Source organism: Ammoniphilus resinae, assembly GCF_017873965.1.
GTDB classification, from domain to species: Bacteria; Bacillota; Bacilli; order Aneurinibacillales; family RAOX-1; genus Ammoniphilus_A; species Ammoniphilus_A resinae.
Window position 1 is genome coordinate 1 of sequence record NZ_JAGGKT010000027.1, and the last position, 41,040, is coordinate 41,040.

Annotated in this window: 33 protein-coding genes and 1 pseudogene; 32 read left to right on the forward strand and 2 right to left on the reverse strand. The window is 36.7% G+C overall.

The features are described 5' to 3' along the window. Positions 1-222: 222 nt before the first annotated feature. The gene (locus J2Z37_RS23280) at positions 223-1,827 is read right to left on the reverse strand and encodes a putative polysaccharide biosynthesis protein (protein WP_209812733.1); all 1,605 of its coding nucleotides are present in this window, start codon (positions 1,825-1,827) and stop codon (positions 223-225) included. Positions 1,828-1,960: 133 nt separating this feature from the next. Between J2Z37_RS23280 and J2Z37_RS23285 the strand changes: the two genes are divergently transcribed. From J2Z37_RS23285 to J2Z37_RS23430, 30 genes are all read left to right on the forward strand, one after another. Continuing rightward, positions 1,961-2,191 carry an RNA chaperone Hfq gene (locus tag J2Z37_RS23285; protein WP_209812734.1) on the forward strand — a complete coding sequence of 77 codons (231 nt, stop codon included), beginning with the start codon at positions 1,961-1,963 and terminating at the stop codon, positions 2,189-2,191. Between the two features lie 96 nt (positions 2,192-2,287). After that, the gene (locus J2Z37_RS23290; RefSeq protein ID WP_209812735.1) at positions 2,288-2,785 is read left to right on the forward strand and encodes an Lrp/AsnC family transcriptional regulator; all 498 of its coding nucleotides are present in this window, start codon (positions 2,288-2,290) and stop codon (positions 2,783-2,785) included. Beyond that, positions 2,782-3,942 carry an aminotransferase class I/II-fold pyridoxal phosphate-dependent enzyme gene (locus J2Z37_RS23295; RefSeq protein ID WP_209812736.1) on the forward strand — a complete coding sequence of 387 codons (1,161 nt, stop codon included), beginning with the start codon at positions 2,782-2,784 and terminating at the stop codon, positions 3,940-3,942. The genes J2Z37_RS23290 and J2Z37_RS23295 overlap by 4 nt, the downstream gene beginning before the upstream one ends. Positions 3,943-4,318: 376 nt before the next feature. Continuing rightward, on the forward strand, positions 4,319-7,006 hold the full coding sequence (locus J2Z37_RS23300) for an S-layer homology domain-containing protein (protein ID WP_209812737.1): 2,688 nt from the start codon (positions 4,319-4,321) through the stop codon (positions 7,004-7,006). A gap of 76 nt (positions 7,007-7,082) precedes the next feature. Then, positions 7,083-8,600 carry an S-layer homology domain-containing protein gene (locus J2Z37_RS23305; RefSeq protein ID WP_209812738.1) on the forward strand — a complete coding sequence of 506 codons (1,518 nt, stop codon included), beginning with the start codon at positions 7,083-7,085 and terminating at the stop codon, positions 8,598-8,600. Positions 8,601-8,727: 127 nt separating this feature from the next. Continuing rightward, positions 8,728-9,486 carry a WecB/TagA/CpsF family glycosyltransferase gene (locus tag J2Z37_RS23310; RefSeq protein WP_209812739.1) on the forward strand — a complete coding sequence of 253 codons (759 nt, stop codon included), beginning with the start codon at positions 8,728-8,730 and terminating at the stop codon, positions 9,484-9,486. Positions 9,487-9,560: 74 nt separating this feature from the next. Further along, a complete protein-coding gene (locus J2Z37_RS23315) occupies positions 9,561-10,634 on the forward strand; it encodes a glycosyltransferase family 4 protein (RefSeq protein ID WP_209812740.1) in 1,074 nt (357 codons plus the stop codon). Between the two features lie 485 nt (positions 10,635-11,119). Then, the gene (locus J2Z37_RS23320) at positions 11,120-13,519 is read left to right on the forward strand and encodes a copper amine oxidase N-terminal domain-containing protein (protein WP_209812741.1); all 2,400 of its coding nucleotides are present in this window, start codon (positions 11,120-11,122) and stop codon (positions 13,517-13,519) included. 83 nt (positions 13,520-13,602) lie between these two features. Continuing rightward, the gene (locus J2Z37_RS23325) at positions 13,603-15,117 is read left to right on the forward strand and encodes a stalk domain-containing protein (RefSeq protein ID WP_209812742.1); all 1,515 of its coding nucleotides are present in this window, start codon (positions 13,603-13,605) and stop codon (positions 15,115-15,117) included. Between the two features lie 174 nt (positions 15,118-15,291). Next, on the forward strand, positions 15,292-16,053 hold the full coding sequence (locus tag J2Z37_RS23330) for a stalk domain-containing protein (protein WP_209812743.1): 762 nt from the start codon (positions 15,292-15,294) through the stop codon (positions 16,051-16,053). Positions 16,054-16,407: 354 nt separating this feature from the next. Further along, positions 16,408-18,681, forward strand: coding sequence for an O-antigen ligase family protein (locus J2Z37_RS23335; protein ID WP_209812744.1), 2,274 nt, complete (start codon positions 16,408-16,410; stop codon positions 18,679-18,681). A gap of 76 nt (positions 18,682-18,757) precedes the next feature. After that, positions 18,758-19,447 carry a stalk domain-containing protein gene (locus tag J2Z37_RS23340; protein WP_209812745.1) on the forward strand — a complete coding sequence of 230 codons (690 nt, stop codon included), beginning with the start codon at positions 18,758-18,760 and terminating at the stop codon, positions 19,445-19,447. A gap of 445 nt (positions 19,448-19,892) precedes the next feature. Next, positions 19,893-20,681 (forward strand): ABC transporter permease, encoded by a 789-nt coding sequence (locus J2Z37_RS23345; RefSeq protein ID WP_209812746.1) that lies wholly within the window; start codon positions 19,893-19,895, stop codon positions 20,679-20,681. 8 nt (positions 20,682-20,689) lie between these two features. Beyond that, entirely contained in the window at positions 20,690-21,961 is a 1,272-nt protein-coding gene (locus J2Z37_RS23350) for an ABC transporter ATP-binding protein (protein ID WP_209812747.1), read from the forward strand. Between the two features lie 13 nt (positions 21,962-21,974). Then, positions 21,975-25,382, forward strand: a complete 3,408-nt coding sequence (locus tag J2Z37_RS23355) for a glycosyltransferase (RefSeq protein ID WP_209812748.1) — start codon at positions 21,975-21,977, stop codon at positions 25,380-25,382. A gap of 12 nt (positions 25,383-25,394) precedes the next feature. Beyond that, positions 25,395-26,420, forward strand: a complete 1,026-nt coding sequence (locus J2Z37_RS23360) for a GHMP family kinase ATP-binding protein (protein WP_209812749.1) — start codon at positions 25,395-25,397, stop codon at positions 26,418-26,420. 1 nt (position 26,421) lies between these two features. Beyond that, positions 26,422-27,036 carry a D-sedoheptulose-7-phosphate isomerase gene (locus tag J2Z37_RS23365; protein WP_342453874.1) on the forward strand — a complete coding sequence of 205 codons (615 nt, stop codon included), beginning with the start codon at positions 26,422-26,424 and terminating at the stop codon, positions 27,034-27,036. After that, positions 27,036-27,734 (forward strand): nucleotidyltransferase family protein, encoded by a 699-nt coding sequence (locus tag J2Z37_RS23370; protein WP_209812751.1) that lies wholly within the window; start codon positions 27,036-27,038, stop codon positions 27,732-27,734. The genes J2Z37_RS23365 and J2Z37_RS23370 overlap by 1 nt, the downstream gene beginning before the upstream one ends. Then, positions 27,724-28,278 carry a D-glycero-alpha-D-manno-heptose-1,7-bisphosphate 7-phosphatase gene (locus J2Z37_RS23375; protein WP_209812752.1) on the forward strand — a complete coding sequence of 185 codons (555 nt, stop codon included), beginning with the start codon at positions 27,724-27,726 and terminating at the stop codon, positions 28,276-28,278. Before J2Z37_RS23370 ends, J2Z37_RS23375 begins: the two co-directional genes overlap by 11 nt. Continuing rightward, on the forward strand, positions 28,275-30,539 hold the full coding sequence (locus J2Z37_RS23380) for a hypothetical protein (protein ID WP_209812753.1): 2,265 nt from the start codon (positions 28,275-28,277) through the stop codon (positions 30,537-30,539). The genes J2Z37_RS23375 and J2Z37_RS23380 overlap by 4 nt, the downstream gene beginning before the upstream one ends. Before the next feature lie 23 nt (positions 30,540-30,562). Further along, complete coding sequence (locus J2Z37_RS23385; RefSeq protein ID WP_209812754.1) at positions 30,563-31,921, forward strand: hypothetical protein; 1,359 nt, start codon at positions 30,563-30,565, stop codon at positions 31,919-31,921. Between the two features lie 13 nt (positions 31,922-31,934). Further along, on the forward strand, positions 31,935-32,357 hold the full coding sequence (locus J2Z37_RS23390; protein WP_209812755.1) for a sugar 3,4-ketoisomerase: 423 nt from the start codon (positions 31,935-31,937) through the stop codon (positions 32,355-32,357). Further along, a complete protein-coding gene (locus J2Z37_RS23395; RefSeq protein ID WP_209812756.1) occupies positions 32,344-32,898 on the forward strand; it encodes an acyltransferase in 555 nt (184 codons plus the stop codon). The genes J2Z37_RS23390 and J2Z37_RS23395 overlap by 14 nt, the downstream gene beginning before the upstream one ends. Then, positions 32,895-33,986: a DegT/DnrJ/EryC1/StrS family aminotransferase gene (locus J2Z37_RS23400; RefSeq protein WP_209812757.1), complete on the forward strand. Its 1,092-nt coding sequence runs from the start codon at positions 32,895-32,897 to the stop codon at positions 33,984-33,986. Before J2Z37_RS23395 ends, J2Z37_RS23400 begins: the two co-directional genes overlap by 4 nt. Continuing rightward, entirely contained in the window at positions 33,973-34,908 is a 936-nt protein-coding gene (locus J2Z37_RS23405; RefSeq protein WP_209812758.1) for a glycosyltransferase family 2 protein, read from the forward strand. The genes J2Z37_RS23400 and J2Z37_RS23405 overlap by 14 nt, the downstream gene beginning before the upstream one ends. Beyond that, positions 34,892-35,260, forward strand: coding sequence for a GtrA family protein (locus J2Z37_RS23410; protein ID WP_245204196.1), 369 nt, complete (start codon positions 34,892-34,894; stop codon positions 35,258-35,260). Before J2Z37_RS23405 ends, J2Z37_RS23410 begins: the two co-directional genes overlap by 17 nt. Positions 35,261-35,277: 17 nt before the next feature. After that, entirely contained in the window at positions 35,278-36,174 is an 897-nt protein-coding gene (rfbA, locus tag J2Z37_RS23415; RefSeq protein ID WP_209812763.1) for a glucose-1-phosphate thymidylyltransferase RfbA, read from the forward strand. Positions 36,175-36,604: 430 nt separating this feature from the next. Continuing rightward, positions 36,605-37,462, forward strand: coding sequence for a methyltransferase domain-containing protein (locus J2Z37_RS23420; protein ID WP_209812760.1), 858 nt, complete (start codon positions 36,605-36,607; stop codon positions 37,460-37,462). Between the two features lie 209 nt (positions 37,463-37,671). Then, positions 37,672-38,541, forward strand: coding sequence for a glycosyltransferase family 2 protein (locus J2Z37_RS23425; protein WP_209812764.1), 870 nt, complete (start codon positions 37,672-37,674; stop codon positions 38,539-38,541). Beyond that, positions 38,538-39,950 carry an undecaprenyl-phosphate glucose phosphotransferase gene (locus tag J2Z37_RS23430; protein ID WP_209812761.1) on the forward strand — a complete coding sequence of 471 codons (1,413 nt, stop codon included), beginning with the start codon at positions 38,538-38,540 and terminating at the stop codon, positions 39,948-39,950. Before J2Z37_RS23425 ends, J2Z37_RS23430 begins: the two co-directional genes overlap by 4 nt. A 108-nt stretch (positions 39,951-40,058) precedes the next feature. Here J2Z37_RS23430 and J2Z37_RS23435 read toward each other — a convergent pair whose 3' ends face one another. Then, on the reverse strand, positions 40,059-40,271 hold the full coding sequence (locus J2Z37_RS23435) for a hypothetical protein (RefSeq protein WP_209812762.1): 213 nt from the start codon (positions 40,269-40,271) through the stop codon (positions 40,059-40,061). An 86-nt stretch (positions 40,272-40,357) separates the two neighbouring features. Between J2Z37_RS23435 and J2Z37_RS26195 the strand changes: the two genes are divergently transcribed. Beyond that, entirely contained in the window at positions 40,358-40,468 is a 111-nt protein-coding gene (locus J2Z37_RS26195; RefSeq protein ID WP_425340349.1) for a hypothetical protein, read from the forward strand. 122 nt (positions 40,469-40,590) lie between these two features. Further along, positions 40,591-40,947: pseudogene (locus J2Z37_RS26200) on the forward strand (UDP binding domain-containing protein); the annotation flags it as partial. Between the last annotated feature and the right edge of the window lie 93 nt (positions 40,948-41,040).

The following is a 41,040-nucleotide window of genomic DNA, read 5'->3' on the forward strand; positions in this document are numbered from 1 at the left end:
TGAATTTGGTTTTTTGGTTGTTTTGTCGCTACCAAGTATTGACCAAATTTAACCTACGTATAGCAAAAGTGCGTCGGTTTCGTTCATTATAACTATTTAGCCAGTTTTTACAACCAATTTAACTTTAGGGGGAATTCGTACACTTATTTTGTGAAATTAAGTTTCGTTATTGGATCCTTCAGGTTAATTTCAACAGATTCTTGGAACCTCTGTCCGCTCCCCTTATCCTCCAACCCCGATCTTCGCACAAATCCGCCGCACCGGCCCCGGCAGATAGCGAATATCCTCGGGTGCCAAGCCTTTCCGCCACACCAACAACAACCCGTACACTGGAAAACTCACCAAGCCTGTCGCCATACAGATCAATCCGTAGTAAATCGCAGGATGCCACCCTCCAGGCAACACCGCCACACATCCTTGGTACACCAGCCACACAACCACTACTAATCCAATGGAGGCAGCCATAAATCCACTTAACCGATCCCCGATCACATCCAAGGGAACCTCTCGTCGGATTGCCCACATATTCAACAGCAAAATAACCACAAAAGCAGCCGACGTCGCCACGATAACCCCATATATCCCAAACAACGGGGTCAAAACTGGATTCAACACGGCCTTCGCTACAATCCCGGCAAACACGAACCACATCGGCAGCATCACCTTACCCAAGCCCTGCAAGATCGCCATCGAGGTCATCATCACCATTTGAAAGATGCTCCCGAAACAGAGCAAGGCGACCACCCAGGACCCTTGAACATCTCCGAACAAAAATCCATTCACCGCAAAAGCCCCCGCCGTCAAATAAAGAGCCAAAGGTGCCCCGGTAACAAGGGTAAGCCGCAGGGCCAGCGACCCTGTCCGCGTCACTTCACCCAAATCCCCCCTGGAAAACGAAGAAGCAACTGCAGGCAGCACCGCCGAACTCAAAGCAATGGCCAAAATCGGCGGAATCGAAGCCAACGACTGGGCCCGCCCAGTCAAGATCCCGAGCATTTCCTTTGCGCCCGCTTGACCTAGGTCCCCCTGAAGCAGTGGGATAACGGTCGAAGAGTCGATAAAATAGATTAACGGAATCGCCGTCGAGGCCAGACTAATTGGAATGGCAGTCCACAGCAGCCTACGAAAAATTTCCTTCCGCTGCAACCGCCGAAACTCACGTTGCTCCACCAGTTGCTTTTTCCGCTCTCCACGTTCTTTCCGAAAAAAGTACAGCAACACGAGAATCGCGCCCAAACTCCCTGCGACAGCACCAAATGAAGCCCCGGCCACAGCCACTTCTTTGGACCATCCCGCACCCAACAATAACACAGGAAACAGCACCGCAACTCCCACGCGCAAGATCTGTTCCGAAACCTGCGACAAACCAGTCGGTGACATAAACTGCAGTCCCTGAAAATAGCCGCGCATAATCGAAATCAACGGAAACAACAGCAAAGCAGGGGCAATCGCCCGAATGGATAACGCCGCATCCGGATCATGACTAATGTGTACAGCATAAAAAGGGGCAATCAAATAAAGCACCACCGTCGCGACCAACCCAGCCACCAGAGAAAAATCCCTGGAAGCACGATACGTCTGCCTCGCCTCATGATATAGACCCAATGCGTGGTATTCTGCAATTTGTTTGCTCAACGCGCTGGGAATCCCAACGGTAGCAATAATTAGTAAAATCCCGTAAATATTATAGGCAATGCCATAGGTAGCCATCCCCTCGTCGCCCAAGATCCGCTGCAGCGGAATGCGCTGCGCCACCCCCAGAACCCGGGTGACCAAAGCGGCAAGAGTGAGAATTAACGTTCCTTTTAGGAGCGCGTTTTTTGACATAACGGTTCCTCCAACAACAGATAGTATCCAGCTTAACCAACAAACCCTATTTTATAGGTCGCTCACAGAGAAGAAAAGAAGTTATTTTGCCTTTCATCCCTCCCGCGTGGTAAAATAAAGGAAATTTTAGGATATGGGTCAAAGGAGAATTGTCATGGGAGAAAAAGAGGCAATGAATATGCAGCAGGACGAAGTCCTGAGCGAATCGCAAACCAACAAAAAAAGCATCAAGTTTATCCTCAAAAACGGCGTGCATATGGAAGGCTATGTGGAAGCATTTGATCGTTATGCCGTAGTCATCAGACAAGCTGGGGACAAGCAGGCAATGATTTACAAGTCAGCTTTTTCAACGGTCATTGCTTAATCTAAAAAATGAAAGCCCTCCCATTTTGGATGAGGGATTTTCTTTTTTTGTAGGTGTGCTACAATATGTCGAAAAGGACAAAAATGGGGTGGAAGCATGAAGAAAGAAAAAGTGATTGAGATGCTGACCTTGCTCGAGCAAAATGGGCGCCACAGCTATGACAAGCTGGCGATGATGCTCGATCTGCCGGAAGAAGAAGTCAAACAAACGATTGCTGAGCTTGAAAAAGATAAAGTCATCCTGCGTTACCCAACCCTGATTGATTGGGATAAAATTCAAGGAAATGACCTCGTCACGGCGATGATCGATGTCAAAGTAACGCCACAACGTGATGTGGGATTTGATGAGATCGCGGAGCGTATCTACCGTTTCCCTGAGGTGAAATCCGTTTACTTAATGTCCGGAGCCTATGATCTATCTGTGACAATCGAAGGAAAGACGATTAAAGAGGTTGCCTTTTTTGTCTCACAAAAATTGTCCACCCTTGATACCGTCGTTTCGACAGCGACCCATTTTATTTTAAAGACATACAAGCATGATGGCGTCGTGTTTAATCCGCGCGATGATGACCGGAGGATGGTTGTGACCCCATGAGAAATCGATTATCAAAAACGATCCAAGAAATACCACCATCCGGCATTCGAAAATATTTTGACCTTGCAAGTACCATGGAAAATGTGATTTCCCTCGGCGTCGGGGAACCTGATTTTGTCACCCCTTGGTCGATTCGAGAAGCGAGCATATCCACCATGGAGCGAGGGTATACCACTTATACCTCGAACAGTGGACTTCCAGAACTCCGATACGAAATTGGAAAATATTTGGCGGAGTCTTTTCAGGTTCATTATGATGATAAAAAAGAAATGATCATCACCGTCGGGGCGAGTGAAGCGATCGATATCGCTCTCAGAGCAATCCTCGATCCTGGCGATGAAGTGCTCATCATCGAACCCTGCTATGTTTCCTATGAACCTACAGTCAAGCTAGCAGGTGGTGTGCCAGTCAGTGTTACGACAGATATGTCGACGAAATTTAAGATCACCGCTGACATCCTTCGCGAAAAGATCACAAGTAAATCAAAAGCCATCATCTTCTGTTATCCAAACAACCCAACCGGGGCGACCATGTCAAAAGAAGATTGGCTGCCGATCATCGATTTGATCAAAGAGCATGATTTGCTCGTTCTTTCCGATGAAATATATGGTGAACTCAGTTATGACCAGCATCATTTCAGCGCCGCATCCCTGCCTGGCATGAAGGACCGGACCATCCTGATTTCCGGATTTTCCAAGGCCTTTGCCATGACTGGCTGGCGAATCGGGTATGCATGTGGACCAGAGGACATCATCCAAGCAATGTTGAAAATCCACCAATATACCATGCTTTGTGCCCCCATCATGGGACAATGGGCTGCAGTGGAGGCACTTCGCAACGGACAAAAAGCCAAAGACGACATGGTTGCGAGCTACCGCCAGCGGAGAAATTATGTGTCAAAAATGTTCAATCAGATCGGACTCGAGTGCCTCGTGCCAGAGGGAGCCTTCTACGCCTTCCCATCGATCACAGCAACAGGCCTCACCTCTGATCAGTTTGCCGAACAACTCATTAAAGAAGCCCAGGTCGCCGTTGTTCCCGGCCACGTGTTCGGAATCGGAGGAGAAGGACATATCCGCTGCTCCTATGCCACCTCAATGGAAAACCTGGAAAAAGCGATTGAGCGGATGGGCAAGTTTGTGGAGCAATATAAATAGGAGAAAAGGGACAGGGAGACCTGTCTTTTTTTGTTCTTGCAAGGCGTTTGGCTGACTTGGTTGCTAAAGCCTATCCCGTTTATTGTAGATTAACCAAAGAAGTCATATGGGATGGCTACCAGTGGTAAATAGATGGAGAATTAAAAACCTACCTAATAAAATACAAAGTAGCCTGTTAAATTATCGGGATTACTCAGACTAATCATTTATCATTAAAATTTTTGGGAATTCAATTTACGACAGAAAAATACAATTTACTTCCAGTAAATTGTCGAATATCCTTTATTTTTCATATTAAATATTGTAATCTAAGTATGACCTGTATTAATTAGGACGATAGACTTATAGAATACTATGACTAGGGGTGTTATTTTACATGCAAATCAAGAATAAAGCTACATCGTTGGTGTTGGCAACAAGCCTTGCCTTCACACCAGTAGTTGGGCAATTGGTCCTACCAAATGCAGTTCATGCCGCTGCAGAATTGGATCTTAGCAAACTGGTAAAACTAGCAAATGCCCTTGAAGAAACGGACGGTACAGAAGCGGTTAAAGCTTTAAGGAATGCCGTAGCAAACTCATCGGATGATGATCTTAAAGCCATTTTTGGTGCAGGTTTCTTTGAAGGTTTAAAAAATGAGCAAAATGAACAACTTCTAACAGAAGCTGAAGGCTACCAACTTGCAAAAGGGATAGCCCTTGTTTTTACAAACGTTGCCATTGTTGATGGGGATTCTACTAAACTTAAAAACAATATAGAAAAGTTTAGACAAGATTATAGCGAACTCTTTCATAAGGCCTTTGGTGATGAGGTAACCGTAGATACTCTACTAAACTTTTCAACAGCATTGTTAGATGAAGTTGAAAATATCATTAATTCCGCAAGTATCGGTGAATTCCTAACGATTTCAGCTACAACGATTACTGACAAGGCAATAGATAATGTATTAGCTCAGGAGAAATACAGCACCCTGAATGGGAAGTTGACTGATATAGGGTTAAGCAGAGAAAAGTTAAAAACTATTAAAAACAAGGCATACGCTCAATTTGGACAAACTGCCCAGGATGCCAAGAATGCTTTAATTAAAGCCTATGCAAAGGATCGTGTACGAATTGTACGCCACGATGGCGTCGCGATCACCAACAATACAATTGGAATTGAACAAGGTAAGAGCATTGATCTAGATTTTCAAGTGAAATATGATGGGGAGTGGATTACTGCTCCTGAAGTTTCAGCTAGTCCAATAACATGGGTTAAACACGGGGATGGCGTAACATTAAATAATACATATAATGGTATTGTTTCCGGAAAGACAAAAGATACAGTGAACAAAATCTCCGTATTTTTAAATGAATCCCTCCTAAGCGAAGTAACAATTAATGTTACTCCGGCAATAACTTCGGGCAATGATGGGGGAACTTCTGGTGGAGGTCCTGGTGGAGGAGGAGGTCCAGGTCCAGTTGTTGATAAACCTGCAACTCCCGGCCCATCGACAGGTAATCCTGCCGAAACAGGGAAGAACATTGGACAAACCATCAAGGATGCTATCCAGAATGGAACTCTAACACCAGGTCAGGTAGATGATCTTGTCAAAGGTTTGAAGGAAAGCCTTAAAGATGCCAAGCAGGAAGAAAAACAAAATGCAGTAGATGCTTTACAGTCTAGCTTGAAAGATATCGCAAGTAATTTATCAGGGAAAACAGCCGAAGAAACAAAACAGGCATTTGAAAGTGTCGTAAAACTGGTAGCAGGTGTGAAAGAAGTGGCGGCTGCTACAGAAAATGACCTAGGAAAAATTGCTGTGGCTGTTGGGGCTGAATATGTTAAGAAGGCTGCAGAAACAAAGGTGGAAGCAACCGTTCAGGACGGAAAGGCTGTTGCAAAAGCGGATGCTAAACAACTACAAGAAGTTGTTCAAAATGCATTAAAAGCCCTAGACGAGGTCCAACAAAAGCTCACAGAAGCTGGTGTGGCAAATGCGAAGTTAGCAGTAGAAACGGTTTTAACCTTCTCTGTTAATGGTGCTACCGATAAAACAGAAGCTAGCTTTAATTTGAATGATTTACAAGAAGCATTAAAAGGTGTAAATCAAAATACAACCTCCATTGCAGTTGTAGCAAATGGTGTAACTGTAAAAGTCTCTGTTAAGGATGTATTGAATGCAATCACAGCGAAAGTAAGCTTATCCGCAGCTGCCGAAGCTACAGATTTTGCTATTGAAACTGTTAAATCTGATTTAGCTCAACAACCGGGTAAGGATAAACGTGTTTTATCCGATGTGAAAGTTGTGGAGGTTAAGGCAACTTTAAAAGGAAAGCCGGTTACTAAGTTTAATAACCCGGTTGAAATTCAAATTGAATTAGGAAGTCTTCCAACAGGTATAGATACAGAAAAACTCTCTGCCTACCAAAACGTTAATGGTCAATGGATACCAGTTGGTGGACATTATGTAAATAATAATTTGGTGTTTACAACTAAGGAAGTAGGCCAATTTACTGTCTTTGCATCTACAAAGACATTCTCTGACCTATCTTCAGTCAAATCATGGGCGCAAAAGGAAATTGAGGTTATGGCTGCTAAAGGTGTTGTAGATGGACGCACAGCAGACAAATTTGCACCAAAAGAAAACGTGACCCGTGCTGAATTCGCCAAGATGGTTGTTCGTGCCTTAGGTTTATACGATGAATCAGCTACAACAAGCTTTAAAGACGTGAATGAATCTGATTGGTTCTATAAAGACGTGGCAACTGCGGCTAAACTAGGGATTGTCACTGGTGTTTCAGATGACCAATTCAATCCAAAGGCTTTGATTAGCCGTGAAGAAATGGCAACCATGGCTGCAAGAGCTCTTAAATTAAGCGGATTAAGTGTTCAAAGGGTTAACGAAAAAATTGAGTCTTTCGCAGACAAGAATAAGATTCAAATTTGGTCCAAAGAATCCATTGCACTTGCCGTCAAATACGAAATTATCAAAGGGCAAGCGGATGGCAAATTTGCACCTTCTAATAAGGCAACTAGAGCAGAAGCTGCAGTGATCATGTATCGTCTATATAATACGAAGTAAGATGGAGAAGAGGTGGGGTTCTACCCTCCCTCTTTTTTCCTTCTATACAAAAAAGAAATTAATGAGGAGAAAACAAATGAAGGCAAGATTTTATAAAAAGCGCATTTTAATTGGGGCTATCGTGTTGTCAATGTCTTTGGGGGGATTTTCATCAGTTTCCTATGCGGATTCAGCAGATGATGTTTACGCAGAGGTAAATCAAAAACATTCTTCTGAAATTCAAAAGCTCATTGATAATGGAGCAGATGAAGAAGCGACAAAGTCTTTTATTCGTGAGGTTCACGACACCCTAAAAAGTAAAAATGTAACGCAATCAAATTTTGATGAAGAATTGGGAAATACCTTGATTGATATATATTTCGAAAGTGTGAACAATGGTTCTCATAGTGAAGTATTCAGTGCGGCTTCCAAGGGTTGGCCGGATGTTAAAGCGGGGGATTTGATTACAGCCTTTGGAAAAGGGACAGATGCTGTACTAGATGTGTTGCCGAGTGTTTTCAAAGATATAGGGAACTCAGTTGAAAATAAAATACTAGCCTCCGGTCAGACTTCGACAGGTGGTGGTGGAGGAGCAGGTGGCGGTGGTGGCGGCGGCGGACCTATTGCTACGAAGACCAATACGACGCAAGCTGTAAATGAGGCAATACAAACGATTAAGGCAAGTGAGCGATTTTTAATTGAATTAGAAAATACAGTGAAGGTTGACATCCCAGCCGGGGTTGTTCAAGATGGAGCAGAAGTAATCGCTAAAATTCTGGATGAAAATGATGTTCCAGCAGTAGAGAGTGTGAATCTACAACGGATCGGACAAGTGATTGAAGTTAAAACCAACAAGGAAAACAAATTTGCGCAAGACATTTCGCTTCAATTCCAAATGGATCAATGGGATCAGAGCAAAGGAAAACCTGCTGTATTCTATTTCAATGAACTGCGAAATAAATGGATGTATATTGGCGGAGAAATAGATAATAGTAATAAATCCATCCTCGTCAAGGTAAACCACTTTACGAAGTTTGCTGTGTTCCAAGTAAAAGATCATGCAGATTTTAAAGATGTCCCAACAAACCATTGGGCCTATAATCAGGTCGATCGTCTAGTGGGACTGGGAATAGTGAATGGACGTGGAAATGGAGAATTTGATACAAAGACTTCTGTGACACGAGCTGAATTTGCCAAGATGGTGAGCCTTGCCCTAGATCTCCCGAAAGGAACGGAGGCTGAACTTCAAACCTTCTCAGATGCTGCAAGAATTCCAAGTTGGGCCAAAGAACAAGTGAGTGCAGCAGTAAAAGCTGGGTTACTAGAGGGTAAGAAACAGGCCGATGGCAGTGTTCAATTTTCTGCAAACACACCCATTACCCGCACCGAGATGGCTGTAATGGTATCAAGAGTGATTGAAAAGAAAGCCGGCAATCTCACACAATTTAAAGATGTACAAAAGATCCCTGCCTGGGCTAAAGAAGGGGTTGCGGCGGTCATAGCGGACGGCATTATGACAGGAACACCAGATCAAAATTTCGAACCAAATAAAAGCACGTCCCGTGGGGAAGCGGCAGTAGTCATAGGGCGTATTTTACATCAATTAGGACTATAAGAGTTAGCGATCTGCTAACTCTTTTTCTATTATGCATTGGATAAAGACAAGTTTTGTGTTATAAAGGAAGAAGTGTGTAACTTTTTGCAGGGGAAATTCGTCAATAATAGGGGATTAGGTGAAATTCATGGCAAATCAAAAGGTGGATATTCTCGGCGTGCCCTTTTCTAAGCTTTCCATGGAGCAGACGGTGCGGCTTGTTTCTGAAGTGATTGAAAAAGATCAGCAAAAACCGTTTCACATCATCACCGCTAACCCGGAAATTGTTATGGGTGCTCAAACAGAACCACTCCTCAAAAAGATTACGGAGGAAGCGGACCTGATTACGCCAGACGGCATTGGAATTGTACTAGCCTCACGTTGGAAGAACGATCCGGTTTATGAACGAGTTGCGGGCTATGATTTACTGCTTAAGCTCCTGGAGGAGGGAAACCTCTTCGGATGGTCGTTCTATATTCTCGGCTCCAGTGAAGAAGTCAATCAGCTGGCAACCGACAAAATCAAAGAACAATACCCGAATGCTGTGATAGCCGGAAGGCATAATGGTTTTTTCCGTGGCAAAGAAGAAGAATTAATCCGAGATATTAATGAAGCAAAACCTGATGTGCTCGTTGTGGCATTGGGTGCACCTAGACAGGAAAAATGGATTTTTGAACATAAAGGGGAATTACATACAAAGGTCGCAATTGGAGTCGGCGGCAGCCTCGATGTCATTGCTGGAGCAGTTAAGCGAGCACCTGTATTTTGGCAGAAGCTGAATTTGGAGTGGCTGTACCGACTAATTTCCCAGCCTTCTCGCTGGAGACGCCAGTTGGCGTTACCTCAATTTGCTGTAAAAGCCTTTCTTGAATCCCGTCGTGACGTTCAAAATCCAAGAAAAAAATAAGATTTGACGGTTGCCATGGATGGGACTACAATAATCAACGTATAAAAAGAGAAGAAAAATAGGGGAGGATTGTAGTGGCAGTATATTTCATCACGTTTGCCGTAGCGCTAGCGATCACGCTGATCGCAACCCCGTTGGTTAAGAAGTTAGCTATTGCCTGGGGTGTCGTCGATCAACCCGATCATCGAAAAGTTCATACGCGGATTATGCCACGTATGGGGGGACTTGCGATATACCTTGCGTTTGCGGTGTGCTTTTTTCTGTTCGTTCCACAAACCTCTGAAGCTTTAGGAATCTTTATCGGGGGAACCATCATCGTCCTAACCGGGATGTTGGATGATAAATACCAACTATCCCCAAAGATGAAAATGCTCGGACAGCTCATCGCCGCCATCGTGGTAATCGGCTTTGGATTACGCGTCGAATTCATCAACCTTCCATTTGATGATGATCAAGTATATTTTGCCTGGCTTAGTATTCCAGTAACGATATTTTGGTTGGTGGGTGTGACCAATGCGGTCAATTTAATTGATGGATTAGACGGACTAGCAGCAGGAGTTTCCGGAATCGCAATCACCGCAACAATGATCATGGCTTTTCTAATGGGGAATAGCCTAGCGATTATCCTAAGCATCATCTTACTTGGGGCTGTGATCGGATTTTTATTCTTTAATTTCCACCCAGCAAAAATATTCATGGGGGACACGGGGGCTTTATTTCTGGGCTTTAACCTAGCCGCTCTATCAATCCTTGGATTTAAACAATTAACATTAATTGCGTTCATCGTGCCGATTTTAATCCTTGGGGTGCCGCTTTCCGACACTTTCTATGCGATTATTCGTCGGATCGTCAACAAGAAACCTATATCTCAACCAGATAAAAATCATTTGCACCATTGCTTACTTTCCATGGGATACTCCCATCGGAAGACTGTGTTAATCATTTATGGGATTAGCGCTCTATTTGCCCTATCCGCTGTCGTATTCTCACAATCGACCCTGTGGGGAGCTGCAATGATTATCGGGCTCGTATTGATTCTGCTTGAACTTGGGTCTGAAGTAATTGGATTAATGGGAAAGAAGAACAGGCCGTTGCTGCGTATTGCACGACAGATTAAACTTAAATACAGACTCGCCAACCGGCGATAACAGTACAGGCTAGGGGGTTCCTAGCCTTTTCTTATGTCTGTAAAACAAACAGGAGCGTTTTGGTAAATAGACATAAACTATCCATACTTGGAAAACTTCTCAGTATTGGCAGATGGGTAGTCCCCACGTATAATAAAGCATGTGAGGGAGAGATGATCTCACCAAACGAAAATACATAATAACAACTGAATGTATTTCTTTGGAGAAAAAATTTCAATGATCTCCGCAACCTTTTTGAAACCCGCGCGTTTAATTATGTGAGTATAACTTAATGCGAGTAAAAAGAAAGAGCTTCAAATAAAATTGTTAAATTTTATTAAAAAGACTCTTTACTAAAAATTACATTACAGTTATACTTCATAATGTGTGGTTTTCAGCCAAACTAGTAATCAAAGATTGCTAGTCTTGGGAACACGCACTAGAGATAGATAAAAAACAAATAAACTCTCAACCTAAACATAAAATGAGGAGGAGAAACAAAGGTTATGAAAAAATTTAACAAAAAAGCATTGAATGTAATGACCACAGCTGCTTTAGTAGCATCTATCGCAGCACCTATCGCTGTTAGTGCTAACAGTGACAACTTGGTTGAAAAAGTAGCGAGTGTTGCAGATGATTTTGATAGCAGCACTAGTGCAGTAACGTCTATTATTATTAAAGAGAAAGATATCGACTTCAAAGATAACGATACTTTCAGATTGACTTTGCCTTCTGGTGTGAAGTGGAAGACAGATAGTGTTAACGGAAATTTCTATACTGCTGGTGAATTCATCAAAGATGATGGTACAATTGTGCCTGCTGGCAGCCAAGGAACTGACCCTCGTTTCGAAATCGTGTCTGTAACTGACCAAGATTTAGAATTGAAAATTGTTGGTTTCGATGCAGCTCTTTCAGCCGGAAAAGAACAAGTTAAGGTTCCTATGTTGTTTGAAGTAGATGGGGCAACTGGAGAATTAAAAGTAACCGTTGATCCAAAAAACAGTACATTAAGTGCAGGACAATATACATTTGCAATTGCAGCTGGTGGTAAAACAGTATCTTCCGTTGGTGAAGTTAAGACTATCGGAGATGGTGGCGCGATTGACACAATCCGCATTGATGAATCTACAATCGGTGCACTTTACGATAGCAATGATGGTGATCAAGAAGTAACTATTAAGCTACCTTCTAAATTTAAGTGGATGGCTAATAGTGATAACGACAATGTAACTATCACTCTTGGTGGTGGATATACAGCTGGTCAAGTTTCTATTACTGATAAAGCAGCAGGAAACACTTTAGGTTTCTCTGGTAACAAGGTGACAATTGCGTCTGCAGACCTCAATAAAGTTCTTGATGGTGATAGAACTCTTAAATTCAACCTTAAATTTACTGGTAAACCTGCCGCGCCTGGTACTGTTTATATTAGTGGATTAGCAATCGACGCCGAAAGTAATGCTCCTTATGGAGATGTTGAAGCATCAATTGATGGTGATAAAGTAAATTCTCAAGACTTAGTTGTAGCCAAATATGCAGATTATGGTGCTGATCTTGTAGTTAAGAAGGATATTCCTACTTTGCTAGCTGGTCGTGCAAACGATAAGTCTGATGACTTGAAATTAGTTGAAGTTGAAGTGAAAGAAAATGTTACTGCTTCTTGGTTTGAAGGTCGTTCTGTAAAAATTGAGTTCCCTGGATCAACTAAGGTGGTTGGTGTAGATGTAACCGAAGAAAAAGGATTCTCTAATGGCGACCTAGAAACTGCATTAGTTGCAGCTATCGATGGAGATGACAATGAAGTAGAATTCAACGTACCAACAGGTAACGGAAGCAAGAAGTCTTTCAAAGCTAAGTTCTATGTGTCTTCTGAAGCTGACTTCGAAGGTGATGTAGTTGCTAAATTCTCTGGAAGAGCAGGGGTAGAAGGTGAAGTTACTCTTGGTAAGGTTGTATCTCCTGTAACTGTTGAAGTTGAAAAAGCTAACGTAAGAACTGGTATTAAAGAGCAAGAATTAAAAGATATCGTAATTACCGAAGCTGAAAAGGGTGCTTTCATCGACGGCAAACAAGTAAGAATTTGGTTGGGTGATGGTGATTTCACTTCTAAGCCAAAGGTAGAAGTTGTTGAAGGAAACCTTGAAATTAAAGATGAAAGTGTAAAAGTGAAAGATGGCGTTCTTACTTTTGATATTAAGAGCGAAAGTACAAGAGCAAGTAAAATTAAAATCTCTGGTTTGAAGCTTGATCTATATCGCTCTGTTCCAGAAGGTGATATCTCAGTTAAGATTGGTGGAGAAGCATTGGTGAGAAACGCACACCAAGACTACTCCGACAATGATATTGTAGCCTTCTCTTCTAACAAAGGTTACAATAAGTTTGGTGATAAGTCCTACACAGTTCCATCAACAGGTGTAACTACAAATGATTTCGATCTAAGCGGATCTGTTGACGTTGGTGAGTTCGATAAGAACTATGTGAAGAAAGCTACAGTTGCTACTGTAATTACACCTGCTGACGGTGCAAAAACTGCTGAAGCAACATTCACTCTTGGAAGCACTACGTACACTGTTGATGGAGTAGAAAAAACTGCTGATGTAGCTGCTTATGCAGAAAACGGACGTACTTACCTACCTGTTCGTTATGTAGCTGATGCTCTTGGAGTAGAAGAAAGCAATATCCTTTATGATAAAGCTACTTCCACTGTAACTCTTATCAAAGATGGTCTTGTTGCTCAAATGACAATTGGAAGCAACATCTTAAAGATCAATGGAGCTAACATCCCTATGGATGCAAAAGCTCAATTGAAAGACAACCGTACTGTATTGCCTCTACGCTATGCAGCACAAGCTTTAGGAGCTAACATTAGCTTTGATGAAGCTACAAAGGTAATTACTATTAAGAAGTAATTGACAAGAGTTTGAAAAAGGGGGATCCGAAAGGACTCCCCTTTTTTGATTCAGATTTAACGATTTGGAGATGAAATGACTAGATGAAAAAAATAAGTACATCAGTATTATCGCTTCTTCTAATTTCTTCTATGAGCAACCTTGCTAGTGCTTCTTCAAATGTAGTAATTCAGAATGCGAATTACCCTATTGTTATTAATGGTCAAGAACGTCACTATGAACAATCACCAGTTACTTATAATGATTTCACCTTAATCCCGTTGCGCGGGGTTTTCGAGGATATTGGTGCCGAGGTGAAATATGATGCTGCAACAAAGAAAATTACAATCAATAGGAATACAGAATCAGTAACAATAGCAGTCGGTTCAAATACTGCTTTTATTAGCGGTAAACCAGTAACACTTGAAATCCCGCCACAAATTATAAATGAAAGAGCACTTGTTCCTTTGCGTTTTGTATCGGAATCACTTGGTTCAACCGTTGTTTGGGATTCTAAAAGTAAGACTATACAAATCAATACAAGCGAAAAATCTATGCAAACTCACCAGTCTTCAACAGGTAACATAGAATCTAAGAATGGAACTGGTACGACGTTAACTTATCAAGAAGCAGTAGATAAAGCCTACATTGCTAGCCTAAAGCTTAAAGAGGCTAAAGCAGAAGTGAACCGCGCGGATGACGCACAGGAGAATGCATCTAGTAATATATATTATACCCCTGTCGGAAATGGGAATGGAGACAGTGACAATCAGGCAAGGGGTGCAATAAAGGGTTCAATATCTGCGCAAATTGCAAAGGATAAAGCAGAAAAACAGGTAGGAATGACAAAGGATAGTATAGCTTACCAGGTTAAGAAAGCTTATTTCCTTATTCAACAAAAACAAAAGAATAAAGAAATAGCGGATCTCACTGCCGAAGAGTCCCTTATGAAAAAGAATATTACTGATTTGAAAGTTGAACAGGGTCTTGCAAGCGAGTTCGATCAGCTACAGGCAAAAAACACTTATATTTCTGCTGTAGAAAATCAAAATGTTTCAGAAAAAGAATTAAAGGATGCTTTCTTGAAATTTAATCAATTAATTGGGGCTTCCCAGGATTCTACCTATAATCTAGTCGACGATCCAATTTTTGAACCACAAGAAGAAGTTAATCTAGATTATTATGTCCAGAAGACTATAGAAGATAACCCATCTATTTGGATGTTAGGAAAACAAGTCGAGCTGGCTCAAATTAATCTTGATTTATATAGCTTTAATACTGGTGGTGCAGATTCATATAAGGCGAAGGAAATTGATGTCGACAAGGCACAATTAACACTTGCAGATAGCAAAAAACAATTGGAAGAATCATTACGCTCAATGTACAACAGCATGAAACAATTAGAAAATCAGTATGCTTCTCTTCAAGCCAATCTAGCTAAGGCTGAAGGAAATTTGAAACTTCTTCAAACCAAGTTTGACCTTGGAATGGTTACTGCTGTTGATGTGTTTGAATCTAAACTATCGGTTGAACAATTGAAAAAGCAAGTCTTTGATATTGCGGTAAATATGGAGCTTTTGAAAATTGGATTTGAAAAGCCATGGGCTATTACAGGCTAATTTTATTTATGAGTTTAACAGAAAATTAACTTGGCTAGTTTCATTTTTGTGATACTAGCCTTTTGTTAATTAACAGCTTCAAGGAGGTTATTATCTCTTCTCTGTTGAATACATAATTAAAGTGGGAATTTAAACATATCTTGACCTGGTTGAATCTAAAGGAGGCGAAATCTAGTGAGGATAAAGAAATACAAGCAACTTTTTGCAGGTATTTTAATAGGGGCCATTATTTCTACAGGCGGCTCTGTTTTTGCAAATACAACGAACGTTACGGCTAAAGTAGCCGACTGGGTAAAATTTAAATTTGATGGTGTTGAAAAGTACTTGGCGCAAGGATATACCGTATTGGAATATAAGGGACATATGTACGTTCCAGCACGATATGTTGCAGAGGAACTTGGGGCTAATGTTGATTGGAATAAACAAACTCAAACTGTTTCCATTAACAAGCAAAATTCCGAAACAACCAACCCGGTTGACGAAGAAAAAACTCCAGTAGTGACAGTTCCGAGTACTCCAGTCGAACAAAAGCCATGTAATTGTGATATAAAGTCAGATTATGAAAAATTACCACTATCTAAAATAAACGAAGGGATTATTGTAGATGTTTATGACGTTGTCTTAAAGAACGATCGAACGACTTTCTATGTTAAGGTTAAAAATATTACAGATTTACCAATGCAATTAGATCAGGAGTCTGTAACCTTTACAACTGACGGGGAAACATATAAACATACCCAGCTTGATGAAACTATTCTTTTTAGAAAAGATACTGCTTGGTATAATGATATCCAGGAAGATGAAAGAAAAGAAGGTTTTATTATGATTCCTGGACTACCAGAAGAGGTTAAGGAAGGTACTTTGAATCTAACAGTAGTCCAAAATGATCGAACACAAAAAGAAATTCCTTTTCAGTTTAAGGTTAAGTGGGATTAAAATTATTTAACAAGGAGTAGGTTGCGAATTTTCGTGAATCTACTCTTTTCTTTTTAAGTTGACCAATAATGATAATCTTTTGTATTTGCCACGAACTGTTTAATAGCATTTTCATTCTTATAGACATACCCCATTATATACAAAATGTACTGTCTCTTCTTTTAAATTATGATAATATAGGTTAAGAAATGTGTCGGAATATGTCCTTAAGTATATAACAATTGTCCAAAAAAATTGAGATAAGTGGGGGCTAGAGCATGGAATGCATGAGGTCCATTCCGGTGACTGTATTAGGGATTCGTTTTTTATAGTAAAAAAATAAATAAATATTAAGGTCAGGTGCAGGAGGGTCAAATGAATTGGATTGTTTTCTTTATTCTTTCTGTAATAATGGTTTTTACACCTTATCAAAAAGGGTTATTCTTTGATAAGGATTTATATATCTGGGAAACAATTATTGGTGCTTTATTTATAATTACTGTTATTTTGATGTTTAAAAAAAATCTTCAACACATAAAGGGTACTAATCTTGTTGTTTTTTTAGTTCCACTAATGTACTTAGTAGTAATCCCAATAGCTGAATCGCCTAAAAGTAATATGGATTTAATGTACAGATGGACTGCCTTTTCATGTTTTTTCTGTATGTTGATATGGGTGCAGTACACAGACAAAATTAGAAGGTTACTTCCATTTGTTCTTCATCTATGTGGTTCAGTGATAGCTATTTTGGCCATAACTGGCTACTGGGGTTACTTTGACTTTCCGGAACTTCTGACAGGTGATGATCGCCTAGCTGGTACACTTCAATATCCAAATACATTCGCTACTTTAATGGGTGCATTTTGGCTGTATGCATTGATTGTATTAACAACAAGACAAATATTGAAGCCTTGGATGGTATTGTTCTTTGGTTTTCCGCTAGTTGCATTTTTAATATCAATATTGCTATCAGAATCGAGGGGTACATTTCTTATCTTACCTATTTCTTGGTTCTTCGGACTCCTCTTACTTAGGACAAGAGAACAGATTAAATTCATATTAAATACCCTAATTTCGGTTGGTATATCATTAGTTGTGTACCGTCAAATAATTTCAGCGAAAGAGGCAGGAATCTCTAATCCTGGTCTTATTTCTTTTTTTATCGGAACGGTTGTTGTTGTTTTGTTGATAACTGTTATTGTTTCACAACTTCATACTAACAAGTTGAGGTTTTTTGAATCCAAAAATTTACTTCGCTTTGTATTTCCAGTCTTAGCCCTTATGATGGCAGTACTTTTAGTTGCTGATCTAAAATTTCAAGGTATCGTGTATCATCAATTACCGACAAATTTACAAGAACGTGTTGCAAGTATTGATACAGGGACAGCAAGTGTTTTAGGACGGACTGCTTTTTACGAAGATGGTATAAAAATGAGTAAGGATGCACCTCTTCTAGGTTATGGTGGTGGGGGATGGAAAGCTTTATTTACAAAATATCAACATCAACCGTATTGGAGTACGAATGCTCATAATGGGTATTTAGAATTACTTCTGGATATAGGATGGATTGGTCTATTAGTGTTTGTTGTGGTGTTTGGAATGTTAATAGGTCAGATATTTAAACGAATTAGAGAAGAAAAAAACAGTGTTTACGTAACTATGACAATTGCAACCTTACCATCTTTATTAACAATTTTCCTGCATTCAATGATTGATCTAGACCTGTCTTTCGGTACGATTTGGTTCGTGGTTTTGTGGTTATTAGCTATGGGAGTTTCTGAAAGACCCTTGATTAATAGTAGGGTTAATGTTCCGTGGTTAGGAAAAGTTTCATTAGCAGTTCTTATCGTATTTGTTGGGGTGCTTAGTTTCAAATCATTCAAATTTTATCTTTCCGAAAATCAGGTGGCTTACGCAGATTCAAATTTATCTCTTCAAAAAGGACAGGAAGTATATGAAAGGACAACCTTCTACAACCCTTATCATATCGATTATCTATTAAAATTGGCTAGTGTTTATGTCCGCAATTATGAAGAAACAGGGAAGGAAGCTATTAAAACAGAAATTCTCAAAACGATTGCTAGGCTAGTACAATTGGAGCCAAATAACCCTAAGGTATTATTTGGAATTGGCAATTTATACACTCAAATTGGTGATCCTCTTACTGGGATAAGTTATGTAGATATGGCCCTGAATGCAGATAAATTTAAAGTTGAATATTATGATAGTAGTATCTTTTTGAAATCAGAGGTAGCACTGCAAATAATGGAACACTCAGAAGAAAAAGCCAAAGAATTGGCGATAAGCGGGATAAATGATTTTCAAAGGTATAATCAACTGTTTGAGGTTTACAAGAAGAATCCTATTCCCGACATGCGACCTTTGAATATAAAAACAATTACTTATTTTTATGTTGGACAGGCTTATTTAATATTGGGTGAATATCAACATTCCATAGACATTTTAAGTCGTTTGGATGGAAATGTAGAAAATCACATTCTTAAACAAGTTTATGCTGTCCGCTTTATTGCAAACGAACAGATGGGAAAGCAAAATGATAATTCCAAAATAGAATTTCAAGCAGGCGGGAAATTCCCTGATTTCAAACAATACGTAAAAAACTATAAAACAAAAATAGGAATAAAATAATATTGGAATGGTAGGAATTTTTGCGCTAGAAGAGAAATAGACTAAAATATAATTAATTTTATGGGGGGACATGCTTGTGAAAAAAATTCTAACTGGTTTTTTATTGGGCTCCATTTTCTTCTCTGGGATTTCATTTGCTGCAAGCAAGATTGATGTTTCATTCCTACCGCTTAGTTTCTACATTGATGGGGAGAAAAAGGAACTTTCGCAGGGACAACAAGGATTTATCTATAATGGAACTACCTATGTTCCGCTTCGCTTTATTGGAGAAAGTTTGGGGAAGGAAGTTGAATTTTATAAAGGAAAAACTAATACTATTTATATAGGAAAGAAATCGGGTGGATCAGAATACCAACTTGAAAAAGTGAATCCAACTTCGAAAAACCTGATAAACTCAAGTCAGATTGGTTCCAGTTTTGAGTCTAATCAAGGCGGTAAATTTAATTCCGGGTATATTATTGGTCAAAATCTGACCGATTCCTTCGGGTGGATTAAGAATGAATACACTCTTAACAACGAATATGAACGTTTTGAAGCGATAGTTGTGCCGCACAAAAATTGGAGCGGAAAAAATAAGAATGACAATGTGGGGAATTTAAAAATATATGCTGATGGAAAACTTGTCTTTTCTACAGGGAATATTTCATCCGATCTGAAGGAACCTATTGAAGTAAAGGTAAGTTTAACAGGGGTTTCAAAGCTGAAAATTGATTGCGTTGGGGCTGATTTGGGTCTATTGGAAGCAAAATTAGTGAAGGAGAAATAATAAGACTAATCTCATCGAAGTGAGTCTCTGACTTCGATGGGATTTTTTTATAAAGTAAATACATTTTATACGCATTCTCCTGTTTACAGAAATAGGTTTATTGATTATTTAAAACTTTAGTACCAGAACAAACAACTTGTAATTTTGGACTTATATTCCTTGGACGTTAATTATTTGGTACTGTATGCAATTGAAATCTATGATAATATAAGATAGGCAAATGTCGGATTTTGTAAATGGTGGACGGAATTATGCACGTGCGAAAGTAGTCTATTATCAATTAAGATGGAATGGGGCGCGTTTCTTGTCAGTCAATAAGTTATGCCAAAGTAAATACTGACGATTGTTCACAAGTCTACGTTCCGGTACATAGTGAAAGCTGATTCTTTTAGTATAGATTGTTAGGACGGCATGTTTCAGAAAGAATTAATTGGGGAGATTGAAAATGGGTACAATAATAGATTTATTCAAAAGTCGAAGATTAATTTATGAACTGTCAAAAAAAGATCTTCAAGTGCGTTATTTAGGTTCTTATTTGGGAATTCTTTGGGCTTTTATTCAACCCATTGTTACGATACTAATATTTTGGTTTATTTTTCAGGTTGGCTTTAAGTTTACCCCGGTTGATAATTTTCCGTTTATTTTATGGTTTGTTCCAGCGTTTTTATCGTGGAATTTTTTTGCAGATTGCCTACAGAGTGCAACGAATTCTGTGATTGAGAACAGTTATCTAGTTAAAAAAGTTGTATTCCGTGTAAGTATTCTTCCAATAATAAAGATCAATTCGGCATTATTAGTACATTGCTTTTTTATTGTATTCTTATTAGGGATGTTTGTTTATTATGGTTATGATTTGTCCTTGTATAACTTACAAGTTTTTTATTATTTATTTGCAACAGTTATATTAGTTCTAGGTCTTTCATTTATTACTTCTTCCTTAGTTATATTTTTAAAGGATGTAGGGCAATTTATTTCGATGATTTTACAATTCGGTTTCTGGATCACTCCAATATTTTGGACTTTAGAAACGGTTCCTGATAAATTCCACAGTTTGATTAGACTAAATCCAATGTATTATATCGTAGAAGGATATAGGGATTCATTCGTTTACAATCAGTGGTTTTGGGAAAAACCAGACCTTGCCATATATTTTTGGACAGTATCCGTTTTTTTATTTATTCTCGGATTGGTTATTTTTAAGAGACTAAGACCCCATTTTGCGGATGTCTTATAGGAGGCATTATGAACGAAGAAAATAAAATAGCGGTAAAAGTTCAAAATGTAACCAAACTGTACAAGCTTTACGATAAACCAATCGATCGTCTGATGGAATCGATTAATCCTTTTTCAAAAAAACATCATAAGAATTTTTATGCTCTAGAAGATCTTTCTTTTACAATTGCTAAAGGGGAGACTCTTGGAATTATTGGGAAAAACGGATCGGGTAAATCAACCCTCCTTAAAATGATTACAGGGGTCCTTACGCCAAGTTCAGGTTCAATTGAAGTGAATGGGAAGATTTCTGCTCTTTTGGAACTTGGAGCAGGGTTTAATCCAGAATACACTGGACTTGAGAATGTTTATATGAATGGAACGATTATGGGTTTTTCTAGGGAAGAAATGGATAAGAGGATTGATGAAATTCTTTCGTTTGCCGATATTGGTGAATTTATCCACCAGCCAGTTAAAACTTATTCCAGCGGGATGTTTGTTCGCTTAGCTTTTGCTGTAGCAATAAACGTAGACCCGGATATCTTAATTGTAGATGAAGCTTTAAGTGTTGGCGATATGAGATTTCAACAAAAATGTCTTCGTAAGATTGAAGAACTGAAAGAAAAAAAAACGGTGCTTTTTGTTTCTCACGATTTAGCATCTATTACCAAGTTTTGCAATCGGGTAATTTGGATTAATGAAGGGAAACTTGTAGAGGATGGTCTACCTACTGAGGTCTCGAAAAAGTACCAGGCATTTATGTTAGATTCCAACCTCTTTAAATATAATTTGGCCCAATCGGAAGTCAATGATCAATTGGTGGACAATATTGACCCTATAGACCCAAGCTTGGATGTTCTAGGGGATAATGAAGCTATTATTAAGGGGATCAGCTTATTTGAAAAAAATACAAATCGTAAATTGACGATGGTAACCCCCGGACAGCTTGTACGATTATCAATTAAAGTTCAATTTAATAGAGTTTTGGAAAACCCAATCGTTGGTTTCTCTATAAAGGATAGACTTGGAAATATTGTTACACAATCCAATAGTTATGTGCTTGGACAACAGATTAATAATATTTATGAGGGGAAAGCATCCATATATTCTTTTGAGTTTACTTTCCCAAATCTGACCAATGGTAACTATACTATTTCACCTGCGATTGCCTCAGGTAGCCAAGAGGATCATCAACAGCATAGCTGGGTTCATGATGCACTTGTTATTCAGGTTATGGACATGCAATTATATTCACTTCAAGGTTATTTGTTCCTGGAAGACATTCAATTCTTAACAAGTTAATAAGGAGAAGGTTATGAATTTTACTGGCGAAAGATTTGTTCCAAGTGCAGTAGATGATATAGAACTTGAAATTGAACATCTTCAACGATACTTGTCTGTTGCAGATATGGTTAGAGATAAGGTGGTATTGGATGCTGCATCAGGAGAAGGTTACGGTTCATTTATATTATCGGAAAAAGCTGCGAAAGTTACGGGGATCGATTTAAGTAAAGATGCAGTCGAGCATGCAAGAGAGGCATATAAAAGGTTTAATCTAACTTTTGAATGTGCATCAATTGAAAAATTGCCATTTGAAGATAGTTCCTTTGATATTGTCGTTTCTTTTGAAACGATTGAGCATGTAGATGAGATGATTCAGAAATCATTTTTAAATGAAATTAAAAGAGTGTTAAAAAAGGGTGGATTGTTGATTATGTCCACTCCAAATAAATATATTTATTCAGACCGTGCCAATTATAAAAACGAATTTCATGTTAAAGAATTCTATGAAGAAGAATTCAGAGGATTTTTACGAAATTACTTTCGGTTTATTGACATGTATTATCAAAACCATGAAGTCTATTCGGTTATTAATAATGGTATAGATGAAGGAGCTAAAGCTTTTTATCGGACTAAACAAGAAAACAGTTCAGGAAAATATATGATTGCCATATGCTCAGATCAGGAATTGAAACAAACTACTTCCATAAATTCTATCTATTTAGATGGGAAAGAGCGATTTTTTCATGCAAAACAACGCATTCTTCAACTCCAAGATGAGGTGGAGGAAAGAAATGCACATATCAAGAATTTAGATGAGTTCATTGAATCGAAGGACCGATTAATAAGAGGTTTTCAGGATGAAGTGAAATCTAAAAACGAGGAACTAATTCTTAAATATGTGAAAATTGAAGAATTCTGTACTTGGGCCAAATCCCTAGAGGAGGATCTTAGGAATAAAAATAAAGTGATTGAAGATAAGGAAGAGTTAATAAAAGGCTTGATAGAGGATGTAAAATCAAAAGAAGTTGAGATAGATAGGTTACAAAGAGATTTTACGGAAAAAGTAACTTCTTTTGATGAAAAAGGTAAAGAGAAAGATCAAATTATTAATAATCAGCTAGGCCATATCGAGCAATTATTAGAACAGGAAAGAATCCTAAACGCAAATCAGAAGGGTCACATAGAACAGCTGTTGCAACAAGAACGTATTTTGGATAACATCTATACGTCTGAGGGATGGAAACTCCTACTTAAATTATATAAATTTAGAGATGGAATTTTCCCCAAAAATAGCAAAAGAAAATTATTTGCCAAAATATTGTTTAATGCATTTAAAAATCCAAAACGATTTGCAAGTTATATTAATAAAAATAACATCAAGAAGTTCCGCTATTACCTTAAAACGGACAGTACGGCAATGTTAGAAAACCGCATAGATAATTATGTGGAAAGGAATTCTTCCAATACAGATTCAATGAAAGAACTGCAAATTATCGAACAAACAGACCATTATGAGAAACTTATTTTCAAAAAAGAACTCAACCCATTAGTTTCCATCGTTATACCGGTGTATAACCAATGGAATTTTACTTATTCTTGTTTAAGATCAATTATAGAAAATACGCTTGATATCCCTTATGAAATTATTATTGCTGATGACGTATCTACAGATGAAACAGTTAATATTGCTAATTATGTAGAAAATATTACAGTTATTCGGGATCAGGTAAACAGAGGTTTTTTGTTAAATTGTAATAATGCAGCAAAACATGCTAATGGAAAGTATATCCTTTTTTTAAATAATGACACCAATGTTCAACCAGATTGGTTAAAACATCTAGTTGATCTGATTGAACGCGATGAGACGATCGGAATGGTCGGATCAAAACTTGTTTATAGCGATGGAAGATTGCAAGAAGCTGGTGGTATTATCTGGAATGATGCTAGCGGATGGAACTATGGAAGATTAGATGATCCTGAAAAACCGGAATATAATTATGTGAAAGAAGTCGACTATATCTCTGGTGCATGTATTATGATTCGTTCTGGACTATGGCGTGATCTGGGCGGGTTTGATGACAGATATGTTCCAGCCTATTTCGAAGACTCTGATTTAGCATTTGGGGTAAGAAAGCACGGCTATAAGGTTGTATTACAGCCTAAGTCTGTTGTTGTTCATTTTGAAGGGATTTCTCACGGAACGGATGTAAATAGTGGTGTTAAGAGTTATCAGGTGAAAAACAGGGAAAAGTTTATTGAAAAGTGGAAGGATGTACTTGAAGCAGAACACTTTGAGAATGCAAAAGATGTCTATTTAGCTAGAGATCGGAGTAAAAACAAGAAGACAATTCTTGTAATCGACCATTATGTACCACATTTTGATAAAGATGCAGGGAGTAGAACAACCTATCAGTATTTGAAGATGTTCGTTGATATGGGCTTAAATGTAAAATTTATTGGTGACAATTTCTATAAACATGAACCTTACACTTCTGATCTTCAACAGTTAGGTGTTGAGGTGCTATATGGAAATTGGTACGCAAGTAATATGAGAACGTGGTTAAAGGAAAATGGGAAATATATTAATTATACTTATTTGAATAGACCTCATATTTCTATTAAATATATTGACCTTATTAGAGAATATACTCCATCCAAAATCCTTTATTATGGTCATGATTTACATTATTTAAGAGAGCTGAGGGAATATGAGCTATACCGTAACAAAGAATCATTAAAAGCATCGAATCAATGGAAAGCAATAGAATGGGAACTTTTTAGAAAATCAGATGTGGTTTACTACCCCTCACAGGTTGAAATCGATCATATTGAGCAGGAACTCCCTAATGTAGTGGGAAGGGCAATACCAGCTTATATTTACGAAAATGAAAAAAATGATGTAAAACCAATTGAAAAACGGAGGGATTTGGTATTTGTCGGAGGGTTTGGACATAAGCCGAATACTGATGCGGTTTTATGGTTTACTAATGATATTTTACCTATTGTAAAAGAACAGATTCCAGATATTAAATTTTATATTGTGGGCTCCAATCCACCGGATGTCATCAAAGAGTTGGAATCAGAGGATATCATTATTACGGGATTTGTTTCGGATGATCAACTGGAGGAATTATACAATAATTGTAAGATTGATGTTGTGCCTTTACGATATGGTGCAGGGGTCAAAGGGAAAGTGGTTGAAGCTTTATATCATCGAATCCCAATCATTACAACGAGTGTAGGTGCAGAGGGCCTTCCAAATATTGAGGATTACTTAGTTATTGCCGATAACCCTATTGAATTTGCCAATCAAATTGTCAAAGTTTATACGGATGATTCTATATTAGTTAGACTATCTCAAGGTTCAAAAGAGTATGTTAAAAAATATTTTTCTCCGGAAAGTGTTTTATCAATTATTGAAAAAGACATTAATAGGTGAGGAGATTTGACTATGATTATTCGTTCCAAAGCTCCCTTAAGACTCGGTCTTGCAGGGGGGGGGACAGATGTTTCACCTTATAGCGATGAATATGGTGGACATGTTTTAAACGCTACGATAGATATGTATGCCTATTGTAATATTATAGAAACAAATAATAATAAAATCTCATTTCATGCAGTCGACCGGAATGAATTTTATGAATGTGATTTAACGGATCATATTTTTTTAGATGGATATTTGGATTTGCATAAGGCAATATATAATCGTATTGTTAAAGTATTTAATAATAATCAACCTTTATCGTTAAAAATGACCACTTATTCTGATGCACCCGCAGGGTCAGGTCTAGGATCATCCTCAACTATGGTTGTTGGTATATTGAAGGCCTATGTAGAATGGCTTAATCTACCTTTAGGTGAGTATGATATTGCTCATTTAGCCTACCAAATTGAAAGAATTGATGTTGGTCTTAGTGGAGGAAAGCAAGATCAATATGCAGCGACATTTGGAGGTTTTAACTTTATTGAATTCTATGAAAAAGATCGAGTTATAGTTAATCCCTTGAGGATAAAAAATTGGATAATCAATGAATTAGAAAGTTCAATGCTTTTATATTACACGGGTGTCTCTAGGGAGTCAGCTAAAATTATTGATGAGCAAACCAAAAATGCTAAAGAAAAAAATTCGAAGTCTTTGGAAGCTATGCATGAATTGAAAGCAGATGCACTAGTTATGAAGGAAGCTATTCTAAAGGGTGATATAAAAAACTTCGCTGAATATCTTGGAAAATCCTGGGCTGCAAAAAAAAGAATGGCTTCATCTATTAGCAACAGTAATATAGACAATATTTACGATGTTGCCATTCAATCCGGGGCCTATGCTGGTAAAGTGTCAGGAGCTGGTGGAGGAGGATTTATGATGTTTATTGTGGATCCGGTTAGACGACTACAAGTGATTCGAGAACTTTGTAAACTGGATGGAAAGGTTATGAACTTTCATTTTGTAAAAGATGGTACATTCGGATGGAGGGTTTGAGGTGAAGAATTATATTAAAGAACATATACAAAAATCAATTGAGATTAAACAAGCTATTTTACGGGATGATTATCTTATCCAATTAATAGGAGAGATATCTAATAAGGCAGTTAATGTTTATAAAAGCAATAATAAAATTCTACTAGCTGGTAATGGTGGAAGTGCAGCTGATGCTCAGCATATTGCAGGAGAGTTTGTTAGTCGATTTTATTTCGATAGGCCTGGATTACCTGCAATGGCCCTTACTACAGATTCTTCAGTTATGACAGCTATTGGAAATGATTATGGATATGAAAATCTCTTTTCAAGACAGGTACAGGCAAATGGTGTAGAGGGAGATATGTTTTTAGGTATTTCCACATCAGGAAATTCGCCCAACGTAATTAAGGCTTTAGAAGAATGTAAAAAGATTGGAATTATCACTGTTGGCTTAACCGGTATAACAGGAGGGGAAATGGGAGAACTTTGTGATTATTGCATTAAGGTGCCTTCCATGGAAACGCCTAGGATCCAGGAATCTCACATACTTGTTGGACATATTATATGCTCGATAGTTGAAAAAGAGATTTTTGGGAGACCATTAAATAATAAAAAAGATATGGGTGTGGAAGTTTAATGGAAGTGATTATTCTTGCTGGGGGATTTGGAACCCGTTTAAAGTCTGTTGTTCCAGACCTTCCGAAGCCAATGGCACCAGTAGCCAATCGCCCCTTTTTAACCTATATATTTGAATATCTAAAAAAACAGGGTGTAACAAGAGCAATTCTGTCTACAGGATATAAACATGAAGTTATTCATTCTTTTTTTGGTGAAAGCTATAAGGGGATTTCAATAGACTACTCTGTGGAATACGAGCCTTTAGGTACAGGTGGAGCTATTAAGAAGGCACTAGATTTAGTAAATAATGACCAAGCATTTGTTTTAAATGGGGATACTTTTTTTGATGTTAATTTAATGGAACTTTTGAAGTTCCATCTTGGTTATAAGGCTGATTTAACGTTATCACTCAAGACAATGGAGGAATTTGATCGGTATGGGGTGGTATTAACTTCAGACGATAAGGTTATACGGTTTGAAGAAAAAAGGTATGTTCCTGTAGGGAACATCAATGGTGGAGTTTACCTAGTAAATCGTAATCTGTTTGATGATAAAATATGGCCAGATAAATTTTCTTTTGAGGCTGATTTCTTAGAAAGAGATTTTGGGAGACAGAGTTTTTATGGCTTTATCTCTGATGGATATTTTATTGACATTGGAATTCCTAGCGATTTTGAAAAAGCACAATTGGAGTTGCCCCGAATCTATGAAGAATAAAGCATTATTTCTTGACCGTGACGGTGTAATTAATGTTGAAAAGAATTATGTATATAGAATTGAGGATTTTGAGTTTATTGATGGTGTGTTTGAAACGTTAAAGTATTTCCAGGATCAAGGATATTTGCTTATTATTATTACAAATCAGGCTGGAATTGGAAGAGGGTATTATACAGAAGAAGACTTTCATATTCTAAATGGTTGGATGTTAGCTGAACTTAATCGCAAAGGAATTAACATTAGTAAAGTCTACTTTTGTCCATATCATCCTAAACATGGAATTGGAAAGTATAAAAAAGATAGTAATTACAGGAAACCCAGACCTGGTATGCTCCTAGAAGCAATAATTGATTTTGATATAGACATAACAAATTCCATCCTAATTGGTGATAGGATAACAGATATTGAGGCGGGAATAGCTGCTGGAATTACTGAAACCTTTCTAATTACTAAAGATGAAAATGTTAGTAAAAATGGTGAATCATATAATACAAATGTTATAAAAGATATTAGGGATCTCTTAATAAAAAGGAGAAATAAATGAAGAATTATCTTGAACCATATATAAATCAATTAGCTTCTCTTTTAAGTCGAAAGTATTCGGTTAAATTCTTTTTAATTGCTGTATTAATCATTTTTTCCTCCTTGGTGTTCCAATTAATACCTATTAAGACAATTCTAATTGATGTTTATTCTTGGCATTTAATTCAACCTGCGTCCTATCAAGGTGGTGTTGAATTAATAGCAACCTATTTGTTATTAATATTAACAGTAGTTTTCTTTAAAAATAATAAAGTTGCTACCTTGTTTTCCGTAGTAACCATTAGTTTTCTTTACCTAAGAATGCATCAAGCCTTTGTTCCAACAATACTTGCTTTGTTCTATTTTGAAATAATCTTTTCAATAGGTTGTTTCGTATTACGAATTCTTAAATTAAAAGAACAGTATAGAGGTTTAAGTGATTACTATGAATATTTTGTTGTTGGCTTTTCTTTATTTATGTTTTTTACTATAACAATATCCTTTTTTAACTACGGTGGATTTAATGAAGTGAGAATCCTTTTATGTTTACTAGGCATATTAAGTTTAACTAAGGGTGTGAACAAGCCATTTAGTCAAAGAGTATTTGTTAGCTTCTATAATAGTCCGATAAGAGTGAAGGCAGGAGCATTGTTTTTATTTATCATTATTTTAATGCAATTTGCGAAATCTGCATGGTCTATTGACTATGATTCCGTTTGGTATGGGTTAAGACCTGAATTAGTATTGATTGGAGAGAATTCATTTTATGACAGTCTAGGATTAGTTCAATTTGTACATTATTATCCCAAATTATATGAATTGTTTTTAGTTCCTGTTAGCAATTTAGGGGATTATAGTTTTATTTATGCTGTAACAACTTTATTTTTATGTCTTCTTTTTTGTTTAATATATTCTTTTGCATTGTTATTTACTAGAACAAAGTTTGAGGCCATTTTTATAACTTTATTAATAGGAAGTTTGCCTGCTATTGTTAACATGGGATCTACTGCAAAAACGGATCTGTTCACAACTTTTTTCACTCTATTAGCTGCGTATTATTTTGTGAAATGGATAAAAGATAGGAATATTAGCATACTTTATGGGACAATAGCTTCAATATTGTCATTTGGCGGTAAAGTAACAAGTTTTATTTTTACACCCTTGGTAATAATGGGTTTTCTTTTTGCTATCTTCTTCTATTTGAAAAATAATAATTATTTTTACTCTGATATAAAAAGTCTAGCTAGGGGGAGAAAATCAAATTTTTATGCCTACTCAGTATTACTTTTTGTTGCACTAATCTCTTTATTTGGGATTTGTTTTCGTACCTACACTTTAACAGGGTATCCAACCTATCCTGTCCTTACGGGGTTGTGGAGTAAACTAGGTTTTGAAGTAAAGTATCCATTATCCAGTGAGCATACACATGATTTTGAGTTCGGAGGATTATCTTATATTGCTGATCGATGGATTAATCTATTGTTTAATCCTAAAGATTATGGGCATGTTATAATGTTATGGCCTGGGAATTTAACATTTTATATATTCTTGATATCTGTAGTGTTGATATTTATAAATTATAATAGGTTTAATACTAGAAGCAAGCCGGTATTATTAATATCTATCCCAATAATATTTGGAGGGGCTTTATTTGCGACCTTCTTACCAAACGGAGGGGATGGTAATTACTATATTCCGGCACTTATTCTTGCAACATTAGTCTTTTATATTCCACTTACTACAACTTCCAGACAGTTAAAAGTGGCCATAATGGCTGGTCTCATTTTATTTATACCTTTGCAATTTACTTTAACGTTAGTCTCCCATTCCTCATGGGCATGGGGAACAGATAGTTTTGAACTAAATTTGAATAAATCAATATTTGATTCACAGGAGAAAAATGACAATTTATTAAGAAGTGTAGGTTTATGGGAAATAAAGGAGTATCTTGATAAAAATCAGCGATGGTCAAGAATGGTTGGATTTGGAGATGAGCAAGTTCTGCATAGACTTCCCACTAGATTTGAACATATTCCAGGTATAGGGTCGGAATTCCTTGGAAACCCAAAATTGATTGAAGATGAAAGTGATTTCCTAGATTTTTTGAAATGGGCGCAAATTAATTATTTAATTTTCCCTATTGATGACAAGGAATTGAGAACATCGCCAGTTTATCAATCTGTTTTTAACGTTTTTGATCGACTCTCTTTAAATCCTAAAGTAATTAAGGTTCAATCAGAAAAATACATTTTATTAGATATTACATTAATCCAGTCTAATTAAAATAGCTTCTAAGGGGAATTTTAATGAAAGTTTGGTACTTCAAGAATAAATATAACAATTTGTTCTTGTTAACAGTTTATTTAATGTCCTTAATAATATTTTTTTATTTTTTAAGACAAAATTCTGCAGAGAGTTACTATGATGAGTTGAGTTATTTGAACTTTAGTCAAGGTATACTATCAAATGGGTTATTTAATACCGGCGATCCATTAAGAACATACTTATATCCATTGATCATTTCAATGGTCAGTATTTTCTCGAATGGTAATCCCATAGTAATTAAGGTAATTATAAGTTTGTTTCAATATATCTTATATGCATTTACGATATTTATATTCTCAAAGTCAATTTATTTGAAGACAAATAATAAAATCCATTTTTTTATTATTATTTTTGCTGGGATGTTAAATCCATATTTGATTCAAGCAACAACTTTACTTTTAACCGATTTGATTTCATCTTGTTTAATTATTATCGCTCTAGTAATTTATGCAAATGATAATTTTATCAAATTTAGGAATATGTGCATTTTATTTTTTCTTATTTATAGCTCTATAATGATACGACCATCAAATTTAATTTTTTTGATTGGATTTATTATTGTAGTGTTGGTTTCTCTTAGAAAAGACGTTAATTTTAAATTTTATAAATTTGTATTGGCATCGATTTCAATGTTATTTGTGTTTTTCCCCCAATTTTATATGAATGTAGTTTTTTTTAATCATTGGACGCCCCTTGTTCATGAAAATTTATATGAGTCACAAACTAAGTGGGCTGTTCAATTTTTGAAGTATGGAAGTGTTGTCATTACTGGTGAAACACCTCAACTTTATTATCTAAATCCATTTCAATTAAATAATGAAACTACCTTCTTTGATACAGTTTTAAGTGAGCCTTTTATTGCGAGTTTCTTATTTCTTGCTCATGTTTTTGGGATTTTGGATTGGGGTTATACCGATACCTATATTAGAGAATATTATCATACCAATAGATTGTTTTCGTCTCTATTTTTATATACATGTTGGTATTTTATATTTATTGGTATTTATCTAGTTATTTTAAAGCGGCAAATATATCTAAACAAAAGACTGAATAGGATAATTGGTGCAGTTTTAGTATTGGCAATGATATTTATTGTCTTTATTGGAACTACTTGTGTAGAATCAAGATTTGGATATCCGTTATTTATAATGTTACTACCTTTATTAACGTTAGCCTATGATTTTATTATTAGCATAAAGTACAAGAAGAGCAGATTCGTTATTATACTTATTTTATATTTGTTATTTTTGGCTTTATTCTTTTGTATATCTTTTTATCTTGATATACAAACAAGCAGGATTAATTGGTTTGAACATCTTAACATAAATTTTATTAAATAAGGAGTGAGTGGGAATGGTAGATGATATTCAACAAAGTAAAATTATAGAAATTGTTGAATTAGGAGATGAGAGAGGGCTTCTATCTGTTATAGAAGGTAACTTGACAATACCTTTTGATGTTAAGAGAGTTTTTTATATATATGGTACAAAGGAAGGAATTCGAAGGGGATTTCACGCACATTACAAGACAAGACAAGCTCTGATAAGTGTATCGGGATCATGTAAAGTATATCTTGATGACCTAAAAAGAAAAGATAATGTAACATTAGATTCACCGAAAAAAATCTTGATTTTAGAACCAAATGATTGGCATGAAATGTATGATTTCTCGCCAGACTGTGTTTTGCTAGTATTAGCCTCCCATTATTATGATCCGGAAGACTATATTAGAGACTACGATAAGTTTGTGGAGGTGTATGGAAATGGAATTCTATAAACATCCACAAGCTTTAGTTGAGTCGAATAATATAGGGAAGGATACACGTATTTGGGCATTTGCACATATCTTACCAAATGCTGTTATTGGTGATAATTGTAATATCAATGATCATTCGTTTATTGAAAACGACGTAATTATTGGAAACAATGTTACGGTTAAATCAGGTGTGTATATTTGGGATGGTGCTAGAATTGCTGATAATGTATTCATCGGCCCTAATGTAACTTTTACCAATGATCTTAATCCACGTTCTAAGCAATATCCAAGTAAGTTTGAACAAATTATTATTGAAGAATGGGCTTCAATTGGCGCTAACTCTACTATTATAGCTGGAAATCGTATCGGCAAGTATGCCATGATTGGGGCGGGATCAGTCGTTACTAAGGATATTCCAGCTTACACATTATGGTATGGAAACCCAGCAGTTTTTCGAGGTTACGTGTGTTCGTGTGGGAAGAAGTTAAATGAGAAATTAGTGTGCATTACTTGCGGAAAAGACTATTTATTAACGAATAATGGATTGGGGGAGAAAAAATGATTCCTTTTCTAGATTTAAAAGAAATCAATATGAGACATGTAAAAGAAATCCAAGAGGCCCTAAATAAAGTGTTGCATTCTGGCTGGTACATTTTAGGGAAGGAAGTAGAATTGTTTGAGAAGGAGTATGGAGAGTATTGCGGTACCGAGCACTGTATAGGTGTGGCAAACGGATTGGACGCTTTGAGTCTCATTATTAAAGCTTATGGGTTCGGTGAAGGAGATGAGATTATTGTTCCTTCTAATACCTATATCGCCTCTATTTTAGCTATATCATACAATGGCGCCACTCCGATTTTAGTCGAACCGGATCCAACTACGTTTAATATTGATCCGACAAAAATTGAAAAAAAAATAACTGCAAAAACTAAGGCTTTCATGGTTGTCCATTTATATGGTCAATCATGTGATATGGATCCTATTTGTAACTTAGCCGAAAAATACAACTTAAAAATTATTGAGGACTGCGCCCAAGCCCACGGTGCCATTTATAATGGCAAGAGAGTGGGGAATCTTGGTCATGCTGCCGGATTTAGCTTCTACCCAGGAAAGAATTTGGGAGCATTGGGTGATGCAGGTGCTATCACAACGAATGACGAAGAATTAGCTACTAGAATAAGGGCTATTAGAAATTATGGATCACATAAGAAGTACTTTAATATGTTTAAAGGAGTTAATAGCCGTTTAGATGAACTACATGCAGCGGTTCTAAGAGTAAAGCTGCCTTATCTAGATCAAGATAATGAGTCTAGAAGAGAGATAGCCAAGTTTTACCTTGATAATATTAGTAACCATAGAATTAGTTTGCCTAGGTATGAATTCGGAGAAAAATCACATGTTTGGCACCTTTTTGTAATTAGAAGTGAAGAACGAGAAAAACTCCAACAATACCTCAGTGAGAGGGGAATACAAACCTTAATTCATTACCCCATTCCCCCACACAAACAGGAAGCATATAAGGAATGGATAGGTCATCAATATGATATTTCGGAGTTGCTTCACCAGCAGGTACTAAGTTTACCTATTAGTCCGGTAATGTCATTGGATGAGGCCAAGATAGTGGTGGAGGCCTTAAATGACTATAAATAGATTTTTGTTTTCAATTGTTGTCCCAATATATTATAATGCCTTAAATATTCCATATACTGTTCCTAAATTACAAAAGCTTCAAGATTTAATTCCTGATTGTGATTTGGAACTAATTTTCGTCGATGACGGATCAGGGGATAATTCCTTAGAGTTACTTCTAAAGGAGAAACAGAAGGATTCTAGAATTAAAGTTATAAAGTTAAGCAAAAACTTTGGTTCGATGGCCGCAATTCAGGCAGGTCTGAATTTGGCTAATGGGGATTGTGTAGGTGTCATTTCGGCAGATCTTCAGGATCCACCAGAACTATTTGCAGATATGATCACCAAGTGGAAAAGCGGAAAAAAAATTGTAATGGCTACAAGAGAAGATAGGGAAGAGTCCTTCTCTCAAAAATTATTTTCAAATACGTATTATTCTCTAATGAACAAATTTGCAATTAAAAATTACCCAATCGGTGGATTCGATTTTGTTCTAATGGATCAACAAGTAGTAATGGAACTAAACAGAATTAATGAAAAGAATACAAATATCATGTCATTAATTTTTTGGTTAGGACATGAACAAGAAACAATCCCTTATGTTCGTCAACAGAGACAAGTAGGTAAGTCAAGGTGGACGCTTAGTAAAAAAATAAAGCTATTTATCGATTCATTTGTTAGCTTTTCCTTTGCTCCAATTCGATTTATGTCAGCAATAGGTTTAGTTACAGCTATGCTTAGTTTTTTGTATGGCCTATTTATTATCATATTTGCCTTGTTTGGGGAGTTTAAGGTCGAAGGTTGGGCTACGATTATTTCAATAATTACTTTTCTACTTGGCTTAATTATGATGATGTTAGGAATTATAGGAGAATATCTCTGGAGAATCTTAGATGAAACAAGAAATCGACCAGGGTACATCATTGATGAAATATATAAGTAATGAATTTTTTCGATTCGTATTAGTTGGAATTCTAAATACAGCGGCCACGTATATCATTTATCTTTTGTTTTTGTATTTATTTAATCATAATATTTCATACACTATTGCATATATCTTGGGGATACTAATTGGATATTTTTTGAATTCGAAAATCACCTTTAGGGTTGAGTTGACCCTTAAGAAATTTATTCAATTTCCCTTGGTCTATTTAATTCAATATCTAATTAATTTAGTTATGTTAAATGTATTAATATTTAATTTAGATGTAGATAAACGAATTGCGCCATTGTTAGTTATTATAATTTCCATTCCTATAACCTTTATATTAAGTAAAGTAATACTAAAAAGATGATCGGAGAGGAAGAAGCTATGAAAGGCATTATTCTTGCAGGTGGAAGTGGCACCCGCTTGTACCCATTAACTAAAGCTGTTTCCAAGCAGCTACTTCCAGTTTACGACAAACCAATGATTTACTATCCTTTGTCCGTTCTTATGCTATCTGGAATTCAGGACATTCTTATAATATCTACCCCTGAAGATACCCCTCGATTTCAGCAATTATTAGGTGATGGATCAAATTTAGGTATTCAATTATCTTACGCCGTTCAACCAACTCCTGACGGATTGGCACAAGCTTTTATTATTGGTGAAGAATTTATTGGTGAAGACAGCGTTGCTTTGATATTAGGAGACAATATATATTATGGTCAAGGATTCACCAAAATTTTACAAAGTGCGGCTGGCAAAGAGAGTGGTGCAACCGTATTTGGTTATTATGTTAGTGATCCCGAACGATTTGGTGTGGTTGAATTTGATGGAAGCAGAACGGCAATATCTATTGAAGAAAAACCAGTTTTCCCAAAATCTAATTATGCAGTAACAGGATTGTATTTCTATGATAATAGAGTCGTGGAGATTGCCAAAAGTATTAATCCTTCCAGTCGTGGTGAACTAGAGATCACCGATATTAATAAAGTTTATTTAGAGTCTGGTGAATTGACAGTTGAAATTTTGGGACGTGGATTTGCTTGGTTAGATTCAGGAACTCATGAATCTCTATTAGAAGCTTCCCAGTTCATTGAAACGATTGAAAAACGTCAAAGTCTAAAGGTCGCTTGTTTAGAGGAAATTGCTTATTATATGGGATATATTTCTCGTGAACAGTTGCTGAATTTAGCCGAGCCTATGATGAAAAATCAATACGGGCAATATATGGTGCGTGTAGCGAATAGTCCAAGAAAAACTTTGCATCTTATAGAAATGTAGTTTTATATGAATTTAATTGCAACTAAACTTAGCGGTTTGCCAATTATTGAACCTACCGTTTTTACAATAGACTTATCCCAAGTTATAATAGAACAATTGATGCAAACTAAAATGTAGCGGAGTATACCATGCTTCAAATAACGAGTTCTGTTCCTGGTATGAATTTGCAACGCTGAAGAAGTGAGTTTACATCACATTAAGGTAAATCCTGTCACCACTGATGATTTTCTATAACCTGCCGCTCGTCCTGTTATTTAGTTGTGGATAACATGTGTATTCGTTTAAATTGTTTTAAAACCATCCACCCTGAAGGGAATCACTTAAAGTATTTGTATATGAATTTATTAAAAGACTTTTTCCGAGAGAATGATTTGATTTAATAGCTTATTCAATTGCATTGCTGTACAAAAAAAAAAATCAGGTGGTATACGTGAGTAATTTTTGTCCAACTTGTTTAAATAAGGAATACATTTTTGTGAAAAATGTAAATGAGTTTGACTATTTTCAGTGTATAAATTGTGAAATGATATATATTCAAAATGATGTAATGGAACAGGTAGATGAGGGGAAAGTTTTAGTTGCGTATAAAGAAGAATATTGGCAAGAGGAACTCCGAAGTGCTCATGAAAGATCATACGGTATTGCTCTGGCTCGAATGGCAGAAGCTTTCTACTACTCCAGAATTCCGGTTCATAAATTTTTAGATATAGGAACGGGACCAGGTTACTTTCTAGATGCTGTAGCAAAATACCTTCCGAATAGTAAAGAAAAATTTTATGGTATCGAAAAATTCCCACCTAAAGAGCAGTATTATTCTCAATCTAAAAATTATATCATCGGTGATTTATGTAATTTAGAAATAAAGTTTGATGCAGGAATGTGTATTGAAGTTGCTGAACATCTAACTCCTAAAATGCTGAAAGGGTTGATAAAAGATCTGGCAAATATATCAAACAAGGGTGCATTATATATTTTTAATACTGGTATGCCAGAATACGTTTTAAATGAAGATCTTAATTATTTAGACCCCTTAATAAGGGGACATATAGCGAGTTATTCAATAAAATCTATCAAAATATTGGCAGAGGAGTTAGGGTTTAGCGTTTTTCCGCTTAAAGGGAAAACTTGGGCATTTGTTCTTGAATATTTATCTCAAAGTAGTTCGGAAGAAAATATTCAAGATAGGATTTGGTCGGCATTAAACCACAATATGAATATTTTGTCTGATAAAGATATGGGAACTGTTTTAAAAGTTCTCGGTTTAGATACTAGTAGAGCATATGGGTAGATTAAAGGGTGGATATAAATATCATTAAAATGTCACAAAGTAAAGATACGTCAAATAATCCTCATATTAAGGGAGGGATTGTTGACGCTTATCAAAAAAGCACCTCAAAGTAGGTGTTTTTTTCTTTTGTAAATATTTTTCTGCCGAAAAGGTCGATGAAAAGTGATATACTGATATGTGACAAAAATCAACAAAGAGGACTTGTTATGATAGACCTTAGTATAATTCTTGTGAACTACAATACGAAAGCTTTGACACTACAGGCGATTGGATCTGTTTTCAAATCGAAAACGAATTATAATATAGAAACCATTGTGGTTGATAATGGATCTACAGAAGTAGGATTGTTTGAGGAAACATCTAGTCTTTATCCACAGGTTATCTATATCCAAAACGAAGGTAATTTGGGTTTTTCTAAGGCGAACAATATTGGTATTCGTAGATCAAAGGGCAGGTATATCTTACTTCTAAACTCTGATACTGTGGTCCAGGAAAATACATTTAACATCGTAATTGAATATATGGATAGAAATACAAGCACCGGCGCATGTGGTTGTAAAGTAGTTCTGCAAAATGGTTCGTTAGATAAAGCATGCAAACGAGGGTTTCCTACACCTGAAGCATCTGCCTATTTCATGTTAGGCCTTCATAAGCTTTTTCCTCGGGTTCCAAAATTCAATCAATATCAGCTGGGGCACCTTAAACCAGACGAGGAACATGAGGTAGATAGTTTAGTAGGGGCATTTATGGTTGTTCGTAGGGAGGCCATGGAGCAGGTTGGTTTACTTGATGAGAATTTTTTCATGTACGGGGAAGATATTGATTGGTGCTATAGAATTAAGGGGGCTGGTTGGAAGATAAAATATTATCCAAAGACAAGTATCCTTCATCTAAAAGGTGCAAGCAGCAAAAAAAAGCCTATAAAAATTATTTATGAGTTCCATCGTGCCATGTGGTTGTTCTATAATAAACACTATAGGAATAAATACCCATTATACGTCACAGGTCTTGTATATATTGGTATCTCGCTTAAATTAGCCTTTTCTATTATTGTTAACAAAATGAAGGTGAAATCATGATAAGAGGAAAAGAAAAATTCTTGACTCAGTCCTATGCAATGGCTGACTTTATCATTATTCAGCTCGCTTTTGTCGTTGCATGGTTTTTGAAATTTGAATCGGGATTGTTGGATTTTGAATCCCATTTAAGTTTTACGGTTTATGGCTTTTGGGCCGGAGTATATGGAACATTCGCCATAGCTACAGGTTATATGGTATCCTTTTATGTTCCGAAAAGAAGAAAAAGATTTGCCTTTGAAGTTGGTAAGGTCATTCAAGTCCACGTCATTAGTATGCTTTTTTTATTAAGTTTTCTTTTTTTGTATAAAGAGGTAGATATATCTCGTGCCTTTTTGGCCTTATTTTTAGCAGTTAATATCATATTTATTCTTTCTTTCCGGCTTATTCTTAAAACGGGGCTAAAAAGATTCAGAAGAAAAGGTTTTAATAAACAATATATTCTTATACTCGGCGCAGGAGTGTTAGGTAGAAAATTTCATGATAATGTGAAATCATATCCGGAACTCGGATATGAAGTTGTAGGCTTTTTGGATGATTATCTAGAGGTTCATCTAAATGAAGACAAGCATCGGTATAAGCCAATAATAGGTAAAGTGGATCAATTGTCATTGATTCTTGAGGAGCGAAAGTTAATAGATGAAGTAATCATTGCCCTTCCATTGAGTGCTCATAAAAAGTATCGTCAAATTATAGGCATATGTGAAAAAGCGGGTGTGAAAGCATTAATCATTCCTGATTTTTATGATTATTTACCGGCTGAACCTTCTTTTGATAATTTTGCTGGTATGCCCTTGATTAATATCCGGGATATTCCCCTCGATGAAGTTTCAAACCGATTTTGGAAAAGAGCATTTGATATTGTGTTTTCTCTAATAGCCATCATGATCACATTACCAATCATGATTTTGATTGCTATTGGGATCAAGTTAACTTCTCCCGGACCTATTTTATTTAAACAGGAACGGGTTGGTTTAAACAGAAGAATGTTTAAAATGTATAAGTTTCGTTCCATGCATGTTTCTACTCATAATGTTTCTGATACGGTTTGGACGACTGAAAACGACTCACGTAGGACAAAGTTTGGATCGTTCTTAAGGAGAACAAGCCTGGACGAACTGCCTCAATTCTTTAATGTTTTATTTGGGGACATGAGTGTTGTAGGTCCTCGTCCGGAACGTCCCTTTTTTGTGGAGCAATTTAAGGAAGATATTCCCAAGTACATGATAAAGCATCAAGTACGTCCTGGCATTACAGGTTGGGCACAGGCCAATGGATTGCGGGGGGATACTTCTATAGAAGACCGAATATACCATGATATTTTCTATATAGAAAATTGGACGTTATTGTTTGATATAAAGATTATATTGAAGACGATCGTAAATGGGTTTATGAATAAAAATGCTTATTGATGTGGTAATGCCAAATAAATTTTTAGCCCGAAAAAGTTAAATCCCGACGTGTGGTTGTCCACCGCGTTGGGATTATTTTGTAAGACTTTGGCGGCCCGCTGGATATCTCTACCAAGGGATATTATTCATATAATCATTTCGAAGAATAGGCAGTAATTTTGTTTTAATGGGTAGTGGTATTTCTTTTAATTTCATATTATCAATTTTAAAGATCTCCTGGTCGTCCACTTTGATTTTTACAGCCAATTCCTTTGCAGTGTAATAGCAATCTTTTCGAAGTTCTTTAATGGTTTTGTTTCGATTTCTAAATTCAAAGAACACTACCATCACTCCTTTACGGGTCAATTTTAAAGGAGTTGAATAAAAAGATCAATACACTACAGAGAATGTCCAGGGGGGAGCACATCATGAAAATAACCATCGCAGGAACGGGCTATGTAGGCTTATCGAATGCTATTTTGTTGGCCCAACACAATAAGGTTATTGCTGTAGATATTATTCAGGAAAAAGTAATTTGATTAACAATAGAAAATCAATGCAAAGATTGAAGCGTATTTGGCAACCAAAGAATTAGACTTAACAGCGACTACGGATAATTATATAGCATTCAAAGATGCTGAGTATGTCATCATCTCTACACCTTTTGGCTAATTATAATGATGTTCCCAATAACATTATGCAAGCTATAGTAGACTCAAATCGTACCAGAAAGGACCATATTGCAGATATGATCCTAGCTAGGAAACCTAAGACTATAGGGATTTATCGGTTAACGATGAAAATGGATTCCGATAACTTCAGGCAGTCTTCCATCCAAGGAGTGATGAAACGGATAAAAGCCAAGGGGATTGAGATGATGGTATACGAACCGGCCTTGGATGCCGAAGAATTTTTTAATTCCCGGGTAGTCAGGAATTTTGAAGAGTTTAAGGAGATTAGTGACGTCATTGTGGCTAATCGTTTATCGAATGAGATAAGGGATGTGGAAGCGAGGGTGTTACTGACGCGCTATAATGCCCGTAAATTGACGGTTTTAAATGACCTTAATTTGACGGGCATCTTGACCAGAAGGGAGGTGGGAAATCCACCT

What these genes read in the sequence shown, in the direction of transcription:
- J2Z37_RS23310 (WP_209812739.1), top strand. Translation starts at nt 8,728, where the DNA reads ATGGCAAATCAAAAGGTGGATATTCTCGGCGTGCCCTTTTCTAAGCTT.
- J2Z37_RS26195 (WP_425340349.1), top strand. Translation starts at nt 40,358, where the DNA reads ATGAAAATAACCATCGCAGGAACGGGCTATGTAGGCTTATCGAATGCT.
- J2Z37_RS23305 (WP_209812738.1), top strand. Translation starts at nt 7,083, where the DNA reads ATGAAGGCAAGATTTTATAAAAAGCGCATTTTAATTGGGGCTATCGTG.
- J2Z37_RS23335 (WP_209812744.1), top strand. Translation starts at nt 16,408, where the DNA reads ATGAATTGGATTGTTTTCTTTATTCTTTCTGTAATAATGGTTTTTACA.
- J2Z37_RS23385 (WP_209812754.1), top strand. Translation starts at nt 30,563, where the DNA reads ATGAAAGTTTGGTACTTCAAGAATAAATATAACAATTTGTTCTTGTTA.
- J2Z37_RS23295 (WP_209812736.1), top strand. Translation starts at nt 2,782, where the DNA reads ATGAGAAATCGATTATCAAAAACGATCCAAGAAATACCACCATCCGGC.
- J2Z37_RS23400 (WP_209812757.1), top strand. Translation starts at nt 32,895, where the DNA reads ATGATTCCTTTTCTAGATTTAAAAGAAATCAATATGAGACATGTAAAA.
- J2Z37_RS23290 (WP_209812735.1), top strand. Translation starts at nt 2,288, where the DNA reads ATGAAGAAAGAAAAAGTGATTGAGATGCTGACCTTGCTCGAGCAAAAT.
- J2Z37_RS23380 (WP_209812753.1), top strand. Translation starts at nt 28,275, where the DNA reads ATGAAGAATTATCTTGAACCATATATAAATCAATTAGCTTCTCTTTTA.
- J2Z37_RS23285 (WP_209812734.1), top strand. Translation starts at nt 1,961, where the DNA reads ATGGGTCAAAGGAGAATTGTCATGGGAGAAAAAGAGGCAATGAATATG.
- J2Z37_RS23370 (WP_209812751.1), top strand. Translation starts at nt 27,036, where the DNA reads ATGGAAGTGATTATTCTTGCTGGGGGATTTGGAACCCGTTTAAAGTCT.
- J2Z37_RS23355 (WP_209812748.1), top strand. Translation starts at nt 21,975, where the DNA reads ATGAATTTTACTGGCGAAAGATTTGTTCCAAGTGCAGTAGATGATATA.
- J2Z37_RS23345 (WP_209812746.1), top strand. Translation starts at nt 19,893, where the DNA reads ATGGGTACAATAATAGATTTATTCAAAAGTCGAAGATTAATTTATGAA.
- J2Z37_RS23410 (WP_245204196.1), top strand. Translation starts at nt 34,892, where the DNA reads ATGAAATATATAAGTAATGAATTTTTTCGATTCGTATTAGTTGGAATT.
- J2Z37_RS23280 (WP_209812733.1), bottom strand. Translation starts at nt 1,827, where the DNA reads ATGTCAAAAAACGCGCTCCTAAAAGGAACGTTAATTCTCACTCTTGCC.
- rfbA (WP_209812763.1), top strand. Translation starts at nt 35,278, where the DNA reads ATGAAAGGCATTATTCTTGCAGGTGGAAGTGGCACCCGCTTGTACCCA.
- J2Z37_RS23350 (WP_209812747.1), top strand. Translation starts at nt 20,690, where the DNA reads ATGAACGAAGAAAATAAAATAGCGGTAAAAGTTCAAAATGTAACCAAA.
- J2Z37_RS23390 (WP_209812755.1), top strand. Translation starts at nt 31,935, where the DNA reads ATGGTAGATGATATTCAACAAAGTAAAATTATAGAAATTGTTGAATTA.
- J2Z37_RS23320 (WP_209812741.1), top strand. Translation starts at nt 11,120, where the DNA reads ATGAAAAAATTTAACAAAAAAGCATTGAATGTAATGACCACAGCTGCT.
- J2Z37_RS23405 (WP_209812758.1), top strand. Translation starts at nt 33,973, where the DNA reads ATGACTATAAATAGATTTTTGTTTTCAATTGTTGTCCCAATATATTAT.
- J2Z37_RS23325 (WP_209812742.1), top strand. Translation starts at nt 13,603, where the DNA reads ATGAAAAAAATAAGTACATCAGTATTATCGCTTCTTCTAATTTCTTCT.
- J2Z37_RS23300 (WP_209812737.1), top strand. Translation starts at nt 4,319, where the DNA reads ATGCAAATCAAGAATAAAGCTACATCGTTGGTGTTGGCAACAAGCCTT.
- J2Z37_RS23360 (WP_209812749.1), top strand. Translation starts at nt 25,395, where the DNA reads ATGATTATTCGTTCCAAAGCTCCCTTAAGACTCGGTCTTGCAGGGGGG.
- J2Z37_RS23395 (WP_209812756.1), top strand. Translation starts at nt 32,344, where the DNA reads ATGGAATTCTATAAACATCCACAAGCTTTAGTTGAGTCGAATAATATA.
- J2Z37_RS23375 (WP_209812752.1), top strand. Translation starts at nt 27,724, where the DNA reads ATGAAGAATAAAGCATTATTTCTTGACCGTGACGGTGTAATTAATGTT.
- J2Z37_RS23430 (WP_209812761.1), top strand. Translation starts at nt 38,538, where the DNA reads ATGATAAGAGGAAAAGAAAAATTCTTGACTCAGTCCTATGCAATGGCT.